The organism is Arthrobacter sp. B0316-1-20 (genome assembly GCF_059091865.1).
In genome coordinates this window covers 1-41065 of sequence record NZ_JBNHHC010000043.1, presented here as the reverse complement: position 1 = coordinate 41065, position 41065 = coordinate 1, and the positions used below count along the sequence as shown (strand labels likewise).

Below are 41065 nucleotides of genomic sequence, written 5' to 3'. Positions count from 1 at the left end.
GCCCGGATCTGGCCGTGCTGCCTGGTGAGCAGCGTGATGATCCGGTCGGCCTCGCCGAGTTTGTGGGTCCGCAGGATGACGCCCTGGTCCCGGTACGTGCGGGAGGCGAAGGATCTGTTGGACACCGTCCCATTCTCCCACTAAAGCGGGCTCCCCCGCCGCGGCACGGCAGGGAAGCCCGCTGGACGGTTCCCTAGAGCGAGCCGGCGGCCTTGGCGCCTTCGTCGCGGATGGCGCGGTTCACCGCGGACACGACGGCTTTCAGGGAGGCCATGGTGGTGTTCGTGTCAATGCCGATGCCCCACAGCACCCGGTCGCCCACGGCACACTCCACGTAGGCGGCGGCCCGGGCGTTGCCGCCCTCGGAGAGCGCGTGCTCGGTGTAGTCCAGTACCCGCACATCCACGCCGTCCTGCCGGAAAATTTCCAGCAGCGCGGCGATCGGGCCGTTGCCTTCGGCCGTGCGGCGGCTCTGGACGCCGTCCACGCCCATGGTGGCGGTCAGCTGGAAGGAACCGTCATCGGCGCTGTCGGTCTTGACGGATCCCAGGGTGTAGTGGCCCCACCGGTTGTCCGGGGTCGGCAGGTACTCGTCGGTGAAGGTCTCCCACAGCTGCGCGGGGCTGACCTCGCCGCCCACGGTGTCCGTGCGCCGCTGGATGACGCCCGAGAACTCGATCTGGGCGCGGCGCGGCAGGTCCAGGTTGTGCTCGTGCTTGAGCAGGTAGGCCACGCCGCCCTTGCCGGACTGCGAGTTCACCCGGATCACGGCTTCATAGCTGCGGCCCAGGTCCTTCGGATCGACCGGCAGGTAGGGCACCGCCCAGACGAGTTCGTCCACCGTCTTGCCCTGGGCGTCCGCGTCGGCCTCCATGGCCTCGAAGCCCTTCTTGATGGCGTCCTGGTGGGAGCCGGAGAATGCGGTGAACACCAGGTCGCCGCCGTACGGGGAGCGTTCGGGCACCGGCAGCTGGTTGCAGTATTCGACGGTGCGGCGCACTTCGTCGATGTTGGAGAAATCGATCATCGGGTCGATGCCCTGGCTGAACAGGTTCAGCCCCAGCGTCACCAGGTCCACGTTGCCGGTCCGCTCGCCGTTGCCGAACAGGCAGCCCTCGATCCGGTCGGCGCCGGCCAGGTAGCCCAGTTCCGCCGCCGCCACCCCGGTGCCGCGGTCGTTGTGCGGGTGCAGGGAGAGGATCACGTTCTCGCGGTTGTTCAGGTTCCGCGACATCCACTCGATGGAATCGGCGTAGACATTCGGGGTGGCCATCTCCACCGTGGCCGGCAGGTTCAGGATGACGTTCCGGTCGGCGGAGATCTCGAAGACGTCGGTGACGGCGTTGCAAATGCGGGCCGCGAATTCCAGTTCCGTGCCGGTGTAGGACTCGGGCGAGTATTCGTAGGTGATCTCGGTGCCCTTCAGGCCCTCTTCATACTTCCGGCACAGCCGGGCGCCCTGCAAGGCGATGTCCACGATGCCGTCCTGGTCTTCCCGGAACACCACCCGCCGCTGCAGCACGGAGGTGGAGTTGTACAGGTGCACGATGGCGCGGCCGGCGCCGGCGATGGACTCGTAGGTGCGCTCGATCAGGTGCTCGCGGGACTGCGTGAGGACCTGGATGGTCACATCATCGGGGATCCGGTCGCCTTCGATCAGCTGGCGGACAAAGTCGAAGTCGGTCTGCGATGCGGACGGGAAACCGACTTCGATCTCCTTGTAGCCCATTTTCACCAGCAGGTCGAACATCTTGTGCTTGCGTTCGGGGCTCATCGGATCGATCAGCGCCTGGTTCCCGTCGCGCAGGTCCACGGCGCACCAGCGCGGGGCCTTCGTCATCACTTTGTCCGGCCAGGTGCGGTCGGGCAGTTCTACGGCGATCTGGTCCTGGAAGGGAATGTACTTATGGATGGGCATTCCGGAGGACTTTTGTGCGTTTCGCATTTTGGTGTGTGGCCTTTTCTCATGTGAGCTAATCGAAAAATTTTGGCCGGGCAACACAAACTCCGCAGCGAGGGTTCGGCCTGTCAAACAGTAGTTCGCGTGGCCTCGCCGCGGCAGCTAAGAAGGAGCATTCCTGCGCGCACAATTTCACACTAGCACGGTGCGTAGGATGTGAGGGAATAGATGAAAGCAACGAAGAAATGAGGCGCACATGAGCCGCTCCGGCATCGTGTTGTCCAACGTCGACCCGGCCGTCCGCCCGCAGGACGACCTCTTCCGGCACGTGAACGGGAAGTGGCTGGCGGAGACCGCCATACCCGACGACCGGGCGCTGGAAGGCTCCTTCACGGCCCTGCGCGACGCATCCGAAGAATCCGTGCGGGCCATCATCGAAGACGCCGCCGCGCACCCGGATCCCACCAGCCCGGCGGGTAAGATCGGCGTCCTCTACGCCGGTTTCATGGACACCGACACGGCCGAGGCCAAGGGCTTCTCGCCGCTGGCGGAGCAGTTCGCCGCGATCGCGAAGATTTCCGACCGGGACGGGCTGCGCGAGGCCATCGGGGCCTTCAGCCGCAGCGGCGCCGCGTATCCGCTCGCGTTCTTCGTCAACAACGACGCCGGCGACCCCACCCGCTACCTGATCTACCTGTACCAGGCGGGACTGGGCCTGCCGGACGAGGCGTACTACCGCGAGGACGACTTCGGCCCCATCCGCGAGGCCTACCGGGACTACGCCCGGAAGATGCTGCAACTGGCCGGCTTCGACCCGGTGCAGGCGGACGCGGCACTGGATCTGGAGCACAAGCTGGCGGCCGGCCACATGGACAAGGTCTCCTGCCGCGACCCGCAGCAGACCTACAACCTGCGCACCGCCGGGCAGGTGGCCGCCATGGCGGACTGGATGCCTGACTGGCTGGCGGCACTGGGCCCCGAAGCGGGCGGCGCGGCCGAGCTGGTGGTCTGCCAGCCCGGGTTCCTCGGCACGCTCGACGCCCTGTTGGACAGCGAGCCGCTGGAGGCCTGGCAGGCCTGGCTGCGGCTCCACGTGCTGACGACGGCGGCGCCTTATCTTCACGACGAAGCGGTCCAGACGCACTTCGGCTTCTACGGCCGCACCCTCAGCGGCACCCCGGAACTCAAGGAGCGGTGGAAGCGCGGCGTGTCCCTGGTGGAAGGCGCCCTCGGGGAGGCCATCGGGCAGGAATACGTGGCGCGGCATTTCCCGCCGGCGCATAAGGAACGGATGGAAGAACTGGTCGCCAACCTGCTGGCCGCCTACCGGGAGAGCATCTCCGCCCTGCCGTGGCTCAGCAGCGCAACGATCGGGAAAGCGCTGGAGAAGCTGGCGGCCTTCCGCACCAAGATCGGCTACCCGGAGAAGTGGATCGACTACTCCGCCTTCGTGCCCGGGAACGATGTCTGGTCCAACGTCCTCGCCTCCAACGAGTTCGAGGTCCGGCGCAACCTGGCGAAGCTGGGTAAGCCCATCGACGAGGCCGAGTGGCACATGACGCCGCAGACCGTCAACGCCTACTACATGCCGACGATGAACGAGATCGTCTTCCCCGCGGCGATCCTGCAGCCGCCCTTCTTCGACGCCGACGCCGACGCCGCGGCGAACTACGGCGCCATCGGTGCGGTCATCGGCCACGAGATCGGCCACGGCTTCGACGACAAGGGATCGCAGTACGACGGCACCGGCGCGCTGCGGAACTGGTGGTCCGACGAAGACCGGGCCGCCTTCGAGCGGCTCACCGGCCAGCTGGTGGCCCAATACTCGGCGCTCAGTCCGGCGGAGGCTCCCGGCAACACGGTCAATGGCGAACTCACCCTGGGCGAGAACATCGGCGACCTCGGCGGGCTGGCCATCGCGTACCGCGCGTACCGGCTGAGCCTGGCGGGCCGGGAAGCCCCGGTGATTGACGGGCTGAGCGGCAGCCAGCGGTTCTTCTACTCCTGGGCCGAGTGCTGGCGGCAGAAGATCCGTTCGGAGGAGGCGGCGCGCCGGCTGGCGATCGACCCGCATGCCCCGAACGAGTTCCGCTGCAACCAGGTGGTGCGCAACCTGGACGCGTTCCACGAAGCGTTCGGCACCGCTCCGGGCGACGGGCTGTGGCTCGACCCGGCCGAGCGGGTCAGGATCTGGTAGCGGCTGCTAGAAGGCGCCGGGCTGCTGGCAGGTGACCTGGTCGGCGGTCTGGCCCTTGAAGCCGCCGGCCACGCCGCCGGTCTCGGCCAGTTGCGTACCGCTGGCGAAGTCCCGACCGACCGAAAGCGCGACGCCGTAGTGGTCGCCGGAGGCGAGGACGTTGGCCCGGGGGACGTTCAGTTCTTCCGCGAGGGAGAGGGCCACGTGTTCGAATCCGGCCGAGTAGAACAGCTGCGTGGTGGTGCGTTCGGATCCGCCGTCGCCCGGGGCCGCCAGCAGGTACCCCAGCGCCTGCAGCTGTTCGGCCAGTTCCTCGTCGCGGCCGGCCGCGCCGGAGGCGTTGATTACCTCGACGGGCTGCACGGCCGGGTCGAAGGACGGCACGCCGGCCGTCGGGTCCCCGCCCGGCGCGGTCGTCGCCCCGGCCGTCGGCCCGCCGTCGTCGGTTGCCGTCGGGGACGGGGTGCCGCCGCCCGAGGCGCCGGCCGCGGGTTCTCCGCCGGCCTCCCCCGTCGTCGTCGGGTCGGGCGACCCGGCGGTGTTGACCTCCGGTGCGGTGACGTCGCCGTCCTGGCGCAGGATCCGGAACAGGGCCTGTCCCGGTTCCTCGTCCAAGACCAGGCGGTTCTCGTCCATGGGGGCGCTCTTAGTGGGCAGCGCGACGAACGCGACCTTCCCCAGGTCAACGCTCTTGACCCGGTCGGCCAGGGCCAGCAGCCGGGAAACCTCGGCCAGGCCTTCGTCCACCGTGAGGTTGTTGACCACGGCCTCGGCGATGGAGTAGAGGCGGGGCACGTTGGTCAGCGTGCCTTCGGACTGGATCTTGCGGGCCATGGACGCCAGGAAGCTCTGCTGCGCACGGATCCGGCCGCGGTCTCCGCCGTCGCCGAAGGAGTGCCGGGTGCGCAGGAACGCCAGCGCCTGCTCGCCCTGCACGGTGCTCACGCCGGCCGGGAGCCGCAGCTTGGAGTAGGTGTCATTAATGGGCTCGTTGACGCAGACTTCCACGCCGCCGATCACCGTGGAGAGCTCCTTGACGGCGTTGAAGTCGGCCATCATGAAGTGGTCTATCTCCAGGCCTGTCATTTCGTTGACGGCCGCCACGGTGCAGCCGGGGCCGCCATAGGTCAGGGCGGCATTGAGCTGGGCTTCCTGCTGCTCCGGGTACACCTCGCCGGTCTCCGGATCGGTGCAGGTGGGGATGGTGGTGAGCAGGTCGCGCGGCAGGCTGACGACGGTGACCCGCTCCCGGTCCGCGGACAGGTTCATCAGCATCATCACGTCCGATTTGCCGAAGCCGGCCGACGAGCCGTCCGAGCCGTACCGGCCGTCGCTGCCGGCGCGTGTGTCGGTACCCAGGATGAGGATCTGCACGGGATCACGGCTCAGGTCCACCGGCAGCCCTTGGGCGCCGGTGCCCAGGTTCAGCGGCGAGGTGCTGATGCTGTCGCGCAGGCCCACGATTTTGAACACCACGACGCCCACACCGGCCGCCAGGGCCAGCGCCAGCGCGCCCGCCACGACCTTCAGCCACAGCAGTTTGGGCCCGCGGCCCATGTGCCTCGGATTGGCGGCCCGCGCCTGCGCGCGCCGCGGCGCGCCGCCGGCCGGTGACCGCGGGGCGGGATCCTGCCCCGCGGACGGCTGTCCCGTCGGGGTCTGCGGGTCATCACCGGAACTGCCGCGATGATCCACGGGATACCCCTCTGCACGGTTGTAAGCCAGATAAAAAAGACGCGGCCAGCCCATCACTGGCCGCTAAGTATTCTACGGGTTGCGGCCGGGGAAAGTTCCCGGCGGCGCCGGAGGCTCAGAAACCGAGCCGCACCAGCTGCTTGGGGTCGCGCTGCCAGTCCTTGGCTATTTTTACGTGCAGGTCAAGGTAGACGCGGGTGCCCAGGAGGCCCTCGATCCCCTTGCGCGCGCGGGTGCCGACGTCGCGGAGCCTCTCCCCGCCCTTGCCGATGATGATGGCCTTCTGCGACGGACGTTCCACGAAGAGGTTCACCCGGACATCCAGCAGCGGGTTGTCGGCGCTGCGGCCTTCGCGCGGAACGATCTCCTCGACCACCACGGCCAGCGAGTGGGGCAGTTCGTCGCGTACCCCCTCCAGCGCCGCCTCCCGGACCAGTTCGGCCACCATCACGGCTTCGGGTTCGTCCGTGAGCTCTCCGTCGGGATAGAGCGGCGGCGACAGCGGCATCTGCCGGACCAGCACATCGGCGACCGTTTGGACCTGGTCTCCCTTGGCGGCGGAAACCGGCACGATGTCGGCGAAGCCGTCCGGGCCGAAGATCTCCGCGCCCAGTGCCGCGACCGCCAGCAGCTGCTCGGCCAGCGCCTGCTTGTCCATCAGGTCCGTCTTGGTTACCAGTGCCACCACGGGCTTGCCGGACAGGGCGGCCAGCTGGTTGGCAATGAAGCGGTCGCCGGGGCCGATCTTCTCGTTGGCCGGCAGGCAGAAGCCGATCGCGTCCACTTCGGCAAGCGTGTCCGCCACGAGGTCGTTCAGCCGCTGCCCCAGCAGGGTCCGGGGCCGGTGCAGGCCGGGAGTGTCCACCAGCACTAGCTGGGCATCCGGCCGGTGCACGATGCCGCGGATGGTGTGCCGCGTGGTCTGCGGTTTGGCGGAGGTGATGGCCACCTTCTGCCCGACCAGCGCGTTGGTCAGCGTGGACTTGCCCGCGTTCGGGCGGCCCACCAGCGACACGAAACCGGCGCGGTAGTCCTTGGGCCAGCCGCTGGACGGCATGGCCACGGCCTTGTCGGTGCTGTTGGCGCCGGTGGCGTTTTCGGGGTTGGTCATCGTTCCCTCTCCGTCCCGGGCATCCGGGCGGGGTCATCGGCGGCGGCAGCGCCGTCGTCGTTGGCGTACTGGTCCCGGGCGGGCGCTTCGTACCAGGCCAGGACATGGCTGACGCGGTTGCGCCGGCCCTCCAGCCGTTCGGCGCGCAGGTGCAGGCCGTCCAGCTCCACTTCGCTGCCGACGATCGGCACCCGGCCGAGGCTTTTGGCCAGCAGCCCGCCGACGGTGTCCACTTCTTCGTCGTCAAGCTCCAGATTGAACAGTTCGCCGACGTCGTCGATACCGGTGCGCGCGCTGACCCGGTACAGGCCGTCCGGCAGCGCCTCGATTTCGGGGCGCTCGGTGTCGTATTCGTCGACGATTTCGCCGACGATCTCCTCGATGAGGTCCTCCAGCGTGACCAGGCCGGCGGTGCCGCCGTATTCGTCGATCACGATGGCCACGTGCGTGGACTCGCGCTGCATTTCCTGCAGCAGCTCGCCGACCGACTTCGACTCGGGCACGTACCGGACCTCGCGGCAGATCTGGTCCACCAGCATGCCGGCGCCGTGGTCCTCCCGGCCGTGGATCCGGGCGGCCACGTCCTTCAGGTAGACGATGCCGCGGATCTGGTCCGCGGTGTCCATGATCACGGGGATCCGTGAATAGCCAGACTGCAGGAACAGCGTCATGGCCTCCTGCAGGGTGGAGCCGGAGTCGATGCTGAGCATGTCCGTGCGCGGCACCATCACCGCCCGGACCTTGGTATCGCCCAGCTCGAAGACGGAGTGGATCAGTTCCGCCTCGGTGTCCTCGATCATGTCGGACTCGTTGGCCCGGTCCACGAGTTCGCGGAACTCCTCTTCGGTGAAGAAGGCCGCGTCGGCGCGGGGCGCGTTAGGGGCCACCGCGCTGCCCAAACGGACCAGCCATTGGGGCACGGGACCGAGGATCGAGCACAGCAGCCTGACCAGCAAGGCGGTGGAAAGCACGACGGCGCCGGCGTGCATCCGGCCCAGTTGCCGCGGGGAGACCCCGACCAGCACGAACCCGACGGCGGCCATGGTGACGGTGGCCAGCAGTCCGGCCAGCCAGATGTTGTCCAGCAGGTCGTGGAACAGCAGGGCGATGGCGACGGCGGCTGCCATCTCGAACCAGACGCGCCAGAAACGCAGCCCGTGCATGTGGGCCGCCGGCGAGGCCAGGATGAGGCGCAGGCTGCGGCTCCGCCCGGAACGCAGCAGGTTTTCGGCGTCGTGGCGCGGCAGGTAGGTAAAGGCGGCCTCGGCGGCGGTCAGCACCCCGGCGAACAGCGTGAAAGCCAGCGTCATGGCGGCGAGTATCCAGAGCATCGCCGGGCTCTACAGGGTGGTTTCGGTGGGGGCTGCCTTGCCGGTGAAGGAGGACAGCAACTGGCGCTGCAGGCCGAACATCTCTTCCTTCTCGGCCGGCTCGGCGTGGTCGAAACCGAGCAAATGCAGGATGCCGTGCGTGGTCAGCAGCAGCATTTCGTCCAACAGGCCGTGGCCGGCCTTCTTTGCCTGCTCCTGCGCCACCTGCGGGCAGATCACGATGTCGCCCAGCACGCCGGGCGGGCCCGGCTTCATCGCGGTGCCGGGACGCAGTTCGTCCATCGGGAAGGACAGCACGTCGGTGGCGCCCGGCTCGTCCATCCACTCGATGTGAAGCCGCTCCATCGCTTCGGTGTCGACCATGATGATGGACAGTTCCGCCTCCGGATGGACGTAGAGCGAGTCCAGCACGAACCGTGCCAGCCGCACCAGCTCTTCCTCGTTGGCGGCGACGGCCGATTCGTTGTTGACCTCGATGCTCATGCTCGATCCTCCGGGCCGGCTTCCACGTCCGTCTTCCGCCTGGCCGCGGGTGCGCGGCGCGGTCCCCGGCCGCCGTCTGAGCGGCGCGACTCGTCCCGGCCGCCCTCGCCGCGGCGGGACTCGTCCCAGCGGCTGTACGCCGTCACGATGTCGCTGACCAGCCGGTGGCGGACCACGTCGGTGGCGTCCAGCCGGGAGAAGCGGACGTCCTCCACGCCGTCGAGTATTTCGCTGACGATCTTCAGGCCCGAGCTGGTGCCGCCGGGCAGGTCGATCTGCGTCACGTCCCCGGTCACGACCATCTTGGAACCGAAGCCCAGCCGGGTGAGGAACATCTTCATCTGTTCCGGGGTCGTGTTCTGCGCCTCGTCCAAAATGATGAACGCGTCGTTGAGCGTGCGCCCGCGCATGTAGGCCAGCGGCGCCACCTCAATGGTGCCCGCGGCCATCAGGCGCGGAATCGATTCCGGGTCCATCATGTCGTGCAGGGCGTCGTAGAGCGGGCGCAGGTACGGGTCGATCTTGTCGCTGAGCGTGCCGGGCAGGAAGCCCAGCCGCTCCCCCGCCTCGACGGCGGGTCGGGTCAGGATGATGCGGTTGACCTCTTTGTGCTGCAGGGCCTGGACCGCCTTGGCCATCGCCAGGTAGGTCTTGCCGGTGCCCGCGGGGCCGATGCCGAACACCACGGTGTGGTTGTCGATGGCTTCGACGTAGTTCTTCTGGTTCAGGGTCTTGGGCCGGATGTTGCGGCCGCGCGAGGAGAGGATGTTCAGGGTCAGGACTTCTGCCGGCCGCTGCGCCGACTGTTCGCCGAGCATGCGCAGCAGCTGGGCGACCACCTGCGCGGTGATCCTCGTATCCTTCGCTGCCAGGGCGCGGATCTCTTCCACCACGTTGAGCGTGAGCTGCACCGCGTCGGCGGGGCCGGTGATTGAAAGTTCGTTGCCGCGTACATGCAGGTCCACATCGCTGAACTCCGACTCGATGACCCGCAGCACCTCGTCGTGGGCGCCGAGCGCCCTGACCATGTGTTCCGACGAATCGAAATGGACGGAACGGCTGCTTGATCCCAGCGGATCGACATCCAGGCGTGATTGGGACATAGTCCGGCCGATGTGGCCTTTCATCGCTCCTTCGGTGGGCGCTTGCTGGCGGTAACCGGAAATGGATCCGGTCCCGACGGTACACGTCCATGCTACGGCACGAGCCGCCGCACAGTCCTCTGCGGGCACGAAAAACGCCTTGGTATCGATCCTGCATCAATCCTGCATCAGTCCGGTTGAGCGCCGGTTAAAGCAGCCATCAGCCCCCCTCCCGTATGCCAAGCTAGTGAGGCAGGAAAGGCGGCAGCAGCCCTTTTCGGCCCACAAAAACCCGGTCATTGCCAACGTCAGAAGGGATCGAAAGCATCACCAGCAACCAGCTCCGGCAGCCTGCAGGCTCGGTCCCAACACGCCGCTTCGGTGCGTGGTTGGCCCTGGTCACTGCCTCATCGCTGGTGCTGCTCGGATGCTCGCCGCAGGCCGCCGGCGGTGGCGGAGGCGGACAGACCTCCATGCCCAACCCCACCGACCCCGCTTCGGCCAGCAGCCCCCTGGTCTCCAGCGTGCCGGTCGAGACCCTGCGCTCCTCGGAGCTCTCCCCCGTCTATTGGCTGGGCACCAACGCCGGGAACGTGTTCCTGTACCGCGAATACCGCCAGGCGGAGAACCTGGGTGATCCCATTACGACGGCGGTGGCCGCGCTGACGCGGCTGCAGCCCTTGGATCCGGACTACTTCAATCCGCTCAGCCCGGCGAGCAAGGTGGGCGCCTCCATCACCAACGGGTCGGTCATCACGCTGGACATTTCCTCGGACGCGTTCAGCCGCCGCGTGGATGCCGGCATCGCCGAACGGGCCGTGCAGCAACTGGTCTTCACCGCCACGGCCGCGGCGGCGAACGCCGGGCTGAGCACGTCGGACGATCCGCTGGAAGTGGTCATCCTGGTGGACGGACATCACGGTTACGAAGCCTTTGGCCATGTGCCGCTGGGCCAGCCGATGGGCCGGAACAGCAGTCTGGCGGCCCCGGTATGGATCATTGATCCGGCCGACGGTGCCACCGCCGCCGGACGCGTGGAGGTGTTCGGCCGCGGCGTCGCGTACGAATCGGAACTGAGCTGGCAGATTTTCCGCCTGGCCGGCTCCGACGACACGTCCGAAGGCGACCTGGTCAAGGACGGCACGGCCCTCGTTGATGCCGACAGCGGGCAGATCGGCGAGTTCCGGTTCAGCCAGAAGCTGGACCCGGGCACCTACCGGCTGTACGTGTTCCAAAAGGACCAGGACGGGCGGACCGACGAACGGCAGAATGCGGACAGCAAGGTCTTCACCATCACCTAGGCCAGTGCTGCTGACCGACGTGGTCAGTGCCAGCGGCCCAGCAACTCGCTGAGCAAGGTCAAGGCGGCGGGTCCGGCCGTGGAGGACCGCAGGACGTGCGGCCCCAGCCGCACGGCCACCGCCCCGGCGTCGAGCATCGCCTCCACTTCGGCCTGGCTCATCCCGCCTTCGGGGCCCACGATCATCAGCACGCGCCCCGCGCCGCCGGTACGGGCATCGGGCAAGGCAGCGCCGCCGCCGTTTCCGCCGCGCTCCCCGACGGAGGAGCCGGCACCCAACCCGGCCCCCTCCACGGCGTCGGCCACAGTGCCTGCGGCGTCCTCGTGCAGCAGCAGCGAGAGCCTGCTGTCCCGGATCAGGGCACAGAGCCCGGCCCGTTCCACCAGCGGCTCCACCTCCGGAACGCGGGCACGCCGCGACTGCTTGGCGGCCGCGCGGACCGCCAGCTGCCATTTCGCCGCGCCCTTGGCCGCCTTGTCCGCCTTCCAGCGCACGATGCTGCGTTCGGCCTGCCACGGCACCACGGCATCGACGCCCAGTTCGGTGGCCGCCTCGATGGCAAGTTCGTCGCGGTTTCCCTTGGCCAGCGCCTGCACCAGCACCAACTCCGGGTCGGGCCGCGGCTCCTGCAGGATCCGGAGCGCGCGGACGGTGAGCTGGCCTGAGGTGCCGGCAACGGCCTCCCCTACCAGCCGCCGGCCCCGCCCGTCGGCCAGATCGACGGCTTCACCCGGTTCGATCCGCTTGACCGTGACGGCGTGCCGCGCCTCGTCCCCGGCCAGGGTGAAGCTGTCGCCCGGAGCAACGTCGTCGAGCTCGCCCGGAGCTGTGAAAAACAGGTGGCTGGTCACGCCTAGAGGTTACCGAGCCGGTCCCGCAGGCGGGCAAAGACGCCCGTGCCGGAGGACGCCAGCTTGCCCTCGGTGTATTCCTCGCCGCGGGCACTGGCGAGCCGGCGCAGCAGGTCCTCCTGCTCCGCATCCAGCTTGCTGGGAGTCTCCACATGCACGTGCACCTGCAGGTCGCCGCGACCGTAGCCGCGCAGGTGGGTCACGCCCAGGCCGCGCAGGGTGAGGGTCTCGCCCGCCTGCGTGCCGGGCTTGATGCTGACTTCCTGTTCGCCGTCGAAGGTGTCCAGTGTAAGGTCGGTGCCCAGCGCGGCGGCGGTCATCGGCACCGAGAGCGTGACGTGCAGGTCGTCGCCCTCGCGGATGAAGTTCTTGTCCGGGTTCACGCGGATTTCCACATACAGGTCGCCCTGCGGGCCGCCGGCGGGGCCCGCTTCGCCCTGGCCGGCCAGCTGGATCCGCGTTCCGGTCCCGACGCCCGCCGGGAGCTTGATGGTCAGCGAACGCCGGCTGCGGACGCGGCCCTCACCGTTGCACTCGTTGCAGGGGTCGGGAATGACCGTGCCGAAGCCCTGGCAGCTGCCGCACGCGGCAGTGGTCATGACCTGGCCCAGGATGGACCGCACCGCACGCTGGACCTGGCCGGAACCGCCGCAGATGTCGCAGGTGCGCGGGCTGGTGCCGGGGCGGCAGCAACTGCCGTCGCAGGTGGGGCAGACAACGGCGGTGTCCACTTCGATTTTCTTGTTGACGCCGAAGACCGCGTCCTTGAGGTCGATCCGCACGTTGATCAGGGCGTCCTGGCCGCGGCGGGTCCGGGAGGCCGGACCGGCGCCGCCCGCTCCGGCGCCGCCGAAGAAGCTTTCGAAGATGTCCTGGAAGGCGAACCCGGACCCGGAGAAGCCGCCGCCGAAGCCGGTGTCGTTGCCGTTCTCGTTGCCGGTGGTGTCGTAGATGCGCCGCTTCTGCGGGTCGGACAGCACCTCGTACGCGTGGCTGACCTGCTTGAACTGTTCGGCTGCCTCCGGGCCGGGGTTCACGTCCGGATGCAGCTTGCGGGCCAGCTTGCGGTAGGCCTTCTTGATTTCCTCGGTGGAGGCGTCCTGGCTGACACCGAGGGCGTCGTAGTGGTTACTCACCTTGTAGTACTTCACTTCCTGGGGATCGGTTCACCGGCGCCGACGGCCGGTGCGGACACTGCGCGGCGTGTGGCTAGCCGGCGAGGATCCGTGACAAATAACGTGCGACGGCGCGGACCGCGGCCATGGTGGTGGGATAGTCCATCCGGGTGGGGCCGAGGATGCCGACCTTGGCCGTCGCGCCCGGGCCGTATCCGGTGGCCACCACGGAGGTTTCGGCCAGCGAACCGTAGGGGTTTTCGCTGCCGATGCTCACCGACATGCCACGCGCGTCCTGATGCAGTTCGGAGAGCAACTGCAGCAGCACCACTTGTTCTTCAAGAGCCTCGAGGATGGGACCGATGCTCAGCTGGAAGTCGACCGTGGAACGGGCCAGGTTGGCCGTGCCGGCCATCAGGATCCGCTCCTCGTTCGTGGCCGCGGCAAGCTGCGAAAGCTGCGACGCCAGGGCCTCGGCCGTGCCCGCCGGCCCCGCCTGCGGCGGCACCGGGGAGGTCTTCAGCAGCCCCGGCACTGCCGCCAGCGGCTTCCCGGACAGCACCGACAGGAATGCCGTGCGCAGCGTGGCCAGGGCATCCTCGGTGACGTCCGCCGGAAGCGCCGCGACATGCTGCTCCACCTTGCCGTTGTCCGCGATCAGCACGACCAGGGCCCTTTTGGGAGCCAGCAGGATGAACTCGATGTGCCGCACCTTGGCAGCACCCAGCTGGGGATACTGGATGACGGCCACCTGGTTGGTCAACTGGGACAGCAGCCGCACGGTGCGTTCCATGACATCGTCAAGGTCGTCGGCGCCTTCCAGCAGTTTCTGGATGGCGCGGCGCTCGGGGGCAGAGAGCGGCTTGACGTCCGAAATCCGGTCCACGAACAGGCGGTAGCCCTTGTCCGTGGGAATCCGGCCGGCACTGGTGTGCGGGGCGACGATCAGCCCCTCTTCCTCCAGCGCCGCCATGTCGTTGCGGATCGTGGCTGACGATACGCCCAGGCTGTGCCGGTCGACCAGTGCCTTGGAGCCCACCGGCTCACGCGAGTGCACATAGTCTTCGACAATGGCGCGGAGCACTTCCAGCCTCCGGACCTCGCTCACTGCACTCCTCCTGTCTCCAACTCGTCTGCGGACAGACCGTTAGCACTCAACACGTCCAAGTGCTAAGTCTAATACGTCGCCGCCGTTGTTAGCATTGTCGGGCGGCCGTGCCGTGAGGACGACAACCAGCAGAGGACTTAAAGTTTATGAGCAGCTACGGCTGGGGCCCCCAGGATCTCACCGCCCCCAAGGCCCGGGCACTGCGCGAAATCGGCGCCGAACCGGGATTGGTGCTCGAGGACGCACAGAGCGGGTGGGTCGGCGCCGTCGACCGGGTGGAGAAGTCCGGCGGTGTGCATCTGGTGTCGCTGGAAGACCGCCGGGGCAAGGTCCGCTCGTTTCCGCTGGGTTTCGGCTTCCTCTTCGAGGGCGAGCCGGTGAAGGTGGTGCCGGCGGCGCCCGCGGCGAAGGCTCCCGTCCGGCAACGGACGGCCTCCGGTTCGGTCAAGGTCGAGGGGCAGCGGGCCAGGGTAGCGCGGGCCAGCCGGATCTGGGTCGAAGGCAAGCATGACGCCGAACTCGTGGAGAAGGTCTGGGGAGACGACCTCCGGGTAGAGGGGATCGTGGTCGAACCCCTGCACGGCGTGGACGATTTGGCAGCGGCCGTGGCGGACTTCTCCCCCGGCCCGCAGCGCAGGCTCGGCATCCTGGTGGACCACCTGGTCCCCAACTCCAAGGAGTGGCGGATAGCCGAGGCCGCCATGGCCGTGCCCGCGGCGGCGGGCAACGTACTGATTGTGGGCCACCCCTATGTCGACGTGTGGCAGGCCATTAAACCGGCGGTCATCGGCCGGTCCGCGTGGCCGGTGGTTCCGCGCGGCACCGATTGGAAGACCGGCATCCTCGCCGGCCTCGGCTGGCCGCACCGGACCCAGATAGACATCGCCGACGGCTGGAAGAGGCTGCTGGGCAGTGTTAACACCTATGCCGACCTGGAGCCCAGTCTCTTGGGCCGGGTGGAAGAAGTCATCGATTTCCTGACGGTTTGAGCCGGTTCCGTCGGGCGCCCCCGCCCGCGGAATGCACCGGGAGACGGGCTGGAACAGCTAGGCTAGGAACAGAAGTGAGCCGTCAGAAGATTTTCCGAAGGTAGGTCCAGTGTCCGAGAACTCTGCTCGTCAGCAGCAGCCGGAGCGCAAGTCCGCTCCGCGCCAGCAGTACCAGAGCGCGTCGGCGTCCGCTTTGCCCCTGACCCCTTCGGAGGACCGGCAATGGGCCACCATGGCGCACTTCGGCGGCATCCTGGGTTGCTTCCCGTCGCTGGCGATCTACCTGATCTTCAAGGACCGGGGTCCCTTTACCGCCCAGGAGTCCAAAGAGGCCCTGAACTTCACGGTTCCGCCCACGGCGGTGGCCATCATTGCGAACCTGCTGATCCTCATCCCGGCGGTCAGCGGACTCTTTGCCGTCATCGCGGCCGCCATCTGGGTCTTCCTCACGGTTTATTCCGTCATCGCCGGCGTCAAGTGCAACCGCGGCGTTCCCTACCGGTACGCCTACAACCTGCGCCTGTTTCGGTAGATCTGACATCCGGCCCCCACAGCCGCTCCGTTAGCGCTGCCGTTCCGTCAGCGCTGCGGCCTCCTACAGTGCCGCCCTCCTACCCTGCCTGCCGCGAGAACCGCTGGCGGGCGGTGTTCATCCCCGCCGCGATCGGCACGTGGGCGGTCGCCGCGGCCAGGCCGAAGCGCGGCATGTCGCTGTAGACACTCTCCCGGCCCCCCGGCACCGTCTCGTACGTTTCGTGCCACACACCGACGTCCCCGCTGCCGGCCGATTCGCGCATGAACCGCCGCCAGGGTTCCAGGTGCGGCGCCGAGCGGTCGGACGCGAACCGCTGCAGGTGTTCCGGGCTCTTCCAGTAGCTGAGCATGATCGTGGTGCGCCCGAACCATTGGTGGAAGCCCAGCAGGCCGGCCTCCGGCGATGCCGCCAGGTGCGCCAGCATCGCCGGCATCGCCGACGCGGTGCGCGCCACCTTGCCGATCTTCCACCAGCGGTTCGCCCGCATCCCGATGAGGAAAACCGTGACGCGCTCGACTCCCGGATCGGCTGTGAACCGTCCTGTGTGTACGTGTTCAGACATGAGCCGATTCCTTTCGTAACAGTGTTACAGAACATTGTTATGGAATACTGGGCTCATGGCAAGACCCATAGTCCACGATGATTCGCTGCGCCGCACACTCCTCGACACTGCCGCGGCCCTGATCGCCCGCGACGGCGCCCCCGGCGTGTCCCTCCGGGCGATCGCGGCGGCGGCCGGGACGTCGACGACGGCGGTGTACTCGCTCTTCGGCGGGAAGGCGGAGTTGCTCACCGCCATCCTCGACGACGGTTTCGCCTCCTTCGCGGCCTCCCAGCAGCGCGCCGCTCCCGACGGACTGGAAGCGCTGGGCAAGGCTTACCGGGCGTGGGCCCTGGAGCATCCGGTCCTGTACGGCCTCATGTTCGGCGGTTCATTGGCCAGCCAGGTGCCGTGCCAGCCGACGCCCGGCGCCGCGGAACCGGCGATCGCGCCGCTGTTTGCCGCCGTCGCCGCCGCCCTGCCCGGGGCATCGGACGACGAAGTCGCGTCCATGGTGGGCGTGGTGTGGGGCCAGGTCCACGGGCTCGTCTCGCTGGAGCTGGCGGGCGCGCCGGCTGCCGGGTGGAGCTGGGACTCCGCCTACGAGGCGGCCCTGCACCGGATCGGCCGGTCGCTGGAGGCCGGCGCGGTCAGTCCTCGAGCAACCGCCGCACCACGGCGTCGGCCAGCAGCCGGCCCTTGAGGGTGAGCCGGATCGTCCCGGCGAAGGCCGCGGCCGGGTCGACCAGGGCGTCGGCGATCAGCCCGGCCACGGCCTTCCGGCCGTTCGGGCCCAGGTCCCGGGTCTGCAGCCCGTCGATGATGCGGGTCTGCAGCATCACGTGTTCCAGCTGGCGGGTGCCGGTGTCCAGCGTTTCGCGGCCGGCTGCCGGAGATACCCCCGTGGCCAGCCGCTGGGCGTAGGCCGCGGGGTGCTTCACGTTCCACCACCGGACGCCGCCCACGTGCGAGTGTGCGCCCGGGCCGGCTCCCCACCAGTCGTCCCCGCGCCAGTAAGCCAGGTTGTGCCGGCAGCGGTCCTCGGGAGTGCGGGCCCAATTGCTGACCTCGTACCAGCCGAACCCGGCCGCGCCGAGCCGCGCGTCTGCGATCTCATACTTGGCGGCGTGGTCGTCGTCGTCGATTCCGGGCACCTCGCCGCGCCGGATCTGCGCCGCGAGCTTGGTCCCGTCCTCGACGATCAGGGCATAGGCGGAGATATGGTCCGGCGCGCAGGCGATCGCGGAGTCGAGGCTGGCTTCCCAGTCCGCGATGGACTCCCCCGGCGTGCCGTAGATCAGGTCCAGGCTGACGTTCAGCCCGGCGTCGCGGGCCCACTGCACCGCCTGCGGCACCCGTTCCGGGTTATGGGTACGGTCGAGGACCTTCAGCACATGCGGCACGGCCGACTGCATGCCGAAGGACACGCGGGTGAAACCGGCGTCGGCCAGGATCTTCAGTGATTCCGGCGTGACCGAGTCCGGGTTGGCTTCCGTGGTGACCTCGGCGCCCGGCTCCAAACCCCACAGGTCCGCGGCCTGGCGAAGCATCGACGCCAGGTCCGCCGCCGGCAGCAGGGTCGGTGTGCCGCCGCCAAAAAACACGGTGGCCAGCGGACGGTCGGGCAGGCCGGAGTCACGCAGCACCCGCGCCGCCAGCTCCAGCTCCGTGTTCAGGGTGCCCGAGTACTCATCCTGCGACGCGCCGGAACCCAGTTCCTTGGCGGTATAGGTGTTGAAATCGCAGTAGCCGCAGCGCACCCGGCAGAACGGGATGTGCACATACAGGCAGAACGCGCGGTCCTCCGCGCCTGCCGCTGCCTGAGCGGGCAGCAGGCCGTCGGCCGGCGCTGGGTCCCCCACGGGAAGGACGCTAGGCACTGAGGCGCGCCTCCGCCGTCGTCGTTGTGGTCACAAGCACTGCAGAGCTACTTCTTTGCCTTGTCCTTGGAGTCATCCGATGACAGTGCGGCGATGAAGGCCTCCTGCGGGACCTCCACGCGGCCGACCATCTTCATCCGCTTCTTGCCTTCCTTCTGCTTCTCCAGCAGCTTCCGCTTACGGGAGATGTCGCCGCCGTAGCACTTGGCCAGCACGTCCTTGCGGATGGCGCGGATGTTTTCGCGCGCGATGATACGGGAACCGATGGCGGCCTGGATGGGCACCTCGAACTGCTGGCGCGGGATGAGTTCGCGCAGCTTGGAGGTCATCATGACGCCGTAGCTGTAGGCCTTCTCGCGGTGCGTGATGGCGCTGAACGCGTCGACCTGTTCGCCCTGCAGCAGGATGTCCACCTTGACCAGATCGGCCACCTGTTCGCCGTCGGCCTTCCAGTCCAGCGATGCGTAGCCGCGGGTGCGCGACTTGAGGTTGTCGAAGAAGTCGAAGACGATTTCCGCCAGCGGCAGCCGGTAGCGCAGCTCCACGCGGTCCTCGGAGAGGTAATCCATCCCCTTCATCTCGCCGCGGCGGCCTTGGCAGAGCTCCATGATGGTGCCGACGAACTCGTTGGGCGCGAGGATGGTCGCGGAGACCATCGGCTCGCGGACCTCGGAAACCTTCCCGTCCGGATATTCGCTCGGGTTGGTGACCGTCAGGACCTTCTTGTCCTCCAGCGTGACCTCATAGACCACGTTGGGGGCGGTGGAGATCAGGTCCAGGTTGAACTCGGCCTCGAGCCGTTCCCGGGTGATTTCCAGGTGCAGCAGCCCGAGGAAGCCGACTCGGAAGCCGAAGCCGAGGGCTGCGGAGGTCTCCGGCTCGTAGATCAGTGCCGCGTCGTTGAGCTTGAGCTTGTCCAGCGCGTCGCGCAGTACCGGGTAGTCCGTGCCGTCGATCGGGTAGAGCCCGGAAAAGACCATGGGCTTGGGGTCTGCGTAGCCGCCCAGGGACTCCGCCGCCGGCTTGAGCAGGTTGGTGACGGTGTCGCCAACCTTGGACTGGCGGACGTCCTTCACGCCGGTGATCAGGTAGCCGACCTCGCCGACGCCCAGGCCGTTGGACGGCGTTGGCTCGGGCGAGCTGACTCCGATTTCGAGCAGTTCGTGGCTGGCCCGGGTAGACATCATCTGGATGCGTTCGCGCGGCGAGAGCTTTCCGTCGACCACCCGGACATACGTGACCACACCGCGGTAGGTGTCGTAGACCGAGTCGAAGATCATCGCGCGGGCCGGTGCGTCCGCGTCGCCCGTGGGGGCCGGCAGGTCGCGCACGATCTTGTCCAGCAACGCTTCGACGCCCACGCCGGTCTTGCCAGAGACCTTCAGCACGTCTTCGGGATCGCCGCCGATCAGGTTGGCCAGCTCGGCCGCGTACTTTTCCGGCTGCGCGGCCGGGAGGTCGATCTTGTTCAGGACCGGGATGATGGTGAGGTCGTTCTCCATCGCCAGGTAGAGGTTGGCCAGTGTCTGGGCCTCGATGCCCTGGGCCGCGTCCACCAGCAGGACCGCGCCTTCGCAGGCTGCCAGCGAACGGGAAACTTCATAGGTGAAGTCCACGTGGCCCGGGGTGTCGATCATGTTCAGGGCGTAACTGACGTCGTCAAGCTCCCACGGCATGCGCACGGCCTGGGACTTGATGGTGATGCCGCGTTCCCGCTCGATGTCCATCCGGTCCAGGTACTGGGCCTTCATATCGCGCGGCTGGACCACGCCGGTGAGCTGGAGCATCCGGTCGGCAAGAGTGGACTTGCCGTGGTCGATATGGGCGATGATGCAAAAGTTCCTGATGATCGCCGGATCGGTGGCGGCAGGCACCGGCGCGGTGCGGGCCATCGGTGACACAGATGGTTCCTTACTCTCAGACAAGCGGGCTACGGCAATGCGGCCGGGTCGACCAGCACGCTGAATTTGCTCAACTATAAGTGTCCCACGCCTGCCCGCGATCCGCGCACCCGGGGGCGTGCCTGCCGGGACCGCGCGGGTGCCGGATCGCTGGACCCGCCGATCTCGCCTGTGGTGCTGATTCGGCAGCCCCGCCGATATCGCGGCCGTGCCGCCGTCGGTAGCCTAGAGCCATGGCATTTTCCCAGCGCGGCCTCAACCGTCTGCTTCGTTCCGCCGTGCGGGCCGTCCGCGGGCTGTCCGGTGCCGGACACTCCGGAGGTTCCACCCAAGGACGCGGTCCGGTGGCCGGCAGGCAGGGCCAGCCTCCCGGGGGCGTGGCCGGGCGCCGGGGTGCGGAATCCGGTCCGGGCTCGGGGTATCCGGGCGACTACCGGGGCACGGGGACCATCAGCTACTCCCCCGAGGCCGACGGCGCGCCGGATCCGGGCGAGATTGTCTGGACGTGGGTGCCGTACGAGGAGGACTACACGCGGGGCAAGGACCGGCCCGTCCTGGTCATCGGCTACCACCGCGGCCGTTTGCTGGCGCTCATGTTGACCACGCGGGACCGGAACAACGACGGCCGGCGCGACGGCGACTACCTCGACCTGGGCTCGGGCCCCTGGGACGTCCGGGGCCGCCCGAGTGAAGTCAAGCTCGACCGCGTGCTGCAACTAGAGCCGGATCGGGTCCGGCGCGAAGGAGCGGTGCTGCCGCGGGCCTCGTTCGACGAAGTTGCCCGGGCCATGCGCCGCCGCGGCTGGAGCTGATCGGAGGGTCGGATCGCAGTCCCGGGCTCGGCTGCGGCCCGGTCCCGGCGTGTCGGCCGCCCGCAGGCCCGCCGCCGGGGCGCGGCGTGTCGGTCGCGCTCAGATCCGCCGCCCTGAGCACGGATCTGCTAACATTTATAGCTGTGTGTCCGCGCAGGTCGACGGGCACCTCGGGCCGGTTGCCATTACGGTACCCCACGCCGCTCAGTCAATGACCGGACCGACTGCCCTCAAAAGACCAAGTTCCTCAACAAAGAGAGTTATTTCGTGGCCAATATCAAGTCCCAGAAGAAGCGCATCCTCACCAACGAGAAGGCACGCCAGCGCAACATCTCGGTTCGGTCCGAGCTGAAGACCGCCATCCGCGCCGTGACCGGTGCCGTCCAGTCTGCCGACCAGGACGCCGCCGCCACCGCCCTGGTCGCCGCGAGCCGGAAGCTCGACAAGGCCGTCAGCAAGGGTGTCATCCACAAGAACAACGCCGCGAACCACAAGTCTTCGCTGGCAAAGAAGGTCAACGCGCTCTAAGCAGCGCGTTCCGGCCGAGAGGCCGACCCAAGCCAAGGCCGGAGGCCGCCACCCGTCTGGGGAGGCGGCCTCCGGCTTTTGTGCATCCGGCTGCAGACGGCGGCCTGCCCGGAGGGTACCTTTGGTTGTGTCCCGTTGGGCGGGTTTTCTCCCGCGGGGCGCTGGGGGCGGCGCGGGCCGGTAGCTTGGGCGGGATGGGGCGGGCGAAATGAACGGCGCGAATGCTTACTTGCGTTTAGTCGACCGGATGGGGCGTTCACCCGCCCTGGACGGGGCGGTCAGGGTGCTGGGCGGGCTGGGCGCTCCCTTGGTCGGGAAGCCGGCCTTCAGGCGGTTCTTCAGTGGGGTGGACACAGCCATCCCTCCGCACGCGGTCCTGACCGACGCGCCGTTCGGTGCCTGGTTCATGGCCGTGTTCCTCGACTTGTTTGACGACGATGGAGGAGAACGCCGGGCTGCCCGCCGTCTGGTCGGTCTGGGTGTGCTGGCCGCCCTACCCACCGCAGTGGCCGGCCTGGCCGAGTGGACCACCGCGGACCCGGCCACGCGGCGCATCGGCGTTTTGCATTCAGCGGCAGCCACGGCAGCCACCCTGGTATTCGCCGGCTCGTGGCTGGCCCGCCGGAGGGGACGTCAGGGGCTGGGGATCGGCTTGGCGCGGGCAGGCTCTGCCGTTGCGATCGCCGGAGGTTTCCTCGGCGGCTACATGGGCAGCCGGGTCCGGGGACACGGCGGAAACGCCAGCGGCGCCTGAGGTTCAGCGGCGCGCGCTGGTGGCGATCAAGGTGACGGCCCGCTCCACGGCATATTCCGGGTCGCGGCCCTCGCCTTTGACCTGGGCGTCGGTCTCGGCCAAAACCTGGATGCAGCGGGCCAAAGCATCTGATTCCCACAGCCGCGCGTCCCGGCGGGCCTGGTCGAACTGCCACGGCGCCATGCCCAGGTCGCGTGCGTTGGCCGATGCGCTTTTGACCTTGGCAATCTGGCGCAGCTTCAGGGCCAGCACGGCGACGATCGGCACGGGATCCACCCCGGTGGCCAGTGCGTGCCGGAGGGATGACAGGGCCGCCGCGCCGCGGCCGGAAACGGCCGCATCCGCGACCTTGAAGCCGGTGGCTTCGACCCGCCCGCCGTAGTACTTCTCGACCGTTTCTTCGGTGACCGCACTGTCGGCGTCGGAGATCAATTGGGAGCAGGCGGCAGCCAGGTCCGGGAGCGACGAGCCGACGGCGGCCACCAGGGCCTGAGCCGCGGCGGGTTCGATGGCCCGGCGGGCCGACTTGAACTCCTGCCTGACGAAGTCCAGTTTTTCGGAGTCCTTTTTCATGGCCTGGCAGTCGACCACGGGGGCGCCCGAAGCTTTGACGGCGTCCAGCAGTTTCTTTCCGCGGGTCCCGCCTCCGTGGTGCAGGACGAGCCAGACGTCCTCGGCCGGTGCCGCCACATACGCCAGCAGGTCCGTGAGGAACTCGTCGTTCATCTGCGCCAACGACGACGCCTCGATTAGTTTCGCTTCTCCGAAGAGGCTGGGGCTGGCCAGCATGGTGAGCTCGCCGGTGGTGTAGGCGGAGGCATCGAGCTGGACCAGCTCGAGGTCCGGGTGCCGGCCACGCAGGAGGCCCCGGACGCGTTCCTTGGCCCGGTGGGCCAGGTACTCTTCCGGACCGCTGACGAGCACGACGGCGGCCGGCTCGACGTCACGCCAGGAGACGGTGACGGCGCTCTTCTTGGCAGCCGAAGAGCGGGATCCGGGTGGCGGGTTCACGGCAGGTTCCTCCTTGTTCAGGTCCAGAGTTTCACGATCCGGGCCTTTTGCCCAAAGCAGTCCCCGCTGCCGCCTCGCTCGGTCTCCGCTACCTCGCGGGCTCAGGTCACCCATACGCGTCGGCTCGGGTCTCCGCTGCCCGGCTAGCGGTTGGCGCGGACGGACAATTCCCGGTCACCGACGTCCACGAAGACCGTTCCCAGCTCGTCGGTCCTGAGGACGTGCGTGCCGGCCGCCTGAAGCGCCGCCAGGATTTCATCCGCCGGATGGCCGTACTGGTTGCCGGCGCCCACGGAGATCAGGGCCGCCGCGGGCCGCAGGGCCGTGATGAGCGCCGTTCCCCCGTTCCGTGCGCCGTGATGGCTGACCTTGAGCACGTCGACGGGGAAGTCCGGGCCCAACCGGCGCATCAGGGCCGGCAGTTGCTCCTCCTCCAAATCACCGGTCAGCAGCATCCGCGTCGATCCGCCGGCAGGAGAGGGCAGGGTGATGTCGATGACGAGGCTCGCGTCGTTTTCGGACAGGCCGGCGCTGCCCTCCACCGGCCAGTGCACCGCCCAGGCAACTGCTCCGGACGAGCCGGAAAGGCCCGCGAAGGCACGCTCTGCCTGAAGCCGCCGCTCTTCAAGCGAGGCCAGCACGGAAGCCGGTGGCGCTGCCTCGGCGCTCGAGTACAGAACCCGCGCTGTTTGCCGTCCCGCCACGGCTCCCGCGAGTCCGCCGTAGTGGTCCAGGTGCATGTGAGTCAGCACCAGCAGGTCGAGCCGCTTCACGCCGAGTCCGTCAAGGCACCGGTCCATCGCCTCCGGGTCGGGTCCGGTATCCACCACGATCGCGCTGCCCTCGCCTGTCCGCACGACCAACCCATCACCCTGTCCGACGTCGCAGGCCGCCACGTCCCACTCCCCCGCCGGTGCCGGCCGCAGCAGTGCACCCGCCAGCGCCCCTGCCGCGAGCCCTGGGAGGGCCGTCCAGCAGACCAGCTTGAACAACGCAGCGCGCATGCCGGAAGCGACGCCGCGCCCCTGCAACTCCGACCCGCCCTCGTCGTCGGACCCAAGATGCTTCTCCTGCGAATCCCGCCGCCTGTCCGCGGCCCGCAATCCCCACAGGAGCGCCAAACCGGCACCTGCCGCTCCGGCTGCACCGAGCGGGCCACCCGCCCACGGCAGCGCGGCCATGGGCAATTCGGAGAACCATCGCGCGACGCCTGCGATCCACAAGGTCATCCAGCCCGCGGCATGCAGCATGGCCGCGCCCGGTCCGGGAAACAGCGGCAGCAGCCCCGTCCCTATCATTCCGGCAACCGTGATGAAAGGAATCAGCGGTCCCGCAGCCACATTGGCGGGGACAGCATACAAGGCCAGTTCGGGCTGGAGCTGGACAATGACCGGGGCACAGAAGACCTGCGCGGCCAGCGGCATGGCGACCGCGTGTGCCAGCGGGACCGGCAGGAAGCGCTGCAGCCGGCGGGAACACGCGGTCCCCAGCAGCACGAGGGAGAGGGTGGCCAACACCGAGAGCACGAAGCTGTAACTGGCGGCCAACCACGGATCCACGATCAGCAACACCAGCACCGCAACGGCCAGGAAGGGCAGCGCTGCCCTGCGCCGCCCGCTCAGTACCGCAATTACTCCCAGCGAGCCCATCACCGCCGCCCGCAGCACACTGGGCTCCGGCCGGACCAGCAGCACGAATCCGGCGAGACCAACAAGGCCGGCAGCCGCCTTCGCCCACCGGGGCAGCCTGATTGCCGATCCGAGGAGGTAGATGAAGGCCAACACGTAGGAAACATTGGCGCCGCTGACGGTGAGAAGGTGCGTCAGCCCGGTACGCCGCATGGCCTCCTCGAGGTCCGTACCCTGGTGTTCCTTGTCCCCCAGCACCATCCCGGGAAGGAGCCCCCGGGCGTCGGGCGGCAATCCGGCCAGCGCCGCCACGAACTGGACGCGCAGGCCCGAGACCCACGCGTCCAGGGGTGGCGCCGAGCGCTCCGACGGGGCAGTGGATGCGATCAGCAGGGCGTCGACGGCCTGGCCCGGGTCTGCCCGGACGAGCTTGCCTGAGGTCCGCAGCCGCTCGCCGAACCGCACGTGGGACCACTCCGGCCCACCGAGGACCAGCACCGGCGTGTCGGCCTCGAACCGCACGCGGCCGGCCGTGGCCTCGACGATGGTGGCGGTCAGGTGGAAACGCGGGCCGCTCCCAAACTGCCGCGGCGCCTTCACTTCGGCAGCGTCCCCAGTGGCCACCAGGCGGGCGGTGATGGTCTGCTCGCCGGTGATGGCCGTCCCGATCGGGCCCGCCAGCCGCTCCGCCTGCTGCAGCCCCACCGTCAGGGCCAGCAGCCCGGTGCAGCTGCACAGCACAATGACGACGGCGATGCCTCCCGCGCCGCGGCGGCCGCGCCGAGGCCGGTCGCGTGGGTGAGCTCCGCTCCCCTGCTGCCGGGCCTGCGGGTGGTGCCGGCTTCCCTGCCGTGGGGGCCGTGGCTGGGGCGGGTCTTCCCGCGGCCGGGGCCGAAGATGGCGTCCCAACCTGGTGGCTGGACGAGGCAGGAGCCGGGCCGGCCGCAGCGGTAACAGCAAACGGGCGGTCGCTGCACAGGCGGTTCCCAAGAGCACACCCGCAAACAGCAGGGCCACCCCCGGCGGCGCGTGCGGCAGGGCCAAGGCAGCTGCCCAACATGCCACCACCGCGAGCCCCAGGCGAAGATCCAGGCGCCGGCCTCGGGCCTCCGTCGCGGCGGCCTCAGCGGCCGCGGGATCCGGCTTGAGGTGCCGCAGCAACCACCGGCCCAGGTCGCTGCGCCGTCTGGGCGGCTGACCCAACTCATTCTGGTCCGGCGCCACGACGTTCGGACGTCGGGCCGCATCCGCGTACCGCTGCCAGCGCGGCGGCCGGCTCATACCGACACCAGTTCCACCAGCGCCTCCAGCATGACCGGCCCGATGCCGGGCACTGCATCAAGATCCGACGGCTGCCCGTACGGGCCGTGCTGCTCGCGGAACTCGACAATCCGCGCGGCAAGAACCGGTCCGACCCGGGGCAGTTCGAGGAGCTCCTCGGCCGTCGCCGTATTGATGTTGATCTTGGCAGCCGGACCGCCCGCGGCGCCGCCCCCGCCTGGCTCCTCGGCGCCGCCGCCGGATCCGCCGGCACCGCCGCCGCCTCCCGACCCGTCCGCCTGTTGCGGCGGTCCCGGCGCATCCGGCGAGGGCACGAAGACCTGCTGTCCGTCGGTCAACATCGCCGCCAGGTTCAACGCCTCAAGCCGAGCCTTCTTCGTCGCACCCCCGGCAGCGTCAATGGCCTCGAACACCCTAGAGCCGTCGGCCAGCCGGACGATCCCCGGCGAGGCGACGGCCCCGGCCACATGGACGATGAGGCCGGGGCCGTCGCCTGACGGTTCATCCGCGGTCTCCGTACCGTCCTCGCCGGCAGCAGAGGGCGCTGCTGGCGGCGTCCCTTTCGTTTCTTCGTCGACAGCCGGGCCGGCAGCCCGGTCGGACGTCAGCGGAATGCTCTCCAGGATGGGAGCAGCCGAGCGGCTCACATCAGCCGTGGCCAGCGAAACAAGTCCGTAGCCCAGGCACAGCCCGGCCACCACGAACGCTGCCCCGAGGGCTACGCGGAAGCGCGGAGTTCGCCGCGACCGCGACGCGATGCCGCCGCGGGCGGCTGCCGGAAGCCAGCGGTGTCGGCCCATGCGGCAACACTAGGTCGGCGGTGCTGCGGCCCCGCCGTGCAGCAAACTGTCGTGGACAGCGGCTCCGGCGGCGCCGTCTGTGGAGGAAAGGAATACGCAGCTTCAGGATGGCCGCTGCGGTCCGGACACCTCCGCGGGGACGCCTGTCCTGACACCGACGCCCGCTAGTCTCTGCTTCCCCCCCCTGTTTGACCCACGAGACACGCATGTACCTCTTGACGCGTATTGTCTGTTCGGAAGAAATCAGAAATCTGCATGGACAATCAAATCTCCAGCAATACTGAGTGCATGGGAAACGATCGCCACCGACTAAGTGTCGAAACTGCTACCTCGCACTACACGGAATTTCCCACAGGACGAGAGCACCCGCTGGACTTCCTCGGATTCCTGGTTGACGGTCGGCCACTAAGGCTGCATTGGAGTACTTAGACCGACTGCTGGGACATATGCCGGGTGACTTCGACGACGGGCGTATTGCGCTCCTGCTCTGTCCGGTCTGCGGCGATCTATGGTGCGGCACGGTAAGCATGGAACTGTCGCAGACGCCCCAGACAATCACATGGCAGAGATTCGGCTGGCAGGCCGCTGACGACGAGCCTTGGATCTTCCCGAGCCAGTCCTTCACCTTTGAGCGGACCGAATACGAAAACCTTCTGCAGGATCTTCGGGGGCACTATGAAGAGCGAGCTTCCCGGCCTACGCCGCTCAAAGGTTTTCGACGCTTATTCGCGCCCCGCACGGACCGAAAATAGCGGACATACTGGCCGTAGCCCGTCGACTTCGGGCGTGAAGCAGGAGGTTACCCAAGATAACAAGCCCCCGGATTCGTTCCGAAGTCCCCAAGGGACCGCGGCGGCAGGCCAAGCAACGGGGCATTCTCAGCGCTTTCGCACTCCCACTGGTGGCATGGTTCCAGCTAGGCATGGGGATGCCTGCGAAACGGTCTTGGATATTAGGATTCAGCCCATGGCCGCGAAACCTAGAGCACTCCGACAGCGTATGGCGGAGCTATTCGAGTGGAAAACGACCCGCTCAATCAACCAAAACTACTTCAATCTTTTTAGTTGGTGGCGGGAGCCAGAGGTTTTGGCCGGCATAGGCGAACTGCTCGCCGAACCTTTCCGCGCAGCCGCTCCCACCGTTGTCATTGGCCCGTCCGCCAGCGGGTACCTGACAGGGGCACTGACTGCGTCGACTCTGGGCGTCGGGTTCTGTCCAGTGCCAAAAGACGCAGCCCCAACCTTCGACAGCGATCCCTGGGTCACAGTCACGAGCCAGCCCGACTATAAAGACCGCCACCTTCAACTTGGGCTCCCCAAAGGCCTCATCAGATCCGGAGACCGCGTCCTTGCCGTGGACGATTTGGTCGATACAGGCGGTCAACTCTTGGCGCTCCAACGACTCACCCACGAAATCGGCGCGACGTGGGTTGGAGCATCGGTTCTAATCGACAACCTCAAAGAAAGCCAGCCCCGGCGCCAGTTGAACCTCAAGTCTGTCTTCCACGTTCGAGACTTCTGATCAATCCTGCGAACACCCGCATGCTGCCGCGTCCTGATGTGCGGCGTGCAGGATGGGCGGCAGAGCGGGCGGGGTATCTACCGCCCGCTCTGCAATACTGCAGGCATGGAAACCCTGATGCATCGGCGGGCGTGGCTTGACGATGTGGCGGCTCCAGGCCGCCCCTGGGTAGTGGCCGCTGTGGCTGTCGCAGCCATTGGCATGCTGTTCCTCCTCCTTGAGCTGGCGACCCGGCCCGATGCTGAGCTGTTGCCTGGGTATTTGATCGTGTACGCAGTGATTGGGCTGTTCATTTACGGTCCTGGTCGCAGAGATGTCACTTGGGGCCGCGTCTTGGCATTCGTTCTGCCCGGTTTGTTGATGGTGGCGCTGTGGGTGCTGGGCACCGGCTACTGGGGCGGGCTTTGGTTGCTGGGCCTGCCGGCCTGGGCCATCGTCTGCCGGCGCTGGGACGATTACGGCGGGACGCAGCGGGCGGCAAAGCTGGCACTTTTCGTGGTGCTCCTGGCGGCGTCGTCGCTGTTCTTCGTCTTTTACGGGCTCTACCCGTTTCTCGGTACCGCCCTACTCGCCATCGTGCCGGTAGTACCGCTGGCACACTTCATCGCGTCGCCTGCTTACAGGCAGCGGCTCCTGCGAGCCGCCGTCGAGTTCCTGCTCTCCTGCGCGGTCGTTGCAGTGGCGCTGACGCTGCCGGAGCTCGGATGGGCTTCGCCGCGGGGCTTCGCCGGCGCGGCGGTGCTGGCAGGGCTGTTGATGGCAGCGTGGGCCGGCCGGCGCTCGGTCGCAGTAAAGCCCGGGCCTAGGTACTCCTGAAGCTGGTGTCGCGTTGAGCAACAAATTTCCCGGTACCTGTTAGAGATGATGGCCCCGTCATGGCTACCTACAAACTGGAGCAGCTCGCTTAGGCCTGGCATCACCGCCGGCTTCGCCCGGCGTGCCTCGACCACGGTTGTGAGCGTTCAATCGCCATCGTTTGTTCCGTAGACGAGCCGGTGCAAGGAGTTGAGGCTCATCTCATCAGCTGCCACTTCCACTTCACCGTCGCTCGTTCGGATACTGACCACGCGCTGGTCCCTTCGGAGCTCCTTTCGCGTATGCGGAGGCGGCACCCGTTGCTCGGGGAGTGGCTGGACATGGAGGATTCGGGGGGCTCCGATAGCCTGGTCCAGGCCAAAGGGTTCGATGACGTTGCGCTCTCTGAACACGATGGTGCCTGGTTTGAGCTGAGCCGACCCGGGTGCCCAGCGGTCGCGCAGTGACCCGGGCACAGCGTTGGGGTACCGGAGGAGGCAATCAATGATCCCGCGTTCTTCGATATCCACGATCAGACGCTTGCGTTTGTCGCGTCTCACACCGGCGAGCAGCAGGGCTTCGACGAGGATGACTACCCCGAGGCTGGCGAGGATCCGGGCGCCCAGGTCCGCATTCGGCAGCAGCATATTTGCAGGCAGCAAAGCCACCATGGGCAGCCACCACATGGCGTGATCAGAGATGCGCTCCAGTTTGCTTTTCGGAGCGCGTGTCCATACTTCGGGCGCGGCCATGTTTCATTGTCGTTCCTTCACCTTTGGAATTACTGGCACACGAGTATCGATATGAGAGTTGTGCCGCAGGTAAGCAAAAGGTTGTTCCCCGGAACGACTAGTCCAGGGGCGGCGTCGGCGGACCGACGACCACCGCGACGACGCCCAGGCCGGTGTGGGCGGCCAGGACCGAGGGAACCGGGGTCAGCAGCACCTCGTCGCTCAGGTACTGCTGCAGGGTTTCCGCGATGGCCCGGCTCTCGGTTTCGTTGCCGAAGTAATGCACCGCAACCCGGGGTTCGTAGTCGAGTTCCTCGATCCGGCGCACCACCAGCTGCTGCAGCCGGGCCTGGGCGCGGGCGGCGGTCCGCACCTTCTCCAGCGGCAGGATGGCACCGTCGCGGATGGCCAGCAGCGGCTTGATCGCCAACAGGGAGCCGAGCAGGCCGGAGGCCGCGGAAATCCGGCCGCCGCGGCGCAGCTGGTCCAGGCTGGGCACGTAGAAGAAGACGTCCGAACACACGGCGGCCGCCTTGGCCCGCTCCGTCACGGCCTGCCGGTCGAGACCGCTCTGCGCGGCGATGACGGCGTCAATGACGGCGAATCCCTCACCCAGCGCGGCGCTGCGCGTGTCCACCACTTCCACCGGGATGCCCACGCCGTCGGCCGCCAGGCCCGCCGCTTCGATTGTGCCGGAAAGCTCGGCCGAGAGGTGGATGGAGACGATCGCGTCGAAGCCCAGGTCTTCGAGCTCCCGGTAGGTCCGCTCCAGCAGCCCCGGGGACGGCCGCGACGTCTTGATGTCGCGCCCCTCGGCGAGCCCGACCGCCAGGGCGGACGCGACGTCGTCGACGCCTTCCCCGTAAATCTGCCCGGAGATCATGACCGGCATCGGCACCACCCGCAGCCAGTCCGCGGTGTCCGGCTGGTTGACCCAGTCCGCGGGCAGCGAAGCCGCCGAATCCGTGACGACGGCGACCCGGTGCCGCGACGCCTGCCCGGGCCGGGCAGGCGCCTGCTGCTGGTGCAGCAGCTGCCTGGACCGCTGTACGAGGTGCTCGAGCCAATTCATCGGGGCCGGGCCGCCGGTCAGGCCGGCACGATGTTGACCAGCTTCGGCGCGCGCACAATCACCTTGCGCACTCCGCGGCCGTCAAGGGTCCGGATGATCTGCGGCGAGGCCAGGGCGAGCTTCTCCAGCTCGTCCGCGTCGACGTCGGCTGCCACCTCCAGCCGGTCGCGCACCTTCCCGGCTACCTGCACCACGGCCGTCACGGTGTCCTGCACCAGCAGGGACTGGTCTACGGCCGGCCAGGACGCCTTGACCACGGACGGTTCGTGGCCCAGCCGGGCCCAGAGGTCCTCCGCGGTGTAGGGGGCAAACAGGCTCAGGATGATGGCCACGGCCTCGGTGGCCTCGCGGACGGCCGGGTCGGTGGCACCGGGTCCGGCGTCGATGGCCTTGCGGGTGGCGTTGACCAGCTCCATCAGCCGGGCTATGACCACGTTGAACTTGCCGGCATCGAGCAGTTCCGCCGCGTCGGCAACGGTCCGGTGGGTGACCGAGCGCAGGGCGCGGTCGCCGTCGTCGTACTCCGTGCCCGGAGCGGAGGCGACGTCCTGTCCCAGCCGCCAGGCGCGGGCCAGGAACTTGGCCGAGCCGGAGGGAGAGACGTCCGCCCAGTCCACGTCGTCTTCGGGCGGCGAGGCGAAGATCATGGTCAGGCGCACGGCGTCCACGCCGAACTTGTCCAGCTGCTCGCCCAGGTCCACGCCGTTGCCCAGCGACTTGCTCATCGCCTTGCCGCCGTTGAGCACCTGGCCCTGGTTCAGCAGCGCACGGAACGGCTCGTCGAAATCGATCAGGCCCATGTCCTTGAGCACCTTGGTGAAGAACCGGCTGTAGAGCAGATGCAGGATGGCGTGCTCGACGCCGCCGACGTACTGGTCCACCGGCAGCCAGCGGGCTGCGGCGTCCTTCTCGAACGGGCCCTCAGCGTAGTCCGGCGAGGCGAAGCGCAGATAGTACCAGGACGAATCCACGAACGTGTCCATGGTGTCGGTGTCCCGGCGGGCGGCCTTGCCGCAGTTCGGGCAGTCGGTGTTGACCCAGTCCGCGGCCGAGGCCAACGGCGAGGTGCCCTTGGGCGACAGGGCTTCGCCGCGCAGGTCGTCGGGCAGCCGCACGGGCAGCTGGTCATCGGGAACCGGGACCTCGCCGCACTCGTCGCAGTGGACGATCGGGATCGGCGCGCCCCAGAACCGCTGCCGGGACAGCAGCCAGTCGCGCAGCCGGAAGTTCACGGTCTTCTCGCCGGTGCCCGCCGCCTCCACCAGGTCGATGGCGCGGGCGATGGCTTCGGTCTTGGACAGGCCGTCCAGCTCGCCGGAATTGATCAGGGTGCCTTCGCCGCTGGTGGCGATCCCGGTCTCGGCCGGATCCCCTTCCCCGGTGTCGACGACGGCGCGGACCGGCAGGTCGAAGGCCTTCGCGAAGTCGAGGTCGCGCTGGTCGTGCGCCGGCACGGCCATGATGGCGCCGGTCCCGTAGTCGGCCAGCACGTAGTCGGCGGCCCAGACCGGCAGCTTTTCGCCGTTGAGCGGGTTGACCGCGTAGCGGCCTAGGAACACCCCGGTCTTCTCGCGTTCGGTCGACTGGCGCTCGATGTCGGAGAGTGCCTTGATCTGCTCCCGGTAGGCCATCAGGGCATCGTGGTGTTCCGGGGCCACCAGGTCCAGCGCCAGGTGCGCGTCGGCCGCGACCACGAAGAAGGTGGCGCCGTTCAGGGTGTCCGGGCGGGTGGTGAAAACCGTGACATCCTGGGCCGGGCGTCCGCCCGCTTCCTCCACCGTGAAACGGACGTGCGCGCCCTCGGAGCGGCCGATCCAGTTCCGCTGCATCGCCAGCACGCGCTCCGGCCAGTGGCCCTTGAGCTCGTCCATGTCGTCCAGCAGGCGGTCGGCGTAATCGGTGATCTTGAAGTACCACTGGTTCAAGCTCTTCTTGGTCACGGGCGTGCCGCAGCGTTCGCATGCCCCGTTGACCACCTGTTCGTTGGCCAGGACGGTCAGGTCCTTCGGGCACCAGTTGACCGGGGAGTTCTTGCGGTAGGCCAGGCCGCGCTCGTAGAACCGCAGGAACAGCCACTGGGTCCAGCGGTAGTACTCCGGGTCGGAGGTGTGCAGCCGGCGCGACCAGTCGGCGCTGATCGCGTAGCGCTTGAAGGACGCCGCCTGGGTGTCGATGTTGGCGTAGGTCCACTCGCTGGGGTGGGCGTTGCGCTTGATCGCGGCGTTCTCGGCCGGCAGGCCGAAGGAGTCCCAGCCGATCGGGTGCAGGACGTCGTAGCCCTTCAGCCGCCAGTAGCGGGCCACCACGTCGCCCATGGCGAAGGCTTCGGCGTGGCCCATGTGCAGGTCGCCGGAGGGGTAGGGGAACATGTCCAGCACGTAGCGGCGTTCGCGGGAACCGTCGTCGGCGGGAGCGAAGACATCAAGTTCCTCCCACACGGCCGGCCACTTGGCCTCCATGGCGGAGAAACTGTACTCGTGCTGTTCCGTTCCCGGCTGCGTACTCACTGTGCTTGCCTCGTCCTTTTGTCTGTACTGCGCACTGGCCTGACTCCCCTAGACACACAAAAGCCCCTCGGCATCGGAGGGGCGGGCCGCTGAAGCAGGGCCTGGGCCCCGCGGCAGCGGCTAGCTAAGGAGCAGTGCGAACATGGGACCACTTTACCGCACGTTCACAGGACATCGTCGTCGACCCAGTCGAAGGTCCGGGTGACCGCTTTCTTCCACAAACGCAGCCTGCGTTCCCGCTCTTCCGCAGGCATCTGCGGCTCCCACACCTTGTCCTGCATCCAGTTCCGGGCCAGCTGGTCCGTGTCCTCCCAGAATCCGACGGCGAGGCCCGCGGCGTAGGCCGCTCCCAGCGCCGTGGTCTCGGTGACCCGCGGCCGCCTCACGGGAACGCCCAGGATGTCCGCCTGGAACTGCATCAGCGCGTCGTTGGCGACCATCCCGCCGTCGACCTTGAGGCCGGTCAGCGGCACCGCGGCGTCCGCGTTCACCGCGTCCAGGACCTCCCGGGTCTGGAAGGCCGTGGCCTCCAGCGCGGCCCGGGCAATGTGCGCCTTGGTCACAAAGCGGGTCAGGCCGACCAGGGCGCCGCGGGCGTCCTGCCGCCAGTACGGGGCGAACAGGCCCGAGAAGGCGGGCACGAAGTAGCAGCCACCGGTGTCCTCGACCGTGCCCGCCAGTTGCTCCGCCTCTTGGGCGGATGAGACCAGGCCCAGGTTGTCGCGCAGCCACTGGATCAGCGACCCTGCGACGGCGATCGACCCCTCCAGCACATAGTGCGGCGCCGCCTTGCCCAACTGGTAGCCCACGGACGTCAGCAGGCCGTGCGATGACCTGACGATCTCCTCGCCCGTGTTGACCAGCACGAAGCACCCGGTGCCGTACGTGTTCTTGGCCTCGCCGGGGTTGAAGGCCGCCTGCCCGAACGTGGCCGCCTGCTGGTCGCCGAGGATGCCCGCGACCGGGACGTGCCGCAGCAGCTGCGAGCCGTGCACGGTCGCATAGGGCTCGGACGAGGAGCGGATCTCCGGCAGCATGGCGGCCGGCACGCCGAAGGCGTCCAGGATCTCCCGGTCCCATTGGAGCGTGCGCAGGTCCATGAACAGGGTGCGGGAGGCGTTGGTCACGTCGGTGGCGTGCGTGCCGCCGCCCGGCCCGCCGGTCAGGTTCCACAGCACCCAGCTGTCGGTGGTGCCGAACAGCAGCTCGCCGGCCTCGGCCCGTTCCCGCGCCCCGTCCACGTTGCGCAGGATCCAAGCCAGCTTGGTGCCGGCGAAGTAGGGCGCGAGCGGCAGTCCGGTCTGCTCCCGGAAGCGGTCCACGCCGCCCTCGGCGGCCAGTTGATCGCAGATCTGCTGCGTGCGAACGTCCTGCCAGACGATCGCGTTGTACACCGGCCGGCCCGTGCTCTTCTCCCACACCACCGTGGTTTCGCGCTGGTTGGTGATGCCGACGGCGGCGATGTCGTGCCGGGTCAGGCTGGCCCGGGACAGCGCCGTGCCCACCACCTCGCGGGTGTTGTCCCAGATTTCCAGCGGGTCATGTTCCACCCAGCCCGGCTGCGGGAAGATCTGCCGGTGCTCGCGCTGGCCGGTGGAGACCGGCGTCCCGGCGTGGTCGAAAATAATCGCGCGCGTGGAGGTGGTCCCTTGGTCGATCGCCAGCACGAACTCCGCCATCTGTGTCCTCCACGCTCCGATCCGGGCCTCGGTGCCCGGCTGCTGTTGAACCTAACCGGCGGCGCACGGCAGCGTCAATCGAGCGCGCCCTCGCCGTCGTCCGCCGTGCGGCCCGCTTGCGGCGTGTGCCAGCCGGCGCCTGCCTCCGTATCTGCGCCCCGCGCCTGTCCGATGCCGGCCCCCGGCTGTGCCCTCACCTGTGCCGCTCCCGCGGCGGTCGCCGTCGTCGGCCCTGGGCAACATTGGCCGCGCTGCGCGGCAACGCGCCCGCAGGTCGGTAGAGTCGAAGGCATGAAATCAGGAAGGACCCCGGCGTGACCGCCGTTGCCGACCGTGCGGTGCGCCGCGAACTTCTGCTCGACGGCGCCCGGGTGCGCTACTGGGAATATCCCGCGGACGACGACGGCGCGCCCACCCTCCTGGTCATCCACGGCTTCCGCGGTGATCACCACGGGTTGGAACTCGTGGTGGGCCGGCTGCCCGGTTACCGGGTGATCGCCCCCGACCTTCCCGGCTTCGGCGAATCGGAGCCGCTTACTGCCGGCAGCCACGGGATCGAGGGTTACACCCGGTTCCTGCACGCCCTGGCCGGCGAACTCAAGCTGGGCCCGGACACCTACGTCATGGGACACTCCTTCGGGTCCATCGTGGTGGGCCACTACCTGGCGGCGCATCCGGGCAGCTTCCGGGCCGCCGTCCTGGTCAACCCGATCAGCGAACCCGCGCTGCAGGGACCCAAGGCGATCCCCTCCCGGCTCGCCGGGTTCTACTACTTCGCCGGGGCAAAGCTGCCCGAGCGGCTGGGTCTCTGGCTGCTGCGCCACCGGCTGATCGTCCGGGGCATGAGCATCATGATGGCGAAGACCCGCGACCCGCAGCTGCGTTCCTACATCCACGGGCAGCACGACGCCTACTTCAGCGCCTTCGCGAACCGCCGGGTGGTGCTGGAGGCCTTCCGGGCCTCCATCTCCGCCGACGTCGCGCAGGTCGCCGGCCTGCTGGAGCTTCCGGTCCTCCTGATCGCCGGCGAACGGGACGACATCGGTTCCGTGGCCAGCCAGCGCAGGCTCGCGGCGATGATCCCGGACTCCCGGCTGGAAGTGATCCCCGCCGTCGGGCATTTGATCCATTACGAAACCCCGGCAGCGGCGGCCGCCTTCATCCGGGACTTCATCGACGGAATGAGTGCATGAAACTCCTGATTGACGCCCGGTTCACCCGAACCGACCAGCTGGACGGCATCAGCCGCTACGGCGCCAGCCTCATCGAGGCCGCGTCCAGGCTGGCGGACGTGAGCATGCTGATCAACGACGAGCGGCAGCTGCAGTTCCTGCCCGACGTGCCCTGGGTCAAGATCAGCAGTCCCCTCTCCCCCGCCGAACTCTTCGTGGCGCGCCGCGTGAACAAGCTGGGCGCCGACGTCGTCGTCTGCCCGATGCAGACCATGGGCAGTTTCGGCCGCAGATACGGGCTTATCCTGACGCTGCACGACCTGATCTACTACTCCCACCCCAAACCGCCGGGCTTCCTGCCGAAGCCGGTGCAGTGGCTGTGGCGGCTCTACCACAAGGCCTACTGGCCGCAGCGCCTGCTGTTGAACCGTGCGGACACGGTGGCCACCATCAGCCACACCACGCAGGCGCTGATGGAACGTCACCGGCTCACCCGCAGGCCGATCCGGATTGTTTCCAACGCCGCCCAGCCGCAGGGAGCGCCGCGTGATCCCGCCGGCGGCCGCGACAAGACGCTGCTCTACATGGGCTCGTTCATGCCGTACAAGAACGTTGAAACCATCGTTGACGCCATGGCGCTGCTGCCGGACTACCGGCTCCATCTGCTCAGCCCGGTGCGTCCTGATCGGCAGGCCGAACTGGAGGCGCGGGCCGTCGACCCTCGCCGGCTGGTCTTCCACAACGGGATTTCCGACGACGGGTATCAGCAGCTGCTGCGACGGGCCACGGCGCTGGTCACCCTCTCCCGTGACGAAGGCTTCGGCCTGCCGCTGATCGAGGCCATGGCAGCCGGCACACCGGTGATCGCCAGCGATATTCCTATCTTCCGCGAGGTCGGTGGCGGCGCCGTCACGCTCGTGGACCCGGACGAGCCCGCAGACTTCGCAGCGGCGGTGGCGGCGCTCGACCAGCCCGGTGCCTTCCGCGCGGCGTCGGAGGCCAGCATCCGTCGAGCGGCGGCCTACGACTGGAACGAGTCGGCCAAGCAGCTGGTCGCCGCCGCCGAGGAAGTGCTGGAACGACGGCGGGGCCGGTCCCGGTAGTTTGGTGGCCGGCAGGCGGGAAGGAGCCGTTGGATGTCGATCCTGAAGCGCCCGATCGACACGTCGACTCATTTCTTCTTCCCACACCGCGCGAGCGGGTTGAGCTGCGGCTGACGGTGGAGTTCCGTTTCAATGTGGCGCTTTCGAGCAGGGCCCACTCCACCGTTTGCCGTGCTGCCGTCACCTGCACCATCGCTGTCATCGTCACCGCCACCGGCAGCGTCACCGGAGGCGGATGCGGATGCGCATGCGGAGGCCGCACCCTCCGAAACTGTCAGTGGCGGCCGATAGCCTTTTTTCAGTAGCAGTTGTGCACCATCGTTGGCCGCCGGATTCTGGGGTTTGCCGGCGGCGTCTGCGGATCCGTGCAGGGTTCGTGACCGTTCGTAGTCGAGGCCATGCAGTACGCATGCTGAAGATTGAGACGCTGAGATGTTTGATCCGGCCGTACCCGATCCTCCCGCCGCAGCAGTGCTTGCCCCGGTATCACCTGCAGGCAGCGGTTCGAGGCGGGACGCTGGGCCGGACTCGGCACCGGTGGATTCTGCCGCTGTTCGGGCTGCGGCTGCCGCCCTCGAGGGCATCGACGTGGGTGCGTCGGAGCGGGAGTTGGTGGAGGAGCTTACGGCGTTGGAGGGTTTGAAGGCTGCCGCGGCGGCCGCGCAGGCCAGGGTGCAGGTCGCGTTGGAGGAATCGGTGCGTGCCCGCCGTGCCTGCGCCGGGGTCCCGAAAGACCGGCAGGGCGCCGGGGTGGCCGCCCAGATCGGGTTGGCTAGGCGCGAGTCCCCGCACCGTGCCTCGGTCGTGCTGAACCTCTCCCGGACCCTGGTCGCACAGATGCCGCACACCCTGGCCGCCCTCGCCGCAGGGCACCTGAATGAATACCGGGCCGAGATCCTGGCCCAGGAGACCGGCTGCCTGTCCCGGGAGCACCGGGCCCGGGTGGACCGGGAACTGGCCGGGAACCGGGAGCGGTTGCGCGGGCTCGGGAACCGGGCGCTGCGGGTCGAAGCCAAGCGCCTGGCCTACCGGCTCGATCCCCGCTCGGTGGTGGAGCGGGCTGCGAAGGCCGAAGCGGACCGGCATGTGTCCTCCCGGCCCGAACCGGACACGATGGTCTCGGTCCGGACCCTGCTGCCGGTCGTCCAGGGGGTGGCGGTGATGGCCGCCCTGCACAAGGAAGCGGACCGGCTGCGCAGCACGGGCGACCCCCGGTCGCGGGGCCAGCTGATGGCCGATACCGTGTTCGAACGCGTCACCGGGCGCAGCACCGCCGACCCGGCCCGGCTGGAAATCCAGTTGGTGATGACCGACCGCGCCCTGCTCCGGGGTGAGGCCGAGCCGGCCTGGCTGACCGGGCACGGCATCGTCCCGGCCGGTTACGCCCGCAACCTCACCCGCCCGCCGCAACCGCCGGCAGCCGATGGCAGCCCGCCGGGCGGGGCCGGGCAGCAGGCGCCGCCGGCCGGGACCGAGCCGGGGTGGAAGACCGCCCGCGAGCAGGCCCAACGCACCAAGGTGTTGCAACAGGCCAGCGTGGAGGACGTCTGGGTCCGCCGCCTCTACACCGCGCCGGGGACCGGGCAGCTGCTGGGGATGGACTCGGCCGCACGGAGATTCCCCGACGGGATGCGCCGGATGATCCACGCCCGCGACGCCGTCTGCGCAAGGCCCTGGTGCGACGCCCCGATCCGGCACATCGACCACATCGTGCCCTGGAGGCAAGGCGGTGAAACGACCATGGCCAACGGCCAGGGACTGTGCGAACAATGCAACCAGTCAAAGGAAGCCGAAGGCTGGTCCAGCCGCACCCTTGACGGACCACACCACACGGTGGAAACCACTACACCCACCGGCCACACCTACACCTCCACCCCGCCACCACTACCAGGCACTCCGCCGGCGGAAACAAAAGCAGCCCCTGCTCCCGCGCCCGGCGCCGGACCGCGCGTGCGGAAGGTTACAGCAGGTCGGTCCCGTCGCAGCGCACCTGCACCGGGTCGGGGACCCGCTTGGCGGACAGCGCGGCCTTGCGGTGACGAAGCGCGGCAGTCACGCGGGGTCCGTCCTGATAGCTGAAGAACAGCAGCAGGCGGTGCTCGCTGCTCTCCCCCGATCGGGCCGGAAGCTCAACGGGTCCGACGCTTCGAAGGCTGCCGCTGAGCTCAAAGTCCGCCATGAAGGCTTCAATGCCTGAGGGCTTCCCGGTCAGGGCAGCGATCCTCACGGCTGGGGGAAGCTGAAGCTCACGCCGCAACTGAATTTCCCGGGCTGCGGCGCCGGCTGGGTCCCACCGAACCAACGGCGCCACAACCGCGTCTTGGTCGGCGGTGACTACCACCAGCCCCCCTTCGGACGACGGCTGCACCAACGACGCGGCGCGGAACCACCGGCGCAGCACGTCTTCGGGGGTGCGCAGAGACTCGCGGCTGAGCATGGCGTTGCCATCCAGCAGCAACGCCGCGGCGTACCCATCGGGCGCCACCGGCTCGGCTCCCGGTGTTGCGACCACCAGGGCTTTACGTGACTCGACCACGGACTTGATGTGTTCCCCCGAGGAAGACACGACCGTCGCCCCTGGGAACGCACGTCCCAGTTCTTCCGCCGTGCGCAGGGCGCCGACCGCAGAGGCCCGGAGCCTGTGGGACCCGCATTCGGGGCAGGAGTAGTTCGTGGCCAATCGGCCGCACCACCGGCACGCCGGCGCCGCGGACCGGCCCGGCTGCGCTAGAGGCCCATTACAGTCGGTGCATCTGGCAGGCGCGCGGCAGTCCTGGCAGGCAAGGGCAGGTGAAAAGCCGGTCCGCGCCACCTGGACCAGCACCGGGCCGCGCTCCAGGCCTTCCTTGGCGGCAAGCCACGCGGCATGCGGCAGACGGGCGTGGCGCAGCATGGGATCGCGTTCCTGTTGGAACGAATCCGCGGTGTTGAGGATCCGCGGGGTGGCCTGGCGCAAGAACGGCCGGGCAGGTGTGAGCGCCGACGCCCAGCCGCTCTCAACCAACCGCTGTGTTTCGCCGCTGCGCGAGACCCCGGCGAAAAGGGCCGCGCAACCGGCCTGTGCCGTGCGCAGCAACAACACCTCGCGCGCATGCTGGTACGGGGAACGCTGCTCCAGCAACAGGTCGTCGCCGTCGTCCCACATCGCCACCAGTCCCAGATCCTGCACCGGAGCGAAGGCGGCCGAGCGCGTCCCCACGGCCACCGACACGTCGCCATGCAGCAACCGCAGGTAGTTCCGGTAGCGGGGCGTCGGCCCGTCCTCGGCGGTCAGGCGGACATACTGGTCCGCGCCAAGGACGCGCTCCAATTCGGCTTCCAGCCGCGCCAGGTCCTTGGCGTCCGGAACGACGACGACGGCGCCGCGGCCGCTCTGCCGTACGCTCGCCACGGCGTGGGCTACCTGGGCTGTCCACGAAGCAGGGCCGTAGGACTTGTGGCTGGCCAACACGGCACGCGGGGCGGCACCCGACGCCAGCCGGGCCAGAAAATCACCAGCGCCGTCATAACCGGCGAAGGCTTGCTCCGCACCATCCGGAGCCGGCGCGGTAGCAGGAGGTGCCGGGTCAGCCGAAGGCGCGGTGCTAGCCGGAGGTGCCGGGTCAGCCGAAGGCGCGGTGCTAGCCGGAGGTGCCGGGTCAGCCGAAGGCG

34 protein-coding genes are annotated in these 41065 nt (G+C 68.4%); 13 read left to right on the top strand and 21 right to left on the bottom strand.

Features of this window, described 5'->3' with window-relative positions:
- Together AC5RW2_RS34555 and leuA are read right to left on the bottom strand one after the other, a co-directional pair.
- Positions 1–125, bottom strand: a 125-nt coding sequence (locus AC5RW2_RS34555; protein WP_494075025.1) for a recombination protein O N-terminal domain-containing protein, incomplete at its 3' end; no start/stop codon positions are given.
- 68 nt (positions 126–193) lie between these two features.
- Positions 194–1945, bottom strand: coding sequence for a 2-isopropylmalate synthase (gene leuA, locus AC5RW2_RS34550; RefSeq protein WP_494023060.1), 1752 nt, complete (start codon positions 1943–1945; stop codon positions 194–196).
- A gap of 211 nt (positions 1946–2156) precedes the next feature.
- Between leuA and AC5RW2_RS34545 the strand changes: the two genes are divergently transcribed.
- Positions 2157–4097 carry a M13 family metallopeptidase gene (locus AC5RW2_RS34545; protein WP_494025931.1) on the top strand — a complete coding sequence of 647 codons (1941 nt, stop codon included), beginning with the start codon at positions 2157–2159 and terminating at the stop codon, positions 4095–4097.
- Between the two features lie 6 nt (positions 4098–4103).
- Here the strand turns inward: AC5RW2_RS34545 and AC5RW2_RS34540 are convergent, their stop codons facing one another.
- The 5 genes from AC5RW2_RS34540 to AC5RW2_RS34520 all read right to left on the bottom strand — a co-directional run bounded on the left by AC5RW2_RS34540 (position 4104) and on the right by AC5RW2_RS34520 (position 9820).
- The gene (locus AC5RW2_RS34540) at positions 4104–5792 is read right to left on the bottom strand and encodes an LCP family protein (RefSeq protein WP_494075024.1); all 1689 of its coding nucleotides are present in this window, start codon (positions 5790–5792) and stop codon (positions 4104–4106) included.
- A gap of 115 nt (positions 5793–5907) precedes the next feature.
- On the bottom strand, positions 5908–6849 hold the full coding sequence (gene era / locus AC5RW2_RS34535; protein ID WP_494023308.1) for a GTPase Era: 942 nt from the start codon (positions 6847–6849) through the stop codon (positions 5908–5910).
- A 50-nt stretch (positions 6850–6899) separates the two neighbouring features.
- Positions 6900–8213: a hemolysin family protein gene (locus AC5RW2_RS34530; protein ID WP_494023057.1), complete on the bottom strand. Its 1314-nt coding sequence runs from the start codon at positions 8211–8213 to the stop codon at positions 6900–6902.
- Between the two features lie 30 nt (positions 8214–8243).
- Positions 8244–8717 (bottom strand): rRNA maturation RNase YbeY, encoded by a 474-nt coding sequence (gene ybeY, locus AC5RW2_RS34525; protein WP_493978405.1) that lies wholly within the window; start codon positions 8715–8717, stop codon positions 8244–8246.
- Positions 8714–9820, bottom strand: a complete 1107-nt coding sequence (locus AC5RW2_RS34520) for a PhoH family protein (protein WP_494014134.1) — start codon at positions 9818–9820, stop codon at positions 8714–8716. The genes ybeY and AC5RW2_RS34520 overlap by 4 nt, the downstream gene beginning before the upstream one ends.
- A gap of 278 nt (positions 9821–10098) precedes the next feature.
- On the opposite strand from AC5RW2_RS34520, the gene AC5RW2_RS34515 reads away from it, so the two are divergent.
- Entirely contained in the window at positions 10099–11100 is a 1002-nt protein-coding gene (locus tag AC5RW2_RS34515) for a GerMN domain-containing protein (protein ID WP_494014019.1), read from the top strand.
- A gap of 23 nt (positions 11101–11123) precedes the next feature.
- Here AC5RW2_RS34515 and AC5RW2_RS34510 read toward each other — a convergent pair whose 3' ends face one another.
- The 3 genes from AC5RW2_RS34510 to hrcA form a co-directional block, all read right to left on the bottom strand.
- Entirely contained in the window at positions 11124–11951 is an 828-nt protein-coding gene (locus AC5RW2_RS34510; RefSeq protein ID WP_494075023.1) for a 16S rRNA (uracil(1498)-N(3))-methyltransferase, read from the bottom strand.
- 2 nt (positions 11952–11953) lie between these two features.
- Complete coding sequence (gene dnaJ, locus AC5RW2_RS34505; RefSeq protein ID WP_494026062.1) at positions 11954–13087, bottom strand: molecular chaperone DnaJ; 1134 nt, start codon at positions 13085–13087, stop codon at positions 11954–11956.
- A 73-nt stretch (positions 13088–13160) separates the two neighbouring features.
- Positions 13161–14174 carry a heat-inducible transcriptional repressor HrcA gene (hrcA, locus tag AC5RW2_RS34500; protein ID WP_494025935.1) on the bottom strand — a complete coding sequence of 338 codons (1014 nt, stop codon included), beginning with the start codon at positions 14172–14174 and terminating at the stop codon, positions 13161–13163.
- Positions 14175–14320: 146 nt separating this feature from the next.
- Between hrcA and AC5RW2_RS34495 the strand changes: the two genes are divergently transcribed.
- Together AC5RW2_RS34495 and AC5RW2_RS34490 are read left to right on the top strand one after the other, a co-directional pair.
- Positions 14321–15163 (top strand): DUF3097 family protein, encoded by an 843-nt coding sequence (locus AC5RW2_RS34495; RefSeq protein WP_494075022.1) that lies wholly within the window; start codon positions 14321–14323, stop codon positions 15161–15163.
- Positions 15164–15272: 109 nt separating this feature from the next.
- The gene (locus AC5RW2_RS34490; RefSeq protein WP_494014022.1) at positions 15273–15695 is read left to right on the top strand and encodes a DUF4870 domain-containing protein; all 423 of its coding nucleotides are present in this window, start codon (positions 15273–15275) and stop codon (positions 15693–15695) included.
- A gap of 79 nt (positions 15696–15774) precedes the next feature.
- Here the strand turns inward: AC5RW2_RS34490 and AC5RW2_RS34485 are convergent, their stop codons facing one another.
- Complete coding sequence (locus AC5RW2_RS34485; RefSeq protein WP_494025936.1) at positions 15775–16260, bottom strand: DUF4188 domain-containing protein; 486 nt, start codon at positions 16258–16260, stop codon at positions 15775–15777.
- A gap of 55 nt (positions 16261–16315) precedes the next feature.
- Here AC5RW2_RS34485 and AC5RW2_RS34480 point away from each other — a divergent pair, with 55 nt between their 5' ends.
- Positions 16316–16942 (top strand): TetR/AcrR family transcriptional regulator, encoded by a 627-nt coding sequence (locus AC5RW2_RS34480; RefSeq protein WP_494075021.1) that lies wholly within the window; start codon positions 16316–16318, stop codon positions 16940–16942.
- On the opposite strand, the gene hemW is transcribed toward AC5RW2_RS34480, so the two are convergent.
- Both hemW and lepA read right to left on the bottom strand, forming a co-directional pair.
- Complete coding sequence (gene hemW / locus AC5RW2_RS34475) at positions 16890–18119, bottom strand: radical SAM family heme chaperone HemW (RefSeq protein WP_494014025.1); 1230 nt, start codon at positions 18117–18119, stop codon at positions 16890–16892. The genes AC5RW2_RS34480 and hemW overlap by 53 nt on opposite strands.
- Before the next feature lie 47 nt (positions 18120–18166).
- Positions 18167–20020, bottom strand: coding sequence for a translation elongation factor 4 (lepA, locus tag AC5RW2_RS34470; RefSeq protein ID WP_493999775.1), 1854 nt, complete (start codon positions 20018–20020; stop codon positions 18167–18169).
- Between the two features lie 233 nt (positions 20021–20253).
- On the opposite strand from lepA, the gene AC5RW2_RS34465 reads away from it, so the two are divergent.
- From AC5RW2_RS34465 to AC5RW2_RS34455, 3 genes are all read left to right on the top strand, one after another.
- Complete coding sequence (locus tag AC5RW2_RS34465; RefSeq protein ID WP_494075020.1) at positions 20254–20832, top strand: type II toxin-antitoxin system PemK/MazF family toxin; 579 nt, start codon at positions 20254–20256, stop codon at positions 20830–20832.
- A gap of 267 nt (positions 20833–21099) precedes the next feature.
- Positions 21100–21360, top strand: a complete 261-nt coding sequence (gene rpsT, locus AC5RW2_RS34460; protein WP_493978395.1) for a 30S ribosomal protein S20 — start codon at positions 21100–21102, stop codon at positions 21358–21360.
- A gap of 247 nt (positions 21361–21607) precedes the next feature.
- Entirely contained in the window at positions 21608–22114 is a 507-nt protein-coding gene (locus AC5RW2_RS34455) for a DUF2231 domain-containing protein (RefSeq protein ID WP_494075019.1), read from the top strand.
- 3 nt (positions 22115–22117) lie between these two features.
- Here AC5RW2_RS34455 and holA read toward each other — a convergent pair whose 3' ends face one another.
- The 3 genes from holA to AC5RW2_RS34440 form a co-directional block, all read right to left on the bottom strand.
- Entirely contained in the window at positions 22118–23125 is a 1008-nt protein-coding gene (gene holA, locus AC5RW2_RS34450) for a DNA polymerase III subunit delta (RefSeq protein WP_494075018.1), read from the bottom strand.
- A 143-nt stretch (positions 23126–23268) separates the two neighbouring features.
- Positions 23269–26034, bottom strand: coding sequence for a ComEC/Rec2 family competence protein (locus tag AC5RW2_RS34445; protein ID WP_494075017.1), 2766 nt, complete (start codon positions 26032–26034; stop codon positions 23269–23271).
- Positions 26031–26834 carry a ComEA family DNA-binding protein gene (locus AC5RW2_RS34440; RefSeq protein WP_494075016.1) on the bottom strand — a complete coding sequence of 268 codons (804 nt, stop codon included), beginning with the start codon at positions 26832–26834 and terminating at the stop codon, positions 26031–26033. The genes AC5RW2_RS34445 and AC5RW2_RS34440 overlap by 4 nt, the downstream gene beginning before the upstream one ends.
- Before the next feature lie 966 nt (positions 26835–27800).
- Here AC5RW2_RS34440 and AC5RW2_RS34435 point away from each other — a divergent pair.
- Positions 27801–28355, top strand: coding sequence for a phosphoribosyltransferase family protein (locus tag AC5RW2_RS34435; RefSeq protein ID WP_494014032.1), 555 nt, complete (start codon positions 27801–27803; stop codon positions 28353–28355).
- Between the two features lie 105 nt (positions 28356–28460).
- Entirely contained in the window at positions 28461–29171 is a 711-nt protein-coding gene (locus tag AC5RW2_RS34430; RefSeq protein WP_494075015.1) for a hypothetical protein, read from the top strand.
- A 146-nt stretch (positions 29172–29317) separates the two neighbouring features.
- Here AC5RW2_RS34430 and AC5RW2_RS34425 read toward each other — a convergent pair whose 3' ends face one another.
- The 4 genes from AC5RW2_RS34425 to glpK all read right to left on the bottom strand — a co-directional run bounded on the left by AC5RW2_RS34425 (position 29318) and on the right by glpK (position 35139).
- Positions 29318–29902, bottom strand: a complete 585-nt coding sequence (locus tag AC5RW2_RS34425) for a hypothetical protein (protein WP_494023043.1) — start codon at positions 29900–29902, stop codon at positions 29318–29320.
- 97 nt (positions 29903–29999) lie between these two features.
- Positions 30000–30953 carry a DegV family protein gene (locus AC5RW2_RS34420; RefSeq protein ID WP_494075014.1) on the bottom strand — a complete coding sequence of 318 codons (954 nt, stop codon included), beginning with the start codon at positions 30951–30953 and terminating at the stop codon, positions 30000–30002.
- 17 nt (positions 30954–30970) lie between these two features.
- The gene (gene leuS, locus AC5RW2_RS34415) at positions 30971–33460 is read right to left on the bottom strand and encodes a leucine--tRNA ligase (protein ID WP_494075013.1); all 2490 of its coding nucleotides are present in this window, start codon (positions 33458–33460) and stop codon (positions 30971–30973) included.
- Between the two features lie 164 nt (positions 33461–33624).
- A complete protein-coding gene (gene glpK, locus AC5RW2_RS34410; RefSeq protein ID WP_494075012.1) occupies positions 33625–35139 on the bottom strand; it encodes a glycerol kinase GlpK in 1515 nt (504 codons plus the stop codon).
- A gap of 314 nt (positions 35140–35453) precedes the next feature.
- On the opposite strand from glpK, the gene AC5RW2_RS34405 reads away from it, so the two are divergent.
- From AC5RW2_RS34405 to AC5RW2_RS34395, 3 genes are all read left to right on the top strand, one after another.
- Positions 35454–36332 carry an alpha/beta fold hydrolase gene (locus AC5RW2_RS34405; protein WP_494075011.1) on the top strand — a complete coding sequence of 293 codons (879 nt, stop codon included), beginning with the start codon at positions 35454–35456 and terminating at the stop codon, positions 36330–36332.
- On the top strand, positions 36329–37414 hold the full coding sequence (locus AC5RW2_RS34400) for a glycosyltransferase family 4 protein (RefSeq protein ID WP_494023038.1): 1086 nt from the start codon (positions 36329–36331) through the stop codon (positions 37412–37414). The genes AC5RW2_RS34405 and AC5RW2_RS34400 overlap by 4 nt, the downstream gene beginning before the upstream one ends.
- 537 nt (positions 37415–37951) lie before the next feature.
- On the top strand, positions 37952–39493 hold the full coding sequence (locus tag AC5RW2_RS34395) for an HNH endonuclease (RefSeq protein WP_494075010.1): 1542 nt from the start codon (positions 37952–37954) through the stop codon (positions 39491–39493).
- On the opposite strand, the gene AC5RW2_RS34390 is transcribed toward AC5RW2_RS34395, so the two are convergent.
- The gene (locus AC5RW2_RS34390) at positions 39375–40805 is read right to left on the bottom strand and encodes a primosomal protein N' (protein ID WP_494075009.1); all 1431 of its coding nucleotides are present in this window, start codon (positions 40803–40805) and stop codon (positions 39375–39377) included. The two genes, AC5RW2_RS34395 and AC5RW2_RS34390, sit on opposite strands and share 119 nt — an antisense overlap.
- Between the last annotated feature and the right edge of the window lie 260 nt (positions 40806–41065).

Excerpts from the sequence above, each read along its gene's own strand:
- leuA (WP_494023060.1), bottom strand. The coding sequence starts at position 1,945 with ATGCGAAACGCACAAAAGTCCTCCGGAATGCCCATCCATAAGTACATT.
- AC5RW2_RS34545 (WP_494025931.1), top strand. The coding sequence starts at position 2,157 with ATGAGCCGCTCCGGCATCGTGTTGTCCAACGTCGACCCGGCCGTCCGC.
- era (WP_494023308.1), bottom strand. The coding sequence starts at position 6,849 with ATGCCGTCCAGCGGCTGGCCCAAGGACTACCGCGCCGGTTTCGTGTCG.
- AC5RW2_RS34530 (WP_494023057.1), bottom strand. The coding sequence starts at position 8,213 with ATGACGCTGGCTTTCACGCTGTTCGCCGGGGTGCTGACCGCCGCCGAG.
- ybeY (WP_493978405.1), bottom strand. The coding sequence starts at position 8,717 with ATGAGCATCGAGGTCAACAACGAATCGGCCGTCGCCGCCAACGAGGAA.
- AC5RW2_RS34520 (WP_494014134.1), bottom strand. The coding sequence starts at position 9,820 with ATGTCCCAATCACGCCTGGATGTCGATCCGCTGGGATCAAGCAGCCGT.
- AC5RW2_RS34495 (WP_494075022.1), top strand. The coding sequence starts at position 14,321 with ATGAGCAGCTACGGCTGGGGCCCCCAGGATCTCACCGCCCCCAAGGCC.
- AC5RW2_RS34485 (WP_494025936.1), bottom strand. The coding sequence starts at position 16,260 with ATGTCTGAACACGTACACACAGGACGGTTCACAGCCGATCCGGGAGTC.
- AC5RW2_RS34480 (WP_494075021.1), top strand. The coding sequence starts at position 16,316 with ATGGCAAGACCCATAGTCCACGATGATTCGCTGCGCCGCACACTCCTC.
- AC5RW2_RS34465 (WP_494075020.1), top strand. The coding sequence starts at position 20,254 with ATGGCATTTTCCCAGCGCGGCCTCAACCGTCTGCTTCGTTCCGCCGTG.
- AC5RW2_RS34455 (WP_494075019.1), top strand. The coding sequence starts at position 21,608 with ATGGGGCGTTCACCCGCCCTGGACGGGGCGGTCAGGGTGCTGGGCGGG.
- AC5RW2_RS34445 (WP_494075017.1), bottom strand. The coding sequence starts at position 26,034 with ATGAGCCGGCCGCCGCGCTGGCAGCGGTACGCGGATGCGGCCCGACGT.
- AC5RW2_RS34440 (WP_494075016.1), bottom strand. The coding sequence starts at position 26,834 with ATGGGCCGACACCGCTGGCTTCCGGCAGCCGCCCGCGGCGGCATCGCG.
- AC5RW2_RS34435 (WP_494014032.1), top strand. The coding sequence starts at position 27,801 with ATGGCCGCGAAACCTAGAGCACTCCGACAGCGTATGGCGGAGCTATTC.
- AC5RW2_RS34430 (WP_494075015.1), top strand. The coding sequence starts at position 28,461 with ATGGAAACCCTGATGCATCGGCGGGCGTGGCTTGACGATGTGGCGGCT.
- AC5RW2_RS34425 (WP_494023043.1), bottom strand. The coding sequence starts at position 29,902 with ATGGCCGCGCCCGAAGTATGGACACGCGCTCCGAAAAGCAAACTGGAG.
- AC5RW2_RS34420 (WP_494075014.1), bottom strand. The coding sequence starts at position 30,953 with ATGAATTGGCTCGAGCACCTCGTACAGCGGTCCAGGCAGCTGCTGCAC.
- glpK (WP_494075012.1), bottom strand. The coding sequence starts at position 35,139 with ATGGCGGAGTTCGTGCTGGCGATCGACCAAGGGACCACCTCCACGCGC.
- AC5RW2_RS34400 (WP_494023038.1), top strand. The coding sequence starts at position 36,329 with ATGAAACTCCTGATTGACGCCCGGTTCACCCGAACCGACCAGCTGGAC.